The following is a 57,671-nucleotide window of genomic DNA, read 5'->3' on the forward strand; positions in this document are numbered from 1 at the left end:
GGGCGGCGGGTTCGGAGGCCGCGGCGCCGCACCCGGCGGCGAAGAGCATCGCCGCCAGGAACAGGCCCGCCGCGATCCGGCCGGATCTCCGCATATCCCCCACCTCAACAATCACGCAAAGTATAATCGTATTATAACGCATCATAATTATAAATACAAGTACTTTAGGATTTATAGTGAGTTTTCTTTGCCGCGCTTTTCATTATCCTTTTATTATAGGCGCGTCCGTGCACGGGGCGCGCAGGGAGGGAAGCGGAAACATATGTATGTGGATTACAGCCTGCTCGGCAGGCGGATCGCCTATCTGCGCCGCCGCAAGGGCCTGACGCAGGAACAGCTCGCGGAGCGCGCGGACGTCACCAACAACTATATCTCGCACATCGAGAACTGCCGTTCGATCCCCAGCCTCGAAACGGTCGTCAAGCTGTGCGGCGCGCTGGGCGTGACGCCCGACGAGCTTCTGCTTGGCACGAGCACGCACGAGCAGAACTACCTGAACAGCGACATTCTGCGCAAGCTGGAGGGCTGCACCCCCGCCGAACGCCGCCTGGTAAACGGCTTCATCGACCTGCTGGTCGACCAGCGGGAGGCCTGACCCGGGGCCGTTCGCCGCGGCGGCGCGCGCGCGTAACATGAAAAAGGCCCGCGCAGAGCGCGGGCCTTTTCTCATTCGTCAGCGGTCGACGTGCAGCTTTCCGTCCCGGAAGTAGTAGTCCACCCCGTCGAGCGTCGTGGTGTAGGTGTTGTCGAGCGCCTCCTTGCGCAGGATGCGGGTCGGGGCGCAGACCGCGACCGAATTCGCGGGCATGTCCTCATAGACCACCGCGTTGGCGCCGATCCGGCAGTTGTCCCCGACGGTGATCCCCCCGACGATCTTGGCGCCCGCGCCGATATAGACGTTGTCGCCGATCGTGGGCGCGCCGGGGCACTTGCTGCCGGGCAGGGTGTTGGAGCCGATCGTCACCTGCTGGAAGATGACCACGTCCCGCCCGAGCTTCGCGCCGTTGGAAATGAAAATCCCCTGCACGCCGTGCGGGAAGCAGGGCGTCCCACCGAACTCGCTGTCGAGCCCCACGAAGCTGCCCCGCCGCAGGAAATAATTCCCGTAGGTGAGCTTCATCAGCTTGCCGGGGCGCTTTTGCAGGCGCGCCTTGAGCCCCCAGATCGACTTGTAGCGCAGCATCGCATACGCCTCGAGAAAGGGGCGCAGGATGGAAAAAATCAGGTCCTTCAAAGGGATATCCTCCTTTAAAAAACGGCCCTCAGACGAGGGCCGTTTTGCCGGTGTCCGCTAGGAGATCTTCTTGGCCATGACGACGAACCGCTGGTTGTCGCCCGCGCCGAGCACCCGCGTGCAGGTGGAGAGGGTGATGATCTTGTCGTTCGGGCCGACCGTGACGCCGAAGTCGTGGATGCTCTTGGCCTTGGCGGTCGAGATGATCTGGTTGACGACCGCGCCGTCCGCGTAGTTGTAGCCGAAGCTCAGGTCGGTGTAGAAGACGGTGAACACCTGGTAGAGGTGGTCGCCGCCGAGCGTGGCGACGCGGATGTAGGGATTCGCCTTGGCGAATTCGGCGTTGTCGTAGGCGGCGAGCTGGGCGAACATCACGTCGCCCGGATTGCCGATGCGCACCGGCCGCCAGCAGTTGGTCCAGTTGTGCCCGTAGAGCACGCAGTTGCGCGAGGTGATCTCGCCGTTCGCGTCAAATTTGGTGTCGCCGTCCGCCCAGATGACGCCGTTGCGGCTCGCCTCTTTATAGTAGCCGCGGCTGGTGTAGAAATTGGTGTTCGCGTTGTAGACGAGCGGGTAGCTGATGTTGGTGTTCGCGATGGTGATCCAGCCGAACACGTCGGGGTTGACCGCCTTCCACCCGGCGATGTCCCCGGCGGCGGGAGGCGTGAAGGTCGCGCCCTCCTCCTTCTCATAGGTTTCGGCGCGGGATTTGAGCAGGCGGGAGAGCTGCACCGCCGTCACCGGCTCGTAACGGGTCGCGCCGGCGAGCGCGTCCACCTCCGGCTGGCTGCTTTCCGCCGGCTCCGCCTCGGAGACGGGCTGCTGCGGCTGCGAGGCCTGCTCCTCCTGTACGGAGGAGCTCGGGGAGACGGGCTCCCTGCGGGTGAGGTCCATGCCGGAGACCGCCGAGACGAGCCCCCAGCCTCCGGCCGCCACCGCGAGCACGATCACCGCGAGGGACGCGCGGCTGCGCAGCACGCGGGGGATGCTCCGGTTGTTGGTGTACCAGTCAAGGAAGTCGCACACGGCCGACTTAACGCCCACGCAGAAATAGTAGACCCCGCGCAGGAACTTTTTGAGCAGATTCATAGAAAACCCTCTTTATCCTCTTTATCATTCTCCCGGCGGCCCCGCCGCCCCAAACAGTCCAGTTACAATTTCAAATTATAGCACATTCCCGTCGGATTGTGGAGAGGAAATTTTATAAAACTCCCGGATGCCGCCGAAAAAGCGGGCCGCCGCCCGGCGGCCCGCCCCCGCCGGGGGCTCCGGCCTATTTGACCTTGGTGCCGGGGTAGTAGTGCTCCAGGATGTCGAGGTAGTCCCAGCCCTCCTCGGCGGCGTAGAGGTTGGCGCCCGTCTGGCTCATGCCGACCCCGTGGCCGTAGCCGTAGGTCGTGAAGGTGAACTCGTCGCGGCGGGAGGAATAGTCGATCTCGAAGGCGGCGGAGCGCAGGCCGAGCACATTTTCCCGCAGGACCCTGCCGGTCACCGTCTTCCTGCCCACCCGCACCGACTTGACATACATGCCGCCCTCGGTGTAGTCCTCGATGTCGAACCAGTCGTCCGGGTCGTCGCTGTAGTCGTAGAGGTCGATCTTGAGGGCGCTCTTCACCTTTTTGGCGACGGCGTCCGCGCTCAGCTTGACGCTGACCTCATAGTTCCTGGCCATCTCGTCGATCTCACTGTCGACCGACACGAGGTAGGGGTAGCTGCCGCCCCACACGTCCTCCGAGGCGATGGTCACGCCCGCCGAGGTCGCGTAGAAGGGGGTGAAGGCGAGCTTGTTCTTGTAGTAGACCGCCTCGCCCGCGACCTCCTCGACCGCGTCGTACACCTCGTCGCTCGGCGTCTTGGTGCCGAGGTAGGGGGTGATGCCGCTCTTGTTCTGCTGCTTGATGAAGGTGTAGGCGGCGACCGCCTGCGCCTTGATCGCCTCCTCCTCGAAGCCCGCGCCCATCTCGTTCATGACGACCCGCGCGACGATGTCCGTCGCGCGCCCGGTCGTCTTTTTGCCTCCCGTCACGATCGTGAGCTTGTCGTTGGCGGAGCTGCGCACCGTCGCGGCCGCGACCTGCGTCTCCCCTTCGCCGCCCTCGTCGCCGCCGCCCGTCTCCTCGACCGGCTGGCTGCTCTCGGGGGAGGGCTCGGGTTCCGGCTCCGGCTCCGGCTCGCTGGGCGGCGGCGCCTCGGAGGAGGCCGCCGTCTCGCTCGAGGCGGGCGGGGGCGGAGGCGTTTCACTGCTCGCCGGGGGCGGCGCGGCCTCGCTCGACGCGGGCGGCGTCACCGTGCTCGCCGTGCTGCTGCTCGACGAGGCGGACTCCTTCTCCTTGTCGCGCGCGATGCTCTCCGCCTCGTCGGCGTACTGCTCCGCCTTTTCAAACTCCTTCTTGGCCGAATTGGCCGCCGCCAGCGCGTCCTGGTACGCCTGCTTGGTCACGCCGGACGGATGCTTCTCGTAGATCTCCCGCGCGAGGTCGGACGCGTCGAGCGCGTCGTAATAGGCCTGCTTCGCGCGGTCCATCGCCTGCGCCGCCTTGTCCGCCGCGCCGCGCGCCTCGGAGGCGCCCGCCGAGCCGCGCCCGGCCCTGTCGAGGTAGTTCTGCGCCTCATCGCGCGCCTCGCGGGCCTTTTTCAGCGCGTACTGCGCGTCGTCGGCGTAACCGAGCGCCCGATCGTCGTACTCCGTCTGCGCGGCGCTCTGCGAGGAGGACGGGGACGCCGCGGCGGAGGAACCGCCCGCCGCGCCCGACGCGCCGGCGCTGGCCGCCGCGGAAGCGCCCGGCAGCTCGGGCACGAGGCCCGCCGCCGACTCGGTCTTGGCGTTCTTGACCGCCTCCGCGGTCGCCTGCCCGCCCGCAAAGCCCGCAGGCAGCCTGACGTTCTGGTTGACGCTGTAGGTGATGTCGCTGCCGTCCGCCTTCTCCCCGTCGCGCACCCGGCGCCCGACCACGACGGTGCGCACATGCGCGTCGTCCGAGACGGGCCCGAACTCGTAGGAGCAGGTGGAGAGCATGAGGAACTTGTCGCCGAACTGGACGTCAACGTTGGAACTGTAGTAGGAGCGGCTGGTGATCTCGTCGACGAAGGTGTTGAAGGTGGCCTGGTCGCCGAGGTCCAGGTAGGTGTTGTAATAGAAGATCGGGCCGTAGGCCTCCTTGGCGTTGGTGATGAAGACGGCCATGATCTTATAGTCGTTGTCCCGGTAGACGTCGTCGAACGAGATGACCGGGTGCTCCCGCAGATACTCGATGCCCGCCGTGGGGTTGGCGAAATCCTTGGTGCCGCTCGCGCCCTTGTACTTCATCAGCTCGCCGAACATCTGCCCGTCGGTCATGTTGTGGCCGTAGATGATGTAGTTGTCGCTCTGCGGCTCCATCGAGTCGTTCGCCTCGAGCCAGGGGATGCCGTATTTGTTGTCCTTGCGGTAGAAATCGCGGCGCAGGTAGTAGCTGTTGTCGATATAGTGCACCACCGGGTAGTTGACCTGGGTGCCGTCGATCGAAAGCCAGCCCGCCACGTCCTCGTTGATCTGGTAGAGGTTGGCGAACTTCTTCTGGTATCCGGCGGGATAGCCGTCGGGCACCTCGATATTGCCGTCGTCCTCGATGCCGAGCGCGGCGCTGTACGCCTTGGCGATCTCCTCGTTCTGGCTGCGGTTTTTGGCCGAGCCGCCGTAGAAGCTGACGAGGTAGGCCGCCGAGCCGATGAAGACGCAGACCGCCACGATGAGGATGAGCTTGCGCACCACGTCGGCGGGGGCGTCCCCTCTGGCCGGGAAGACCGCCGCGAGAAAGCCGCGTTTCTTCTTCTGCGCGCCGGGGCCCTCCCCCTTCGCGCCGGCCGCGGCCGGCGCGGGCAGCCTGCCCGCCGCCGCGTCCTTCAGCGGCGCCCCGCCCGGGAGCCTTCCCGGCAGGGCGGTTATGTACAGCCGCACAAGGTCGAGCGCGGCCAGGCAGGCGGCGTAGCGGATCGCCTCGGGCGGGGTGTCCTTGGGGAGCGAAAGGCTCCTCGTCCAGACCTCCTTCGCGTCGCAGAGGGCGATGTGGACGGTTCCCGTCCGCTTCGCGTCCTCGCCGCGTCCGCCGGCGTTGCCGGTGACCGCGAGCCCGAGGGCGGATTTTCCCTTCTCCATCGCGCCCTGCGCCATGGCGGCGGCCGTCTGCGGGCTTACGGGGCCGTATTTCTTGAGGAGCTTGGCAGACACGCCGAGGGAATCCTGCTTGATGCGGTCGGAGTAGGCGGAGACGCCGTAGGCGACCGTCCCCGCGCCGCCGGGCGCGGCGGAGAGCAGCTCCCCGAGCGACCCGCCGGTGCACGCCTCGCCAAGGCTGACGGTGAGCTTCGCCCCGGCCAGCAGTCCGGCTGCGACCTGCGGGAGGGGCCCGCAGTCGACGCCGAAGACCGCCTCCCCGAGGCGCTTTTCGGTCTCCTTCACGACGGGCGCGCAGATGGCCGAGGCCTGCGCCTTGTCGGCGGCGCGCGCCGTGACGCGCACCTGGAATTCGCCCCGCCGGGGATAGACGGCGACGGCCGGGTTCTGCGAGCGCAGGATGGGGCCGAGCTTTTCGCGCATCTCCTTTTCATCGGGGCCGTAGACGCCCACCGTGCGGGTCACGACGGCGGCGTCGGAAAACTTCGCCAGATAGGGCATGACGCTGTGCTGGAACATCGGGACGAACTCCCGCGGGTCCTCGGGCACCATCAGCAGAAACTGGTTGCCCGCCGACAGCGCGCAGCCGGGGGTGACCCCGCGCACGCCGGGGAAGACCACCGACTGCTCGGGCATCATCGCGAGCCTGGCGACCTGCTGGGGCATCTGCCGCCCGGCGCGCTCATAGGCCTCCTTCATCCGCTTGAGGCTCGGCTCGTGCATGACGAGGCGGCGGGAGAGCCCCTCGCAGACGGTCTCCTTGGCAATGCCGTCCGGCCCGGGGCCGAGCCCGCCCATCAGGATGACCACGTCGCTGCGCCCGAGCGCGCGCGCGATCGCCGCGCGCAGGCTCTGCACGCTGGTCCCCACGGCGGCGGAAGCCCCCACCTCGATCCCGCAGGTCCCGAGTTCCTTTTCGAGTAACCGGGTATTTGCCGCCAGCGCGCCGTCCTCGGCAAGGGCGGCGCCGACGCCGATAATCTCAGCGATCAAGCAAAACCCTCCTTCTTCTTGGTGTGCGGCGTTTTAGCCGATCGTTTCCATCCGCGTGTTTTCCGTCGCACACGCGAGCATCGCCTCCGCGTCCAGGCGGCTCTCCGCCTCCAGAACGTAGCCGAGGCGGGGTTTTGTCTTGGGATGCCGGGGGGTGAAGACGGTGCAGCAGTCCTCGTAGGGCAGGATCGAGGTCTCGAACGTGTCGATCTTGTTGGCGATCCGCACGATCTCGTCCTTGTCCATGCCGATCACCGGGCGCAGCACCGGCAGGTCGCTCGCCACATCGGTGCAGGCGAGCGCGTCGAGCGTCTGGCTGGCCACCTGCGCAAGGCTCTCCCCCGTGACGAGCGCGCCGCAGCCGTTTTCATGCGCGATCCGCGCGGCGATCTTCATCATCATCCGCCGCATCACGACGGTAAAGATGTCCTCGGGGCAGTTGTCCCGGATGGCCTCCTGGATCTCGGTGAAGGGCACGACCGCCAGCCGCACCCGCCCGCACCAGGCGGACATCTTTTTGCAGAGGGTGCGCACCTTTTCAAGCGCGAATTCGCTCGTGTAGGGCGGGCTCACAAAGTGCACCGCCATGACCTCCAGCCCGCGCTTGGCCATCATCCAGCCCGCCACCGGGCTGTCGATGCCGCCGGAAATGAGCAGCATCGCCCGCCCGCTCGTGCCGACCGGGAGCCCTCCCGCGCCGTGGAGCTGGTCGGTGTGCAGGTAGGCCGCCACCTCGCGGATCTCCACGTAGACGGTCACGTCGGGGTGGTGCACGTCCACCGTGAGGCGGGGGTACGCCTCGAGCAGCGCGGCCCCCATCTCCATGCAGATTTCGGGCGACTTCATCGGGAAGGTTTTGTCCGACCGCTTGGCCTCCACCTTGAAGGTCCGCGCCCCCTCGAGCGCGTCCCGCAGGTAGCCGGGGGCCGCCGCGCGGATTTTCGCGAAGTCCTTTTCCACGATCGCCGCGCGGGTGAGCGCGGCCACGCCGAAGACGCGCGAGAGGCGGTCGACCGCCTCGTCGATATCGATCTCTTCACTTTCCGGCTCGACGTAGATCGTCGACTGGGCGCTGCGGATCTTAAAGCTCCCGAGCGTCTCCAGCCTGCGCCGGCAGTTTTTCATCAGCACTTCCTCAAAGGAGCGGCGGTTGAGCCCCTTGAGCGCCAGCTCGCCGCATTTGAGCAGTATCAGTTCCTTCATTCGTTTCCCTGTCCCATCCTGTTATTTGTGCGCCACCCTGGCGATTCCTTCGCGGAGGGCCGAAACCAGCATGTCCAGCTCCTCCTCGCTTGTCCCGTAGATGAAGCTCGCGCGCAGCGCGCCGTCCACCACCGGGGCGGGCAGCCCCATCGACAAAAGCACGGGGCTTTTTGCCCCCTTTGAGCAGGCCGACCCGCTCGAAACAAAGACCCCCCGGCTCTCGAGGAAGTGGAGCATCGTCTCCGAGCGGTAGCCGGGCACCGAAAAATTCACGATGTAGGGGGAGCCGTCCGCCGGGGAGATCAGCCGCACCCCGCTCATTTCCGAAAGCTGTTCCCGCAGGCGGTCCCGCAGGGCTTCGGCGCGCGCGAAATTCTCCGGCACCTTCCCGTTAAGCGCGGCGCACGCCGCGCCGAACCCGGCGATCGCCGGGAGGTTCTCGGTGCCCGAGCGCAGCCCCCGTTCCTGCCCGCCGCCGCAGATCTGCGGCAGGACGCGCACGCCGCGGCGAATATAGAGGGCCCCGGCCCCCTTGGGTCCGCAGATTTTATGCCCGCTCACGCTCATCAGGTCGATCTCCATGCGGGAGACGCGCAGCGGCAGCTTGCCTAACGCCTGCACCCCGTCGCAGTGGATGAGCGTCTCGGGGTTTTTGCGGCGGATGCGCTTCGCGGCTTCCGCCACCGGGAAGATTGCGCCCGTCTCGTTGTTGACGAGCATCATGCTGACGAGCGCCGTGCGTTCGTCGACCGCGTCGGCGAACGCCCCGGCGTCGAGCTTCCCATCCGGGCCGGGCTTCACGTACGCGACCTCCCAGCCCTCCGACTCGAGCCGCCGCATCGCCTCCGAGACGGAGGAGTGCTCCGCCGCCGTCGTGACGAGCTTTTTCCCGCGCCGCGCGCGCGCCGCCGCGCCGCCGAAGACCGCGAGGTTGTTGGCCTCGCTGCCCCCCGAGGTGAAGGTCACGCACTCGGCCTGACACCCCAGCAGCGCCGCGACCGCCTCCCGCGCCGCAGCCATCTCCCGCGCCGAGGCAAGCCCCATTGCGTGCAGGGAGGAGGGATTCCCAAAGCAGTCCCGCATCATCCGCGCCGCCGCTTCCACCGCCGCCGGACAGGCGCGCGTGGTCGCCGCGTTATCCAGATATGCCGTTTTTTCTTCCATCAATCCCCTGCTCCCATCTCTGCCAAGGCGCATACCGCCCTATTATCCGTTTTAGTATAGCGCAATTCCGCTTTTTTTTCAACGAATGTCCACCAAAATTCTCATATTTTCAATATTTGTTCACAAAATAACAGGGTGTATATCCGAATTTCAACAATTTTTCCGGGAGGTACCTTCATGAACGTCGCCCTCTCCAAACGAGCCCTCATCCGCATCATCAGCTTTTTGGCCGCCGTCCTGCTGGTCGCCGCCGGCATCGCCGTGCAGCAGCACGCCGCCGCGCGCGACTACCGCCTCCAGCTCGAGAACACCTATGCCCGCGCGCTCGGCGAGCTGTCGAGCTATCTCGCGAACATCTCCGCCGACCTGGAAAAGGGCCAGTATGTCGGCACCCCCACGCAGCTTTCCCAGATGTCCGCGCGCATCTGGCGGGAGAGCGGCGGCGCGAAATCCGCCCTCTCCTCCCTGCCGGTGAGCGACCTGCACATGGACAACACCTATAAGTTCCTTTCGCAGGTGGGCGATTACGCGATGGCGCTCTCCAAAAAAGTGGCGGCCGGCGCGCAGCTCTCCGAGGAGGACCGGCAGAACGCGGAGGCGCTGCGCGAATACGCCGCCAAGCTCAACGACTATGTCGGCGGGGTCGAGCGGCAGGTGCGGGACGGCCGCATCGACGTGACTGCCCTGCGCACCACGCGTCATGACGGCGGCGACGACACCGAGGGCACCCGGCCCGCGGGCGTATCCGCCGGGTTTGAGGACGTGGAGCAGACGATGACCGGATATCCCACCCTCATCTATGACGGGCCCTTCTCCGACCACCTGCTCACCCGGCGGCCCCGCCTCACCTATGGGCGCCCGACCGTCACCCCCGACGCGGCGCAGCAGGCCGCGGCTTCGGCCGCCCGCCTCAACCCCGGGGACCTCGCCCGCGCGGACGACGAAAATTCCAACATGCCCTCCTACACCTTCAAGGCGGAAAATCTGAGCATCGGCGTGACCAAGGCGGGCGGGCTCGTCACCTACCTGATCAACGGCCGCGAAATCGGCGAGGAACGCCTGCGCAACGACGCGATCTTCCGTTTCGGGGAGGATTACCTCACCTCGCTCGGCTATGAGGACATGCGCGCCACCTACTATGAGAAGGCGGACGGCGTCTGCACGATCAACTACGCCGCGACGAGCGGCAACGTCATCCTCTACACCGACCTCATCAAGGTCGGCGTCGCGCTCGACGACGGCAGCATCGTCTTTTACGATGCGCGCGGCTATATCAACAACCACCGCGACCGCGCCCTGGGCGAGCCCGCCATCACCGCCGAGGAGGCCCTCCAATCGGTGAGTCCCTCGCTGACCGTGCTCTCCGAGCGGCTCGCGCTCATCCCCACCAGCGGACAGAACGAGGTGCTCACCTATGAGTTCCAGACCCGCGCGGGCGAAGGCGACGACGCGCAGAAAATCCTCGTCTATGTCAACGCCTCCACCGGCGCGGAGGAACAGATTCTGCTGCTTCTGGAGACGCCCGAGGGAACGATGACGAAATAACCCGGGGAAGCTTTCGAGAAAGTTTCCCCGGGATCCCTTCAAAGCTTTGGGTTCAGGCGCGCCCCCAGCGCCCCCACGCCCGCCGCCCGTGAAACTTCGTCCCCAAACCAAACGTTTTGCCAGCTTTTTCAAAAGCTGCGGGGCCGCGGGGCAGCGCCCCGCGCCGCGCCCGCAGGCGCGGAACGCTCCGCTCCTCCGGGCGCATTTTCTTTGCTTCTTTCTTTTGCAAGAGAAAAGAAAGAAGCTCCCCGCGCGGCGGGCGGAAAACCGTGCGGCGGGACCGCACGCGCGCGCTTCGCGCGCGGACGCGCCGGAGGCGCGTCGTTTTCCGCCAAGCCCGCGGGAGCGCCGCGCCCCGCCAAAAAGCCCCGGACGGAATGATTCCGTCCGGGGCTTTTTCTAGTGCATCTGGGCCGGCACCAAGGCCATCAGAAAGCAGAGTGCCAAAAAGACGTCCACCGGCCACGACCGCAAGAGCCTGCGGAAGCCGAACGGCTTCGACTCGGGGCATTTCGGCGGGAACACGGGCCGGCGCTTGAGGTAGCGCACCACCAGATAGCCGACGCACACGAGGCCAAAGATTACAAAAAATCCGTTTGCGGCGGCCACCGCCACCTCGTTCGGCAGCTCGACCGCCGTGTTGATGAGCATGGCAAAGGTGTTATAGAACATGTGGATCATCACGGTGGGCAGGACGGAGCCGGCCCGCTGGGCGATGACCGCGAGGAGGATGCCCATAAAGAAGGTGCCGACTCCCTGCGTCAGGTTGCCGTGCGTAAAGGCAAAGAGCATCGCGGAGGCGAAGATAGCAAACCGCGGGCCGTACCGCGTGAAGGTGCGCAGCAGCAATCCCCGGAAGAGGAGCTCCTCCAGCAGCGGGGCCAGAACGGAAACCGCCAGCAGCATGAGCACGCAGCCGGGCAGGTCGAAGGGCAGGGTGAGCTCGGGCGACCAGAGCTCGATGCCGGCCGCCGAAAGCAGAGCCTCGACGGCCACGGCCAGGTAGCCGCTCGCAAAGCTGGCGCCGACCATCATGAGGAAGCCGGGACCCACCCACTTTTCAAGGTGGTGCTCCCCCGTGAATAGGCTCTTCAGCGGGATGCCGACCATGCGCGAAAGAAGCAGGATGGGCGGCAGGTCCCCCACCACGGTGGAGACCACCAGCGTGACCGGCATGAAGAGCTCCTGCGGAAGGGAGGCGAAAAGCATCAGAAGGGCGATCAACACGCCCGCCACCAGCTGCATGCCGAGCAGGAGAAGCAGGGAAAGCCCGCACCACAGGTAATCGCGGCGGGCGGCCTGGATTTCCACCCGCTTAGTCCTCGGTATAGGTGACCTTTGCCATCCGCTGGACCTTCTTGGGCCGGTCGGAGTAGTCGGTCGGGACAGCGGCGATCTCATCCACGACGTCCATGCCCTCGATCACCTTGCCGAACGCGGCGTACTGCCCGTCGAGGTGGGGCGCGTCGGCGTGCATGATGAAGAACTGGGAGCCCGCCGAATTCGGGTTGCCCGAACGCGCCATCGAAAGGACGCCGCGGGTGTGCTTGAGGTCGTTCTTTACGCCGTTGGCGGCGAATTCGCCCTTGATCGTATGGCCGGGGCCGCCCATGCCGGTGCCCTGCGGGCAGCCGCCCTGGATCATGAAGCCGGGGATGACGCGGTGGAAGATGAGCCCGTCATAAAAGCCGTCCTTGACAAGGTTCACGAAGTTCTCCACCGTGGCGGGCGCCACGTCGGGGTAGAGCTCGATTTTGATCTCCTTGCCGTTTTCCATCTGAATCGTAACCATAATGACCTCCATCAAAGCCGGGGCTGGCCCGGATATTCTTACTATCCTGTTCAGTTTACTACATCCGCGCACCGCACGCAAGCCCCTTCCTCCGCGCGGAAAGAAAGAGGACCGGCGGACGCGTCGCGTCCGCCGGTCCCTTCACGCCGCCGCAACGGGCGGCGGACGCCTCGAGGCGCCGCCCCGCGGGCCCGCCGCCTTTTGAAAAAGGCGGGCGAAACCTTTAAAATCTCAGCGCGTGCGCGCCGTCAGTGGCCGCAGGAGTGGCTCCCGCAGTCGTGCCCCTCACCATGGCCCTCGTGGTGGGCGCAGACGGTGTCCGGATCGTAGGACAGGCTGCCCGCCAGCAGCGCCGCGACCTGTGCGTCCGCCTCCCCCGAGGCGCCCGGATAGAGGGTGATGCCCGCTTCGGCCAGCGCGGTGCGCGCGCCGCCGCCGATGCCGCCGCAGATCAGCGTATCCACGCCGCGCTCCCGCAGAAAGCCCGCCAGCGCGCCGTGGCCGCTGCCGTTCGTGGGCAGGACGGCGGAGGAGACGACTTTGCCGTCCGCGACCTCGTACACCTTGAACTGCCCGGTGTGTCCGAAGTGCTGGAAGACCTGTCCGTTTTCATAAGTGACCGCAATTTTCATCGTAATGACCCCCATCTAATAATTGGCAGCGCCGTTTTTCACAGCACCGTTTTTTACAATTCCTGCCGCAGCAGTGGTCCGCGTGGGCGCAGAGCGCGTACTCCCCGCCCCGGATCGTCAGCATCCTGCCGTTGACGAGCGCGTCGGCCAGCTTCCCGCGCGCCCGGTCGTAAACCGTCTGGACGGTGGTGCGCGCGACGCCGATCTGCGCGGCGCACTCCTCCTGCGTGTAATCGAGCAGGTCGATCAGGCGGATGACCTCGTATTCATCCACCGTCATCTCCACGGCGTCCTCCGGCGGGCCGTCCAGCGGCCCGAACCGTTCCCGCCTGGGCAGTTCGCAGATACGCCTGCATTTTGTTGGCCGCGGCATCCGATCGCCTCCCGACGTTTCCGGTATATGTCAGTTATTATAGCGCAATATCCGGCATATGTCAATAAAAACTTTGCCTCGCGCGCGTACCCCGCCTCCACGCGGGGCAAACCGAAAAACGCCCCCCTGCCGCGGCAGGGGGGCGTTCGGCGCGCTTACGCGCTTATTTTTTCGGAGTGTCCGCGGGGCCTTCCGGTTCGTTCCGGGAGACGTCCATATCCATATGGACGTTGCGGGTGGTCCTGGCCTCGAAGGTGTTGGCGCGCATGACCTCGGTCATGTCGAAGCCGATCGTGTCCTTGAGCGCCTCGTTGACCGCCTTGAGCGCGCCCACCGTATAGCGGGCCACGTCCGCCGCGCCGGCGCCGTCCCCGTTTTCCGAGCCGCCGCCGATGATCGTGATGTTGCCGATCTTCGCCATCGGCTCCGCGACCGCGCGGGCGATCTCCGGCAGCTTTTCAATGACCATCTGCAGCTTGCCCGCGTCGTTCATCTTGGCCAGCGCCTCGGCCTTCTTCTCAAGCGCCTCGGCCTCCGCGAGGCCCAGCTGCTTGACCGCCTCGGCCTGCGCGAGGCCCTGCTTTTCGGTGATCTCCGCCTGCGCGACGCCCTCCTGCTTGATGCGCTCCGCCTGCGCCGCCGCGTCCATCTTCTTCGCCGCGGCCTGCGCCTCGGCGTCGAGCTTCATCGCGTCCGCCCGCGCCGCCGCATCGAGGCGCTTGGCCTCCGCCTCGGCCTCCGCGCGCAGGATCGCCGCGATCTTCTGCGCTTCCGCGGCGAGCTGGGCCTTCTGCTTCTCCGCCTCGGAGGGCTTCACCATCGTTTCGAGCAGCTCGGCTTCCTTGCGCTCCGCCTTGCGCTTGGCAAGGTCGATGTTCTTCTGCTCCGCCGCGATCAGGATCTGGATCTCCGCCTCGCGGACCTCCTTGGCGCGCTGCTCCTTGAGGACGTTGGCGTCCATTTCGGTGTTGGTGATGTCCTTCAGGGTGACGTTCTGCTGGATGCTGTACGCCGCGTCGGAAATCGCCTGGGTGGTCTGGCGCTCCCGCTCGTAGTTGAGCTTTTTGATGTCCGCGTCCTTTTTGGCCTCGGCCACGCGGGCCTCCGCCTCCAGACGGGCCTGCTCGCCCGCGCGCTTGGCCTCGGAGGTCTTGATCATGCTCTCCTTGATCGCCTCGGCCTGCGCGATCTCCGCGTCCCGCTTGACCGCCGCGATCTGCGGCTTGCTCAGCGCCTCGAAGTATCCGTTCTGGTCCCCGATGCCCTTGATCGTGAAGGATTTGAGCTCCAGCCCCAGCTCCTTGAGCTGCTCCTCCGCGACCTCCTTGACCCGCTCGGAAAAGGTCTTGCGGTCCTTGTAGAGCTGTTCCGCGGTCATATCCGCGATGATCTCGCGCAGGCGGCCCTCGCAGACGTCGCGCGCGGTGTCCACGATGTGCTGGCGGGTCTCCGCCTCGCGCCCGCAGTTGAACTGCTCGACGGCCGAACGGATCATCGTCTCGTCGTTCTTGATCTTGACGACCACCGTGCCGTTGGCTTCGATCGGGACGGCGTCGGCGGTCAGGGTGCCCTGCATGTTCACGTCGAAGCTCATGTTCTCCAGCGTCACATAGTCGATCCGCTGCATGACGGGGATCACGATGACGCCGCCGCCGGTGATGACCTTGGCCTTCCCCAGGCCGGTGACGATCGCCGCCTTATCCGCCGGAACCTTCTTCCAGGTCGACAGGATACAGATCAGGATCAAAACCACGGCCGCCGCCACAATTCCGATTGTAATCAGATACTCCATACACGTTACCTCCCCTATGACTCTTGTTTATCTTCCAGTGGAGCCGCGATACACACCATCCTTTCCGGATCGACCTCCACAACGGTTACGGCCTGCCCCACGGGGATCCGCGCGATCCCCTCCGCCGGGCGCGCGTCGTAGGAAACGAGGCTCCCGGACGCGCTGTGCACCCGGATCGTCCCCACGAAGTCGTCCCGCAGCTCGAGCGTCACGACGCCCTCCTGCCCCTTGATCTCCCGGATGCCCGCCGCGTAAGAGCGGTTGCGCTTGAGCGGGAGAATCACGAAGCGGCCGAGCAGCCAGCCCGCCAGCAGCCCCGAGGCGGCGGACACGGCCAGCCCCGCGGCGGGCGGCAGCCTGGTCAGGCAGAGCCTGCCCACCGCGCCGAACACCACCGCGGTCAGGGAAAGGGTCATCAGGTTGATGATGACGGGCGCGTGGGCGCGCCCCGCGGCGGACACATGCGCGCCTTCCGCGCCCGCGGGCGCTTCGGCGGAGAGGTCCGCGTCCATATCGAGATCCGCGTCGAGGTCCATGTCCGCGTCCAAATCCACGTCCGTGTCGAGGTCCACGTCGAAGTCCGCATCCGCGTCGAGCCCGGCATCCAGGTCCATTGAGGCGTCGGCGCCGACGTCCGCGTCCGCGCCCAGGTCGAGCGCGCCGCCGATCGCCCCCACGAGCACGTCCAGGACGGGCACCACGAAGCCGCCCGCGATGAAACAGTTGTAGATCACCCGCATCCGTTCCAGATCCATGCCGACGCCCCCTCTCTGCTTCCTATTTTACCGCATCGAACCGCTGAAGGCAACCTCATTTGCCCGCGGGCCGGTTCCTCCCGCTGCCTATAAAACCCGTCCGGAGCGCCCGGCGGGACACCCCGTGCGGGGCGGGGCGTCGAAACGGCGCTTTTGAAATAAATTTCAATGATGATAGAATGTACAATCCGGAAAAAACGCGCTTGTGTACCTTGTTGGATTTGAAAGTAATTTCCGGAGGGAATCGCCCGAAAAGTATTTACATCGCGGAAAAAGGGTGATACGATGCATGTGAACTCAATTTCAGGATTGGAACAGATGTTCAAGCGAGGTGAGGTTATGGCAATCACTGACAACCTGCGCATGATGGTAAAGGTCTGCCGCCTCTATTACGAGGAGAACCTCAGCCAGAAGGAGATCTCCGCCCTGATGGGGATCTCCCGCCCGCAGATCAGCCGGATGCTGACCTGCGCGCGGTCGAAAAACATCGTCTCGATCAAGATCAACAACCCCTTCGAGGACGAGACCAACCTGGGCCGCGCGCTGGCCGGGCGCTACCGGCTGAAGGACGCCCTCGTGCTCGACACCCGGGACGGCAGCCCCGAGACCTTCGGGCGGATGGCGGCGGAGTACCTCGACGCGTACATCGCCGACGGGGAGTGCGTCGGCGTCATGAGCGGGCAGACGATCAGCCGCGTGGTCTGGTCGATCGGCAGGCTCGAGCGGCGCGGGCTCGAGTGCGTCCCCCTCGTGGGCGGCATCGGGTCGGGAAGCGTCAACTGGCACGCCAACGCCATCGCCCAGCGGCTCGCGGAGTGCTCCGGCGGCAGCTGCTACATCCTCAACGCGCCCGTCATCGTGCAGAGCCGGGAGTCGCGGGATATGCTCGTAAGGGAGCCGGACATCGCCGCCGTTCTCGAAAAGGGCGCGAAATGCGACGCCGCGATCGTCGGGATCGGCCAGATCGACCTGCGCTCCACCACCGCCCAAAGCGGCGCGCTGAGCGCCCGGGACATCGAACGGCTGAAGGCGGAGGGCGCGGTCGCCTCGGTCTGCACCTCCTACCTCGACCGGCGGGGGCGGGTGCTCGACCTTGAGCTGTGCGAACGCTCGATCGGCCAGACCCTGGGGCAGCTCGACCGCTGCCGGACGATCGCGCTGGCCATCGGGCGCAGCAAGGTGGCCTCCATCCGAGCGGCACTTTCGAGCGGTTACATCGACGTGTTCATCACCGATTTGGAAACCGCCCGTGCAACCATAGAAGAACCTGAAGATTGATCAGTACAGGAGGAAATGAAATGAAAAAGCTATTGGCAGTTCTCTTGGCAGGCATCCTGGCGCTCTCCCTGGCGGCATGCGGCGGTTCCGCCGAGCCGTCCTCCACCCCCGCGCCCGCGTCCCAGTCCGCGCCCGCGGAAAGCGGCGACGCCGCCGAGCCCGCCGCGGCCGGCGCCGCCGGCAAGAAAATCTCCATCCTCACCGCCAACCTCAGCTCGGTGACCACCAACCAGATGTGCGAGATGATGAAGGCCGGCATGGAGAAGGAGGGCATGGAGGTCACCCTCGTCGACACCAAGGGCGACTTCGGCCAGCTGGCCAGCCGCATCGAGGACAGCGTCTCCGCCAAGGCGGACGCGATCGTCATCGTGAGCTGCGACCCCGGACAGATCGCCCCCCAGCTCCAGACCGCCTTTGACGCGGGCGTGCCCGTCTTCGGCTGCGACAGCGGCTACATGGAGGGCATGATGATCAACGCCACCAGCGACAACTACGCGATGGGCCAGTTGATCACCAAATACCTCTTTGAGGACCTGATGGGCGGCAAGGGCACCGTCATCGCGCTGACCCACCGTCCGCATCCGGGCGTTGTGAAGCGCTGCGAGGCGTTCGACGACATGATTAAGGATTACCCCGACATCACCCTGATCACCGAGCAGCACGTCGAGGTCCCCGGCCCGATCGAAAACTCCCGCAAGATCATGGAAAACCTCATCCTCTCGAATTCCGCCAAGGACTCCGTCACCGCGGTGTGGTGCGGATGGGATGAGCCGGCCATCGGCGCCACCCAGGCGCTCATGGACGCGGGCCGCGACGAGGTCATCGTCACCGGCGTGGACGGCAACAGCCAGGCGGTCGAGCTGATCAACGAGGGCAGCAACCTCAAGGCCACGGTCGAGCAGAACTTCGAGGGCATGTCCCAGATCGTCGTGGACGAACTGGTGAAGCTCTTCAACGGCGAAGAGATCGAAAAGGGCGACCGCTACGCTCCCGCGACCCTGATCACCAAGGAATAAGGCTTCTAAATCGTTTCGCCGGGAGTGAACGGAATGCTTTTGCAGACGAAGAAACTTTGTAAACAGTTCGGCGGCATGTATGCGCTGAAGGATATCGACTTTGAAATCGCCGAGGGGGAGATCCACGGCCTCGTGGGGGAGAACGGCGCGGGCAAATCCACGCTGATCAAAATCCTCACGGGCGTCTACAGCCTCGACAGCGGCGAGGTGTGGTGGAACGGCAGCCCGGTGCGGATTGAAAACCCGCGCCAGAGCCGGGACATCGGCATCAACGTCATCCACCAGGACCGCAACCTCATCCCCGCCTTCAGCGGGGTGGAGAACGTCTACCTGGGGATGGACTATGAGAAAAAAGCGGGCTTTGCCGTCGACTGGGCGAAGATGAAGGCGCGGGTGGAGGCGGTCATGCGGGAGCTGAAGGTCGAGATCGACCTCAGCCTCCCCGCCTCCGCGCTCTCCCCGCCCCAGCGCACCCTGCTGGAGATCGTCCGCGCCATGATGACCGAGTGCCGGCTGCTCATCCTCGACGAGCCCACCGCCTCCCTCACCGACAAGGAGGCGGAGATGCTCTTCGAGACGATCGGCAAGCTCAAGGCCCGGGGCACCGCCATCCTCTACGTCACCCACCGGATGGACGAGATCTTCCGCCTCACCGACCGGATCACCGTCTTCAAGAACGGCCAGTCGGCCGGCACCGTCAGGACGGCGGACGTGGACAAGGACGCCATCATCTCGATGATGACCGACAACTGGGTGAGCGAAACGCTCACCGTCTCCCGCAAGTACGGGGAGGTCCTGCTCGACGCGGAGCACATCGCCTCCCGCGACGGGATCGTCAAGGACGCGAGCCTCACGGTGCGCGCCGGAGAGATCCTCGGGGTGTTCGGGCTCGGCGGCAGCGGCCGCACCGAGCTGCTCGAATGCATCTACGGCTACCGCCCGGCGGAAAAGGGCAGCGTGACCCTCTGCGGCAGGCAGGTCGCGCGCCCCTCCCCCGGCGGCTCGATCAAAAACGGCATGGTCCTCATCTGCGAGGACCGGCGCGGCAAGGCGCTGGTGGGGTCCTTGAGCGTCAAGCAGAACACCGTGCTCTCCACCATCGACAGCTACGCGCGCTTCGGCGTGGTGAACGAGCGCAAGGAGCTCTCCGACACGCGGGAGAAGATCGAGGCCCTCTCGATCAAGACGGAGGGCCCCAACCAGACGGTCCTACAGCTTTCGGGCGGCAACCAGCAGAAGGTGGTCTTTGCCAAGGCGCTGATGTCCCGGCCCAAGGTGCTGCTCTGCGACGAGCCCACCCAGGCGGTGGACGTCAAAACCCGCGCCGAGATCCACAAGCTCCTGCGCCGGCTCGCGGACGCGGGCAGCGCGGTCGTCTTTGTCTCCTCCGACCTCAAGGAGGTGCTGGAGGCGACGGACAACGTGCAGGTCATGGCGGGCGGCAGGACGAAGGAACGCTTCGTCAACGACGGCCTGACGGCCGAGCAGGTGCTCGCATGCTGCTATGCAAACTAAGCAGGGAGGAATCAATATGAAACAGAAAGCAGGCGTTTCAGAACTGCTCAGGGCGTATGGCACGATCTTTGCGGGCATTCTGATCGTCATTGTATTCAGCGTCATGCGCCCGGACGCCTTCTTCACGATGGGCAACCTCGTCAACATCACCCGGCAGATTTCGCTGCTGGTCATCATCGCGCTGGGCGCCACCCTCGTGATGTCGGTCGAGGAGTTCGACCTCTCGGTCGGCGCCCTGGCGAGCCTCGGCGGCGTCATCGGCGCCAAGATGGCGGTGGCGGGCGCGCCGATCTTCCTCTGCTTCATCGCACCGGTGGTCATCTGCTTTGCCATCGGCTTCGTGAACGGCTGGATCGTCACCAAGTTCCGGGTGCTCTCCTTCATCACCACGCTCGCGATGAGCACCATCCTGGGCGGCTTCACCTTCTGGTTCACCGGGGGCGCGACCGTCTTCCAGGACATCCCCAAGAGCTTCACCTACGTCGGCACCAAAACGGTGCTCGGCGCGCCCATCCTCTCGATCATCATGCTTCTGCTCACGGTGGTCTTCTGGTTTGTGATGCGCCACACCGCCTTCGGCCGCAAGCTCTACGCCATCGGCGGCAACGAGGCGGCCTCCCAGGTGTCCGGCATCAACGTCAAGAAGTATAAGAACCTCGCCTTCGCCCTGTGCGCCTCGCTGGCCGCCCTCACCGGCGTGCTGATGGCCTCCCGGCTGGGCTCGGCGCACCCGACCGGCGGGGACGGGCTGTTTTTGCAGTCCTACGCCGCCGCCTTCCTCGGGCGCACCGTCTTCCGCGAGGGCGTGCCCAACATCTGGGGCACCTTCGTGGGCGCCGCGATCCTCGGCGTGCTCGCCAACGGCCTGACCATTTTGCAGGTCCCCACCTTCATGCAGGACCTGCTGACCGGCTGCATCATCATTCTGGCGGTCGTGGTTCAGAAGATTGGGCGCGGTGATGCCAAGTGAGGGAGATCGTCAATCCGCGCAACCTCGCGGCGGTGGGCCGCCCCGGCCTGCTGGTGGGCTACCTGCTGGCCGGCTACCCCGACCGGGAGCGTTTCCTGGAAACCGCCGCGGAATGTGAAAGGACGGGGCTCGACATCCTCGAGGTGGGCTTCCCCGCCGCCGACCCGAGCTCGGACGGGGAGGTCATCCAGCACGCGCACACCCTCGCGGATCATTCGATCTGCCGCGACCTCGGCTACTGGAGGGCGCTGCGCGGCGCCGTGGAATGCCCGATCTGGGTGATGGGGTACCGCGACGACCTTCTGCCGTCGGGCGTCTGCCGCGCCATGGCGGAGGCCGACCTTGCGGACGCCTTCGTCATCCCCGACATGACGCCGGAGGAGCGGTACAGCCTCGCCGGGGAGCTGGCGCCGCTCGGGACCGACGTGCTCGGCTTCACCAATCCCGAGATGTCCGCGCGGGAGCTGGAGGACTGCTTCGACCGGTTTTCATTGATCTACCAGCAGCTCTACGCGGGCCGCACCGGAATGCCGGTGCTGGCGGAGGATTTCGGCGGGCCCCTTTCCCGGGCCCACACCCATCCCCACGTCCGGGCGTTCGCCGGCTTCGGCATCAGCACCCCCCAGCGGGTCGCGGAGCTTCTGTCGGCGGGCTTCGACGGGGCCATCGTCGGCACCGCCCTGATGAAAAAACTCAACGAGTCGCCCGAGGCGCTTTACGCCTTTGTAAAGGAGCTCAAGGCGGCGGCAAGAGCGGGAGGAATTCGATGCGGTATATCGCAACCTTCGACATTGGCACCACGGCGGTAAAGGGGGTCCTCCTCTCGGAGGACAACGCCTGCGCCTGTGAAAAGAGCGTGGAGATCGAGACCTTTTCCGAGGGGGGCCGGCGGGAGCAGGACCCCCTCTCCTGGTACGCGGCGGTCCGCGAGATCTCCCGCGCCTTCTTCGCGGGGGGGATCTCCCCCGGCGATGTGCGCGGGATCGTCATGAGCGGGCAGATGCAGGACCTCATCCCCGTGGACGGGGACCTGCGCCCCACCTGCAACGCGATCCTCTATTCCGACGGGCGCGCCGGGGCGGAGGCCGAGCGGCTCGCCGCGCTGATCGGCCGGGAGGAGCTCGTCCGGAGCACCGGCAACCAGTTCGACGGCTCCCTCCCCTTCCCAAAGCTGCTCTGGCTCAAGGAGCAGAACCCCGGCGCCTACCGGGCGGCCGAAAAGGTGCTCATCAGCTCCAAGGACTACTGCATCGCGCGGCTGACGGGCGAATTCGTCAGCGACGTGACCGCATCGGCCACCGCGGGGCTCATGGACATCCATGAAAAGCGCTGGAACACCGCCTGGATGGAGGCGGCCGGGCTGGATTCCGGAAAGCTCCCGCGGCTGCGCTACGCCCACGAGCAGGCGGGCGCGGTGACGCCCGGGGCGGCGGCGGAGACGGGGTACCTGCCCGGCACGCCGGTCTACACCGGCACCGGCGACGCGGGCGCCACGACGCTCGCCAGCGGCATCTCCGCCGACGGCGAATTCAACATCAATCTCGGCACCTCCGGCTGGGTGGCCTGCGTCTCGGACGACGTGCTGCCCAAGGGCGACGTCTTCAACCTCGCGGCCATGCCGGAGGGCGTCTATATCAACGTGGTCCCCTTCTTCAACGCGGGCAACGTGCACAAGTGGGTCAGCCGGGCCCTCGCGCCCAGCGAGCAGGGGAAATACGACTATGTGGACCGGCTGCTGGAAGAGAGCGAGGCGGGCAGCCACGGGACGATGTTCCTGCCCTATCTCGTGGGGGAGCGGTTCCCCGTCGTGGACACCCAAATCCGGGGCGGCTATGTGGGCGTCACCCCCGAGACCACCAAGCAGGATCTCGCGCGCAGCGCGCTGGAGGGGGTCGCCTTCTCCATCCGGCAGGGGATCGAGAGCATCGGGCGGGTCCCCGGTAAAATCTCCCTGATCGGCGGCGGCGCCCGCACCCCCGTCTGGTGCCAGATCCTCGCGGACGTGCTGGGGCATCCCGTGCACGTCTACCGGAACTCCGACTACCTGCCCGCGGTCGCCATCGCGGCGTCGGTGCTGGTCGCGCAGGGGGAGATCGGGGACTACACCGAATTCACCGACACCCTGCAGGGCTCGGACAACTGCTTGCGCTACGACCCGGTCCCCGCAAACGTCGAGCGGTATAACCGGGTCTATCCCCGCTACCTGCGGGTATACCCCGCGCTGAAAACCCTCTGCGGCGACTGACGAACAGCCGCTACTGCCGGGCCGGCGGGACAGGTCCCGCCGGCCCGGCCTTTTTGCGCGGATAGGCGGATTGACAAACGGAATCCCCCGGTGCTATACTGACATCAACTTCATAGTGGAGACAGGTTATGGAAGCTGGGTGCGATTCCCACGCAAGGCCGTTGCTGTGTTTCACCGCCGGGCCGGCGGACGCCACTGGAAAAGATTCCGGGAAGGCGCCGGCCCCTGCGTCCGGACCGGACGCGGGTGATCAGTCAGAATACTTGCCTGTCCCCCTGCCGCGCGGAGTGCGCGGCGCGTGCAGCCCCGCGGACTACCGGGGTTCTGGACAGGATTTGAGGCATGCCGGCCGTTTTTGCTCCGGGTATGTCTTGTCTTTGTGTTGGAAGAAACGTCCGCGGGTTGGCCGCGGACGTTTTTTCGACCCGTTTTGCCCGGGGACCCCTCCGGGCTTCAATTGGGAAACCGCAATGAGAAGGAGAAATAAAAATGAACATGCGCGCTAAAAGGACCCTGGCTTTGATCCTGTCCCTGTCGCTCGGCCTGCTCGCGTTCGCGGGCTGCTCCGGCGCCCCGGCGGCCGCACCCGGCGAGAGCGAGGCCCCCGCCGCCCCCGCGAGTTCCGCTGGTGAGGAGCCCGCGCCCGAAGAGGCCGCCCCGGCGGCCGCCGACAAGGTCCTGCTCGTGACCAGCTTCGGCACCAGCTATAACGACAACCGCGACCTTTCGATCGGCAGCATCGAGCAGAAGCTCCAGGCGGCCTATCCCGACTATGAGGTCCGCCGCGCCTTCACGAGCCAGATCATCATCGACAAGCTCAAAAAGCGCGACGGCATCGCAATCGACAACGTGACCGAGGCGATGGACCGGCTCGTTTCCGACGGCGTCAAAGAGGTCGTGGTACAGCCCACCCATGTCATGAGCGGCTTCGAGTACGACGACGTGGTCGCGGAGGTCACCCCCTACGCGGACAAATTTGACAGCTTCAAGGTCGGCAGTCCGCTGCTCGTCTCCGACGCGGATTACGACGAGGTCGTCTCGATCATCACCGGCGAGACAAAGGACTATGACGCCGAGGGCACCGCGGTGGTCTTTATGGGCCACGGCACCGAGCACGAGGCGAACGCCACCTATGCCAAGCTCCAGCAGCACCTGACCGCCGCGGGCTACGGCAACTACTTCATCGGCACCGTCGAGGCCACCCCCTCGCTGGACGACGTCCTCGCGCTTGTCCAGGATTCCGGCGCGAAAAAGGTGGTCCTGCTGCCGCTCATGATCGTCGCGGGCGACCACGCCAACAACGACATGGCGGGGGACGAAGAGGGCTCGTGGAAAACCACTTTTGAGCAGGCGGGCTTTGAGGTCGAGTGCGTCCTCAGGGGCCTCGGCCAGTACGAGGAGATCCAAAACATGTTCGTCGAGCATGTGGGCGCGCTGATCGCGCAGTAATCCCGCAGCCGGGCGGGGCGCGGCCTGCCGCGCCCCGCCAAAAAAACGCCGAAACCGGCCGGGCGCGGGTTTTGGCGTTTTTCATTTTTGGGGACGGCCCGGCGGATTTTGACAAGCGCCCGCCTTCCGGGTAAAATAGCAATCGCAGGGAATTCCCCGGCCTTTACCCGGGGGATCGAAAAAGGAGTATCACCCGATGAAAAAGACTGGAACGATTCTGCTGGCCGCGCTGGCGGCCTGCATCCTCTTTTCCGGCTGCGCGGCCGAGGCGCCGCGCGCCGAAAGCCCGGCGTCCGCGCCGGCCGCGTCCTCGGAGAGCGCGCCTCCCGCTTCCCAGCCGGAAGCCTCCGAAAACGCGCGGGAAGGCCCCGGGGAGGAGGCCCCCGAGCCGGTCTATGCCGACCGGATTCAGGAGGGGACCTACCCGATCGAGGTGTCCTCAAGCTCCTCCATGTTCCGGATCGTCGACGCACAGCTCACCGTGGCGGACGGGGAGATGTCCGCGGTGCTGACGCTTGGCGGCAAGGGCTATGAAAAGCTCTATATGGGCACCGGCGAGCAGGCGCTCGCCGACACGGACGACAACTGCATCTATTTTACCGAGGACGATCAGGGCCGGTACGCCTACCGGGTCCCGGTGGCCGCGCTCGACCTGGAAACCGACTGCACCGCGTGGAGCACCCGCAAGGAGAAGTGGTACGACCGGGTCCTCGTCTTCCACTCCGCGGGGCTCCCCGCCGGGGCGGTCTCGCCGGCCCCGCCGGGAAAGCTTCCCGCCGACGGGCGGTACCTCGTCGACGTGGCCCTGTCGGGCGGCTCGGGCAGGGCCTCTGTGGAGTCCCCGGCGGCGGTCACGGTCGCGGACGGAAGGGCCACGGCCGTCATCGTGTGGAGCAGCCCCTACTACGAGTCCATGCGGGTGGACGGGACGGATTACGAGCCCCTCTCCGCCGGCGGGAATTCCACCTTTGAAATCCCTGTCGTTCTGGACGCGGACATGGCGGTCAGCGCGCGGACGATCGCGATGAGCGAGCCCCACGACGTCGACTATACGCTGCGCTTCGATTCCGCGACGGCCGTGCCGTCGGAGTCCCAGTGAAGCGGCGGCTGGCCTGCCTGGCCGCAGCCCTCCTGCTCGCCCTCTCCCCGCTTTCAGGCTGCGCCGGGGCCCCGGCCGCCGGGAGCCCGGGGGCGCTCGGCAACGGCTGGCTGCCCGAGCGCAGCATGGAACTGCGGTACGCGGAGAATTTCAGCGTGGATTACTATTCCGGCGGCTATACGCTGATCACCATTTCGGACGGCAGCCGCTTCCTCACCGTCCCGCAGGGCCGCGAGGCCCCGGAGGGGATCGACGGGGAGATCACCGTCCTTCGCCGGCCGGTCGAAAACATCTACCTCGTCGCCACCTCGGCGATGTGCCTCTTCGACGCGCTCGACGGGCTCGGCAGCATCCGGCTTTCGGGGACGAAGGCGGGCGACTGGTATATCCCGGGCGCGCGGGCGGCGATGGACGCGGGGGAGATCCTCTACGCGGGGAAATACAACGCGCCCGACTTTGAGCGCATCCTGTCCAGTTCCTGCGGCCTCGCCGTGGAATCCACAATGATCAACCACGTCCCGGAGGTGCGGGAAAAGCTGGAGGAGCTCGGCATCCCGGTGCTGGTCGACCAGTCGAGCTACGAGCCTCACCCCCTCGGGCGCACCGAATGGATCAAGCTCTACGGCGCGCTGCTCGGGAAGGAGGACGAGGCCGAGCGGCTCTTCGCGGAGCAGGCCGCCTATCTGGACGAGGCCGCCGGGGCGGAGAATACCGGGAAGACGGTCGCGTTTTTCTACATCAGCTCGTCGGGCTACGCCGTCGCCAGGAAGTCCGGCGACTATGTGACGAAGATGATCGAGCTCGCGGGGGGGAACTACGTCTTCAAGGACCTCGGGGACCCCGCCAGCGCCACCAGCACGGTGCCCCTTGAGATGGAACAGTTCTACGCGGCGGCCAGGGACGCGGACTACATCATCTACAACAGCACGATCGGCGGGGAGCTCTCCTCGCTCGGCGAGCTTATCGACAAGAACGGGCTGCTCCGGGACTTCCGGGCGGTGCAGAACGGCAACGTCTGGTGCACCGAAAAGAACCTTTTCCAGGAGACGACCCAGTTCGGCCTGATGATCTCCGACATCCGCCGGATGCTCACGGAGGAGGACCCGGACGGGCTGCGCTTCCTGTACCGGCTGCAATGACGGCGCGCCGCGCCGGGAGGAGGATGAAAATGAGAGAGGAAACGACCCGGCGGCGCCTGCGGTACTGCGTCGTGCTCGCGGCTTTCGCCGCCCTCTTCGTCGCGCTCGCGCTGCTGAACATCGGCGTCGGCAGCGTGTCCGTGGGGGTGCGGGAGATCCTCGGCATCCTCTTTCGCGGGGAGGGGGGCGAGACGGCGCGCGGCATCATCTGGAAGGTGCGGCTGCCCCGCGCCGCGGCGGGCGTCCTGCTCGGCGGCGCGCTCTCGCTGTCGGGGTTCCTGTTACAGACCTTCTTCAACAACCCGATCGCCGGCCCCTATGTGCTGGGGATCTCGTCCGGCGCCAAGCTGACGGTCGCCATCCTTATGGTGCTGGCTCTCAGCCGCTACCGCTCGGTCGGCTCCGCCGCCATGATCGCCGCCGCCTTCGCGGGCGCGATGCTCTCGATGGGGTTCGTCCTGCTCATGGCGCGGGCGGTCCGGCGGTCGTCGATGCTCATCGTCAGCGGGGTCATGATCGGCTACATCTGCTCGGCGGTCACCGACTTCATCGTCGCCTTCGCCGACGACGCCAGCATCGTGAACCTCCACAACTGGTCCCGCGGCAGCTTTTCCGGCGCTTCGTGGGAGGACGTGCGGGTGATGGCGGTCGTCGTTCTGGCCGCCTCGGCCGCCGTCTTTCTGCTCTCCAAGCCGATCGGCGCCTACCAGCTGGGCGAAAGCTACGCGCAGAACATGGGGGTGAACATCCGGGCGTTCCGCGTCGTGCTGGTGCTGCTCTCGAGCGTGCTGAGCGCCTGCGTCACCGCCTTCGCCGGGCCGATCTCCTTTGTGGGGATCGCCGTGCCGCATCTGGTGCGGTCGTTTTTGAAGACCTCCCGGCCCCTGCTCGTCATCCCCGTCTGCTTTTTGGGCGGCGCCATCTTCTGCCTGGGGTGCGATCTGGCGGCGCGGACCCTTTTCGCGCCCATGGAGCTGAGCATCAGCTCGGTGACCGCCGTGGTCGGCGCGCCCGTCGTGATCGGGATCATGCTGAGGAAGAAGGTGAAAGGCTGATGGCGGAACCCTTCTTCCGGACCGAACGGCTGACGGTCGGCTATAACGGCGTCCCGCTCATCCGGGACATCGAGATCCGGCTGGACCGGGGCCGGATCCTCACGCTGATCGGGCCGAACGGCTCGGGCAAGTCGACCGTTCTGAAGAGCATTACAAACTACCTGAAGCCCCTCTGCGGGGCCGTCTACCTCGAAAGCCGCGCGGTCGGCGGCATGACCGGCGGCGACCTCTCCCGCCTGGTGTCGGTCGTGCTCACCGAAAAGCCCCGCACCGAGCTGATGACCTGCGGGGAGGTCGCCGCGACGGGGCGGTACCCCTACACGGGCATGCTGGGCATCCTTTCGGAGGAGGACCGCCGCCTGGTGCGCGAGGCCATGGAGCTGGTGGACGTCTGGGCGCTGCGGGAGCAGGATTTCACCGAGATCAGCGACGGGCAGCGGCAGCGGGTCCTGCTCGCGCGGGCGATCTGCCAGCAGCCCCGGGTCATCGTGCTCGACGAGCCGACCGCCTTCCTCGACGTGCGCTACAAGCTCGAGCTGCTCGGCATCCTGCGGAAGCTGGCGAAGGAACGGCGGATCACCGTGATCATGTCGCTCCACGAGCTCGACCTCGCGCAGAAGGTTTCCGACCTGGTCATGTGCGTCAAGGGGGAGACGGTCACGCACATCGGCCCCCCGCAGGAGATCTTCAACCGGGAGCTGATCGCCGGGCTGTACGGGCTCGCGGGCGGAAGCTACAACCCCCTCTTCGGGAGCTTCGAGATGGCCCGCCCGGCGGGCGAGCCGCAGCTCTTCGTCATCGCGGGCGGCGGGACGGGCATCCCCGTCTTCCGCGCGCTGCAAAAGAAGGGGCTCCCCTTCGCCGCCGGCGTCCTGCACGAAAACGACGCCGACTGCCTCCTCGCCCGCGACCTCGCGGGCGAGGTGATCGTGGAGCGGGCCTTCGAGCCGATCGGCGCGGACGCCTATGGCCGCGCGCTGCGGCGGATGGAGGCCTGCGGCAGGGTGGTCAACTGCCTCACGGGCTACGGCGAAATGAACCGGAAGAACCGGGAGCTGTACGAACAGGCCCTTGCGATGGGGCTGGAGACGGTGACGGGCGCGGACCTGATTTGAGGACGGCGCAGGACGGCGGACACGGCCCCCATATGCCCGCCCCGATGATCGCCGGCAAGCTCGCCGGAGGCTTCCGCGCGATCCTCGCGGTCCGCGTCTTTTTCCGCGAACCGGCGGCCGGGGAGCTCTCCGGGGCCGGGGCGGTTTGACCGGACCGGAAAAAATCCGCTTCCCCGCTGTCCCTTTCCGTGCGGCGCACCTGTTATAGAGGGTGTCGGAATCTTGACGGACGGAGGGCAAAACAGGTGAAACGGATTCTTCTGGCGGGTATTCTCATCCTTTCGCTGGCCGTCTGCGGCGCGGGCTGCGCGGCACAGGCGGAACCGGACGCTCCCCCCGCGTCTTCAGGCGCCGGGGAGGAGACGCCACACGGCGGCGCGGAGGAAAACCCCATCGACGGGGCCTTCGCGCACATGCGGGAGGTCCTCGGGGAGGAGGCCGAAAGCGAAACGATGGCCTATCTCTACGCCCGCCAGTGGTACTGGGAGCTGGAGGAGGTCTTTTCACGGATCGACCCGAACCTCTACCTGTACATCGACTTCGACCGGGACTATATCCTCACGCAGGCCCGCATGAAGCTGATGGCGACCGGCGAGGGGGAAAGCGCCGCCAACCAGTTCGCCGCCATTGGGGATTTCCTGCGGGGCGAGGCGCTGCGGTTCCACGCGCTCCTCGGGGAAACGGGCGCCGACTGCCCCTACACGGTCGACGAGGCCTCCCTGACCGGGGCCCTGTCCGGGTACCGCTATTCGCTGAACGCGCCGGGGGAATGGCCCGGCGGCGGGGCCATGCCGGCGTGGTCCGGGGAATATCCGCTGCCGCTCCTCGCGGGCGTACCGGAAAAAGAGGCCTACCTCTATTACGCCCATCCATTCGGAATGCTGCTGAACATCAGGGGGACCAGCAAGCTCTATCCCGACTGGCCGGGCCTCTCCCCGCGCATGGGCCTGCCGGAGATGCGGGTCATGGACGCCGATTCCGACGGTGAGGAGGAGGTCGTCATCACCCACACGTGGGTCACCGGGGTCGGGCTCACCTACATCTCCGCCGGCTCCCTCTACGTGGTGGAGTACAATCCCGATTCGGGCGTGGTCCGCGGGACGACCGTCTTCGACCCGGACGACTTCGACGACCTGCTGAAGGACGAGCTCTCCCTCCGGTGCGATCCCGGCGCGCGCTCCCTCAGCCTCTCCTACCGGGATCAAACGGTCACGCAGCCGCTCCCCGAGCTCCCCGAGCTGAATGAGACGGTGCGCTACGGGCTCATCATGGGGGAGCTGATGCGGTACGAATTCCAGGACGACGGCCGCATCGTCCTGCGGGCGGATCTCGTCGCCTACTGCAAGGACTACCCCTATCCCGCCTCCGCCGTGACCTTTCCGCTCACCGCCGACGTCGTCTATACCGACGGGGAATATTCCGGGCGGATCGGGCTGCAAAACGTTTCCCTCCTGGAGTCCGGCTGGTGAACCACGGCGCACGCCCTCAAAAAAGCCGCCGCCCTTTCGGGCGGCGGCTTTTGAAACGTCAGGAGGCCTGCTTCGGGCCCGCCCGCTCCCTGCCGCTCAGAAGCAGCCGGGGCCGGGGTAGCGGGCCGCGCCGCCCAGCTCCTCCTCGATGCGCAGCAGGCGGTTGTATTTCGCCACGCGTTCGGTACGGCTGGGCGCGCCGGTCTTGATCTGGCCTGCGTTCAGCGCGACCGCGAGGTCGGCGATCGTGGTGTCCTCCGTCTCGCCCGAGCGGTGGGAGACGATCGCGGTGTAGCCCGCCCGCTTGGCCAGCTTGATGGCGTCGATCGTCTCGGTGAGGGAGCCGATCTGGTTGAGCTTGATGAGGATCGAGTTGGCGCAGCGGCGGTCGATCCCCTTTTGGAGGCGCTCGGTGTTGGTGACGAAGAAGTCGTCGCCCACGAGCTGCACCCTGCCGCCCAGCTCGGCGGTGAGCTTCCGCCAGCCCTCCCAGTCCTCCTCGTCGAGCGCGTCCTCGATCGAGCGGATGGGGTATTGGTCAACGAGGGATTTCCAGTGGGCGATCAGCTCGTCGGTGGTGAACCGCTTCCGGCTCTTGGGGAGGAAGTAGCCGTTTTCGCTCTTCCACTCGCTGGACGCGGCGTCCATGGCGAGGACGAAATCGCCGCCCGGACGGTACCCGGCCTCTTCGATCGCGCGGAGCAGGTAGCGGATCGCCTCCTCGTCGCTCTCGAGGTTGGGCGCGTAGCCGCCCTCGTCGCCCACCGCGGTGGAGTGGCCCTCCGCCTTGAGGATGGCGGCCAGCTTGTGGAACACCTCGGTGCACCAGCGTAGCCCCTCCCGGAAATCCGGTGCGCCGACCGGCATGATCATGAACTCCTGCACGTCGATGCTGTTGGCCGCGTGGGCCCCGCCGTTCAGGATGTTCATCATCGGAACCGGCAGCGTGTCGGCGGCGACGCCGCCCAAAAACCGGTAGAGCGGCAGCCCGAGGCTGTTCGCGGCCGCGTGCGCGCAGGCCAGCGAAACGGCCAGTATGGCGTTCGCGCCGAGGCGGGATTTTTCCCTGGTGCCGTCGAGCGCCAGCATCGCCGCGTCGATCTCGGCGGTGCGGGCTGCGTCCATGCCGGTGAGCGCCGCGCGAATCTCGTTGTTGACGCTGCCGACGGCCTTCCGCACGCCCTTGCCGCCGAAGCGGGACGCGTCCCCGTCGCGCAGCTCCAGCGCCTCGAACTGTCCGGTGGAGGCGCCGCTGGGGACCGCGGCGGTGCCCGCGCTGCCGTCCTCCAGCGTTACGACCGCCTCCACGGTGGGGTTCCCGCGCGAGTCGATGATCTCCCGCCCGTGGATATCGCAAATGATCGAACCGATGGTTTTCATAAAGAAGACTCCTCTCACATTTCAGGTGCGTGTCGTAAAAATGAAAAGCGGATCGGCGGGGTACACGGCGCCATTCGCCCCATTTGGTTAGCTATAGCTAACCTTTTCATTAAAATTATACCTCTTTGGTAGAGGATTGTCAAGGGCGCGGGGGCGCGTCCAAAAAAGTTTACAACTCCGCCACTCCCGGATTATTCCCGTTTTCCTGCCGGATTATTCCCGCCCTCCCCCAGGGCGGGCCGGTCCGCGCCGAAAAAAGCGGGGCGGGTTTCCGTTGGAAACCCGCCCCGCGGCCTTGTCAGACTTTCACCTCGCTGTCCTCGTTCGACAGCTTCGTCATCTGCTCGATGACCTTCGCGCCCTGCTTTTTCACTTCCTCGATATCCTTCTCGTTGTTGTCGACGGTACAGAGGTAGAGCGTCTCCAAAACCGTCTGCTCGGCGATGCGCCGGGAGATGATGTCCCCGGCGGTGGTGTCGTCGACCGTGCCGGTCAGCAGCGCGTAGGAGCAGTGCTTCAGCAGGGGGGATTTGGCCGCCGCCGTGACGCCGATCGTGATGGCGCCGCGTTCGCGGGCGATGCGCATGGCCTCCACGACCGACTTCGACCGGCCGGTGTGGGAGACCGCGAGCGCGACGTCCCCGAACCGCATCGAGGAGGCGCAGAACACCTGCATGTCCTGGTCGTTGAGCACCACGCAGGCCTTACCGATCTTCATGAGCTTCAGACTGATCAGCTGGCAGGGGATGATCGCGTCGCCGTTGCCAAACATGATGATGATGTTCGCCTTCCGCAGGGCGTACGCCGCGGGCTCATACTGGTCGGAGATCAGCGCGAGGGTGTTGAGCATCGTCTCGTTGTTCTTGTCGATCACCGAACGCATCAGCTCCCGCGCGGAGACCTGCTCCACCGGGGTGGCGAAGCCGGGGTCGTCCGGCTGCCGCTCGGCCATCCGGACGCTGTTGCGGAAATCCAAAAAGCCCTTGTAGCCCATGTGCTTGCACAGGCGGATGATCGTGGCGCTGCTCGCGTCGATTTCAGCGGAAATCGTGTTCAGGTTCAACGACCCGATGCGGTGCAGGTTTTCGATCAGATAGGTGGCTGCGGCCTTTTCACTTCGGGGAAGCGAGGGAAGGATTAACTGCAGCTTTGTTTTCAGGATGCTGAAACTATCCATCTCTTGCGGCATTCCCAACCGATCCCCCTTTCCCGCGAAACGAAACGCGGCGCACGGTTTTGCCTGCGCAACGTAAACCGACAGGCAATTCTACCCATTATTATACTTCTTTTTGATACGCGGTCAACAAAAAACTCATTTTTCCGTCACGGAAACGGGCCGCGCCGGTTGTCCGGGCGTTCCTTCCCGTCCTAATCCGCCAGTTCCCTCAGCGCGCCGGCGAGCTGCTCCGCCGTGGGAGGCGTGTAGTGCAGCTGGGGCTGGTCGAGCAGGTAGGAGGCGCCCTTCCCCTTGACCGTGTGCGCGAGGATAAGGGTGGGCGCGCCCTTTGTGCGGTCGGCGCGGCAGAACGCCTCGTCGATCTCGTCGAAGTTGTGCCCGTCGATCTCGATCACGTTCCAGCGAAACGCCCGCCATTTGTCCGCCAGCGGCTCCAGCGGGAGGATCTCCTCGGTGGCGCCGTCGTTCTGGTAGCGGTTGCGGTCGATGATCGCGACGAGGTTGTCGAGCGCGAACCGCGGGGCCGCCATGGCGGCCTCCCAGACCTGTCCCTCGTCGAGCTCCCCGTCGCCCAGGATCACATGGACCCTGACGCCGGGCTGCCGGCGCTTCGCGGCGATCGCCATGCCGGTCCCCAGCGAAAGCCCCAGGCCAAGCGAGCCGGTGGTGGCGTCCACGCCGGGAATCGCGATGCAGGGGTGGCCCTGCAGCAGGCTGCCGATTTTGCGCAGGCGGTGGAACTCCTCTTTCGGGAAGAAGCCGCTCTCCCCCAGCGCGGCGTACAGGACGGGCGCGGCGTGCCCCTTGGAGAGGACCAGCCGGTCGCGGGAGGGGGATTTCGGCGAGGCCGTGTCGTAACGGAGCCGGTAAAAATACAGGTACGCCATCAGGTCGGCCAGCGAGCAGGAGCCGCCGGGATGCCCGCTCTGCGCCTCGTAGGTCATTTGCAGCACGTCGCGCCGCAGCTGCCTTGCCCGCCGCTCCAGCGCCTGCCTGTCTTGCTCGTTCATCCGCCTCATCCTTTCCGGGCAATGGCCGCCCTTGCCCTTGAAACGATCCGTTCCGCCGTGAGCCCGTATTTCTCGAGCAGCAGCGCGCCGTTCCCCGATTCCCCGAAGGTGTCTTCAAGCGCCACCTGTTCCATGGGGACGGGGCGGCGTTTGGCCACCGTCTCGGCCACGGCGCCGAAAACGCCGCCGAAACAGTTGTGGTCCTCCGCGGTGACGATCGCCCCCGTCCTGTCCGCGTACTCCCACAGCAGCTCCCGGTCGATCGGCTTGACGCTCCGCAGGTTGATCACCGCCGCCGAGACGCCCTCCGCCTCCAGCAGCTCCGCGGCGCGCAGGGCCCGCTCCACCATGACGCCCACCGCAGCGAGCGTGACGTCCGAGCCGTCCCGCAGGACCTCGCCCTTCCCCACCCGGAAGTCGACTGCTTCCGGCTCCAGGTGGAGGGGGGCCCCCACCCCCCGGCCGAGCCGGACGTATACCGGCCCGGGCGTTTGCAGCGCGGCGAACACCGCGCCCCGCACCTCGCCCGGGTCCGCCGCCACGAGCACCTTCATGTTGGGCAGCGCGCGCATGATGGCGATGTCCTCGATCGCCTGGTGGGTCGCGCCGTCCTCGCCCACGCTGATTCCGCCGTGCGTGGCCACGATCTTGACATTGAGGTTTGGGTAGCAGAGGCAGTTGCGGATCTGTTCAAACGGCTTTTCCGTCGCGAAGACGCCGTAGGCGGTGAAGATCACCGGGCCGCCGAAGGACGCGATGCCCGCCGCGATGCCCACGGCGTCCGCCTCCGCGATGCCCACCGAATAAAACCGGTCGGGCCAGCGCTCCCCAAACATCCTGCTGCGCGTCGATTTGGACACGTCGGCGGTCACCACATACAGTTCCGGGAAGGCCTCCCCCACGGCGGCGAAGGTCTTGCCCAATTCATCCCTGAAATTACCTACCACGCTCGTCACCTCCACCATTCAGTTCCTTCACGACCGTTGCCATCCGCTCCATGTTCGGCTTCAGGCTGCGGTACAGCTCCAGGTATTCCCGGTAGTACCGCTCGTACATCTTCCGGCGCGCGGCGTCCGGCAGGACCGGCTCGTCGAACACGTTCCACCTTTCCACGCCCGCATAGTCCAGCAGGCCCGTCCCGACGCCCGCCAGGACGACGTCCCCCAGGTTGGCCTCCACGTCGTTTTTGGGGCACACCACCTGAAAGCCGGTGACGTCCGCGATGATCTGCCGCCAGAGCGGCGATTTCGCCACGCCGCCCGCCAGCACCAGCCGCTCGTCGAGCACGCCGCCCTGCGGCGCAGCCTCCATCGAATGGCGGAGGGAAAAGGCCACCGCCTCCAAAAAGGCCCGGAACAGGTGAGCCCTGGTGTGGTGCAGGTCGAGCCCGAACACCACGCCGCGGGCGTTGACGTCCCAGATGGGGGCGCGCTCCCCCATGAAGTAGGGCAGCACTAGCAGCCCCTCGCTGCCGGGCGGGATTTCCGCCGCGGCCTCATCGAGGCGCGCGTAGGCGTTTTTCCCGCCCTGAAGCTCCTCCCGGTACTCCAGCTCCGCGAAGGCGCCGCGGAACCAGCGGGTCAGCGCCCCGGCGGTGGCCGCGCCGCCGAAGGTGAAGAGCAGGTCGGCCGCGTCCTTCACGTAGGGCATGGTGATGAGCTCCCGCCCGGTTTCGCCGCCGCCGTGCACGAAGCCCCAGGTCATCGAGGTCCCGATGACCGCCACATGCTGCCCGGGCCTCGTCACACCGAGGCCGAGCGTGGCCACCGTGCAGTCCACGCCGCCCGCGCAGACGGGCGTGCCCGCCGGCAGGCCCAGCTCCGCCGCGCATTCCGGCGTGAGCCCGCCCACCACGGCGGAGGAGTCGACGACGCGGTCCGGCATCATCGCACGCGGGATGCCCAGCGCCTCCATCAACTCGCCGCTCCAGCAGCGGCGCTCCATGTCGAAGATGCCGCCCAGGTTGCCCGCCGAGGAATAGTCGATCGCGGCCTCCCCCGTCATCCGGTAGATGGCGTAGGCGTTCGGCGGCAAAAAGCACCGGATTCTGGTCCAGTTCTCCGGCTCGTGCTCCTTGATCCAGAGGATCTTCGTGTAGCCGTAGTAGGGGTCGAGGCCGTTGCGGGTGATGCGGTAGAGCCGGTCGAAGCCGACGCGCGCTTCCACCATGCGGCTGACGTCGTCCGCGCGGCGGTCCATCCAGATCATGCAGGGCCGCACCGGCCGCATCTCGTCGTCGAGCGGCACGCCCGAGCCCCCGTAGAGCCCGCTGACGCAGATGCCGCCGACCGATTCCGGCGGAATCCCCGCCTTTTTCACCGCGTCGCGGATGGTGGACTTCACCGCCTCCACCCACACCTCCGGCCACTGCTCGGCCCAGAGCGCCCGGGGCGTCGTCACGCCGTATTCGGCGAGCGAGGAGGCCAGCAGGGCGCCGTTCGTATCCATGACGATGGATTTCGTGCCCGACGTGCCGATGTCCGTTCCGATCAAATAGTTCATTTTCGGGCCTCCCTTTTCCTTCCCGCCGCGCTCCGGGCGGGTCAATCGATCCCGTTTTCGTACTCGCAGATGCGCCGCACCTTCGGCGCGGACCGGGACTGCGGGTCGAACTCCTCCTTGAGATAAGCCGCCACGAGGCATTTTGCAAGCTCGGCGCCGGTGACCTGCGCGCCCAAGGTGATGATGTTCGCGTGGTTGCTCAGCTCCGCGCGCTGCGCCTGGTAGACGTTGTTCACCAGCGCCGCATAGGCGCCCTTCACCTTGTTGGCGGCGATGCTCACGCCGATGCCGGTCCCGCAGATCAGCACCCCCCGGTCGCATTCGCCGGCCGCCACCGCCTTCGCAAGGCGGACGGCGGTGTTGGCGTAGATGGGGTCGTCCCCGCCGAAATCCACGCACTCGTGCCCCAGGCCCGAGATAAAGGCCTTCAGCTCCTGTTTCAGTTCAGCCGCGTTTGGGTCGCAGCCAATCGCGATTTTCATCGTATCCTTCCCTCTTCCTTTCAGGCGGCGGACGCCAGGACCGCGCGCATGATGTCCGCGAAACGCTCCGCGTCCCACGCGCTGCGGCCGATGAACAGGCCGTCGATCTCTTCGCAGCGGCTGAGCGCCACGGCGTTTTCCGGGTTGACGCTCCCGCCGTAGAGCAGCGGGACGCGGTTTCCCGCCTCCCCGAAGAGCTCCACCATCGTCCCGCGCAGCATGCGGTGCTTTTCCCCCGCGTACCCCTCGTCCGCCGGGATCCCGTTCACGCCGATGGCCCAGACGGGCTCGTAGGCGACCCACACGCGGTCCGCCTCCTCCGGGCGCACCTGGTGGAGCCCGATCTTCAGCTGGACGCGCAGCACCTCGTCGCCGGTGCCGTACCGCCGGTCCTCCAGCTGTTCCCCCACACACAGAAGAACGCGGAAGCCGTGGTCCAGCGCGCAGCGGACCTTCTTTTCCTCCTCCGCGTCCGTCTCGCGGAAGGTGTGCCGCCGTTCGGAGTGCCCGACCATCACCAGCCGCGCGCCCGCCTCCCGCAGCATGAGCGGGGAGATCTCGCCGGTATACTGCCCGCGCTCCTCCCAGCCCATGTTCTGGGCGCCGAGGAGGATTCCCGAGCCCGCGCGGTCAAGCTCTGCCCGCGCGGGCCCAAGCGAGGTGTAGGAGGGGATCACGAAGCGCTGCGCGCGCTCCGGCGGGATGCCGTGCGTGAGCTCCTCGAGGCGGCGCAGGTAATCCACGGTCTCCGCGGCGGTCTTGAACATTTTGGTGTTGGTGCCGAAGTAGAATCTGTCCTGCATGGGGACGACTCCTTTCAAAACGCGGCCGATACGTCCGCCGCCCCGGTGGGAGATGGGTCCCGCCGGGGCGGATGGCGTCAGCGGTCCATGACCAGCTTGACGCCGTAGAAGCCGCAGATGTATACCAGTTCCTTGGAGAAATCGCCGTAGACGATCGCGTAGTGGTGCCCGGTGGCGTTGCGCAGGAAGGAGTCCGGGTCCTCGAGCCTGATGCCACAGCCCGGCCAGCGGGTGCCGCCCGCGAAGCTGTTGTTGGGGTCCTCCTCGTCGTTGTTCACGCGCAGGCTGGTCTTGGCGACGGCCGCGTGGAAGCGCAGGGTGTCGTCGTTTCCGCCGAGGCGCAGCAGCGTGACGGTGCGGTCGCCCTCGAACTCGAACTCGATGCACGCGCCGCCTGAATCGCCGTTCAGGTAGGGCTTGGCCACCGCCTCGTCGGGGACGAGCGGCGGGATGGGCCACAGCCGGTAGCCCAAGCTGTTCGCCATGGACACGGGGCCGGAGCCGCAGTTGAAGAAGTTCATCACGCCGTTCTGCTCGTTGAGGCGGGAGATGTCCGCGAACATCACCGGGGCGTGGGCCAGCTTCTTGAGGATGTACATCGAAACGCCGGCGGGCACGTCCCCCTCGCAGGCCGCGATGGTGGACTCCTCCTCGTTGAGCAGCGCGGTGGCGAGGCAGGCGCCGTAGCTGTAGCCGTAGCACTTGTTCACCAGCTCGGGCATGCACTTGGTGGCGAACATATCCACGTCGTAGAGTTCCTGGAAACGCTTATAGGCAAGATACAGGCGCATCTGGGAGAGGATGGCGTCCTCGTTGATCTTTTCGCCGTTCTCCAGCTTCCAGTTGACCTTGGCGCAGTTGTCGATGAACTGCCGCGCGAGCCGCTCGGCCTCCGCCTCGTCGATGTTCTCCAGCTCCTTGAAGATTTCGACGTGGTCGTACTGGGGGAAATCGATGCCGAACACCTTTTTCCAATTGAACTCGTTCACCTGCGTCTGGTACATCATCATGCACTTGCCGCCGATGAGCGCGATGTTCCTGCCCGCCATGTCGTTTTTGGTCCATGCGGCGCGCAGCGCCTTCTTGATGTCCGCGGCGCGCTCCGCGTCGTCGATCCTGCCGTACATGTAGACGAAGGGGAGCTTCATCTCCTCCATCACGTAGCGCAGCTGCACCGACACGCCGAGGGAGCCGTTGGCGATCTCGTCGCAGAGCCCGTACATGACGCAGGGCTTGCCGCCCAGCGAGTTGACCGCGGTGGTCACCAGGGAGGTGTACATCCAGGAGCCGATGACGAAGAGGAACATGTCGCAGTTGGCCTTCTCCATCGCGGTGCAGGTCTCCATGATCTCGTCCATGTCGAAGAGCGGCTCGTCGGGAACCATGATCTCAATCTCCGGGTCCGCGCCGAAGGTGCGCCGGGCAACCTCGATGTAGTTCCGGATGTTCCCCTGGTACTGGTTCGTCTTTGCGATGGGCAGGATCCCCATCTTGGGCTTTGCGTTGCGGTTAAATTTACTCATACGGTGCCTCCTGGAATTTTGATATGGTTAAATTCCTTCAATGAATCATAGAGGTGCGTGTACTTCCGGTAGGCGGCTTCGTAGGCGCCGGTCCACGCGGGATCCGGCCGGTAGACGCGGTCCACCTTCACGCAGGCGCGCACGGCCTGCTCGCAGGAGGGGTACACCCCCATGCTGCACATGGCGATCATCGCCGCGCCGAGGCAGGCGGCGTCCTTTTCCCGCAGCGTGGAGACCGGACGGTTCAGGATGTCCGCCTTGAGCTGCATCCACCGCGGCGATTTGGACGCGCCGCCCACCACCCGGATGTCCTTGAAGCGAAAGCCCATATCCTCGTAGTAGAGCATGTTGATCTTGAACTCGTAGGTGAGCGAATCCATGATGGCCTTCACCACGTCGTGCCGGGTGCTGTCGATCGTGAGCCCCACGATCGCGCCCCGCGAGTCGAGGTCGTTCCAGGGCGGCCCGCTGCCGATGAAGTGCGGCAGCACCATCACGCCGCTGGGCCCCTCGGGCGCGCGCTCCGTCATCACGTCGTAGACGTTCCGGCCGGTCCGCTGCGCCTCCTGCTCCTCAGCGAGGGAAAAGTTGTTCTTGAACCACTTGAGCAGCAGCCCGCCCACCTGGGAGGAGGACATGAGGAAATACCGCCCGGGGATGGTGTAGGCGTAGCAGGAGACGCCCGCCGCGAGCGCCCGCTCGTCGGTGATCTTCTTCGAGGACATCACGCCGATGCCCTCGATGGTGCCGTGGGAATCCATGCCGACGCTCTCATCGATGAGCCCGGCGCCCAGCGCGGCGCAGGTTTGGTCCTGTCCGCCCGCCACCAGTGCCACCGCCTCGGTGAGGCCCAGCTCGGCCGCGGCCTCCCGCGACAGGTTCCCGACGACCCGGCCGGGTTCCGCCGTTTCGCAGAAGAGGCTCCGGTCCAGCTCCGCCGCCCGCAGCAGCTCGTCCGACCAGCATTTCCTCTCGATGTCGAACGCCATGGTGCGCCCGGCCTGCGGGTGGTCGACCACCCCTTCCCCCGCGCCGAGGCGTTTCATGACGTACTCGGTGAAGGTGACGTATTTATACGTCCGGGGGATCAGCTCCGGCTCGTGGCGGCGCATCCACAGGATCGTGGGGAGCGAGCCCATCGGATGCGGCGGGAAGCCGGTGATGTCGTAGATCCGCTGCGCCGGAACCGCCCCGGTCAGCAGCTTCGTCTCCTCGTCGGCGCGGTAGTCCATGCCGAGGATGGCGTCCCGGAGGGGGCGGTAGTCCCCGTCCACCGGCATGACCTCCTCCCCCAGCACCGAGGTGCTGAGCGCGCGAACCTCCTCCGCCCGCATGCCCGCCGCCTTCGCCTGCGCGACCGACTCCTTCAGGACGTGCGTGACGGCCTCCCACATGACCGCGGGACTCTGCTCCGCCCAGCCGGGGGCGCGGCAGATGATGTCGAATTCCTCGTAGCACCTGCCGAAGCAGGCGCCCGCCTCGTCGAAAACGGCGGCCTTGCAGCCGGTTGTGCCGATATCCAAGCCGATAAAATACATGGTGTTCCCCCCAAAACGGCGGTCGTTATTTCTTCGCCAGGATTGCCCGCACGCCCTCGATCTCACGCGGGGTCATCTGGTAGGCGCCGCCCAGCGCGTTGGTCACGAGGATCGCCTGCCCGACGGCCTCGAGGCACTCGAGCTTGTAGCAGGCGTCCATCACGTCCACCGAGGAGAGGCAGAGCACGCCGTGGCCCTTGAGGATCAGCGCGCGCACGTCCGGGTTCTTCTGAATGCACTTGTGCACCACCTGGGGGACCTCGATCGTGGTGGGCACGGAAAATTCCGTGACCTCGATCCCGCCGATGTCCAGCATCGCCTCGGGCATGCAGAAGTCCTCAAAGGTGTAGTTGGACATGGCGAAGCCCGTCATGATGGGCGGATGGCTGTGCACAATCGCGCGGATCTCCGGCATCGAGCGGTAGACCTCCAGATGCATCCGGATGTCGGCGGCGGGCTTTAAGCCCTCCAGGAGGTTGCCCTCCATATCCACCAGGCTGATCTGCTCCTCGCTGATCTCGGATTTGCAGAAGCCGGAGGCCGTGAGCAGGATCTGATTCTCCCCGATGCGGACGCTGTAGTTGCCGCCCTTGCCGACAAGGAGACCCTTTTCGGCTAGGCGGGAGCCCACCTTGAGCATATCCTGTTTGGTCTGGCGCACGGCCTGCTGGTACATGAATTCTTCAAACATCGATATCACACCCTATTCCATATCATTGATCGCTTCAAAAATCAGCGCCCCGACGACGGACCCCCCGTCCAGAACGCCCAGGCTCTTTTCCCCGTAATAGGCGGCGCGGCCCCATACGGCCTTCATCGCCCGGGTCCCCTCGCTGCCCTCCCGCGCGGCCTTCGCGGCCTTGGCGAAAGCGGCCCGCGCGCCCTCCCCGGCATGGGCCGACAGCGCCTCGACGCCGGGAGTCAGGGAGTCGAGGATGGTCTTTTCTCCCGGCTTGGAGCCGGCCTTGGCCATCACGTTTTCCAGCCCCGCGCGCATCGCTTCCGCGAGCCGCGCCGCGTCGCACGTCTCCGTGCCCTTCAGGCTCCTCGCCATGCCCTTGAAAAAGAAGGCGAGGATGGTCCCCAGCGAGCTGGGCGCCGCTTCGTTGAAGTGGTCGCCGCACCGGTTGAGGCATTTCCCCAGATCGGTCTCCTGCGAATCGTGCAGAAAATCGGACACGGCGCGGAACCCACCGCTCATGGAGATGCCAAGGTCTCCGTCACCGTTCTGCTGGTCCAGGCTCACCAGGGCGTCCCTGTTTTCATCGATCCGCGCGGAGATCGCGTCGATCGCCCTGCAAAGGTCTTTCGTCGTCATAACGCCCTCCATCATTTGTTGGCATTGGTGTAAAAGGGGGTGGAAGCGGGCGCGCGGAGCAGCTCCTTGAGCTCCCCGTCGAGCTTGAAGAGGGTGACGGAAAGGCCCGCCATCTCCATGGAGGTCGCGAACTCGCCCACATGGGGCATGAAAATCCTCACGCCCCGCTCCCCCAGAATCTGCGCCACCCGGCGGTAGACGATGAACAGCTCCTCCGCGGGCGTCCCGCCCAGCCCGTTCACCAGGACGGAGACCTCGTCCCCCGCCTCCAGCGGCAGGTCCGCGAGCAGCTTTTCCATGAGGATCTCGGAGATCCGGTCGGCGGTCATCATCTTTTCCACCGTGATGCCCTTCTCGCCGTGGATTCCCATGCCGATCTCGATCTCGTCGTCCGCGATCGCAAAGGTGGGGCGGCCCGCCTCCGGCACGATGCAGGGGGTGAGCGCCACGCCCATCGTGCGGGTGTTGGCGACCGCCTTTTCGGCGACCGCCGCGACTTCGTCGAGGCTCCGCATCTGGTCGGCCGCGGCCCCGGCGCATTTGTAGGCGTAGAGGATGCCCGCCACGCCGCGCCGCTTTTCGGCGGTCTCCCTCGGGCTGGAGGCCACGTCGTCGCACGCCAGCACGCTGCGGCAGCGGATGTCGTCGAACTCGCAGTCCTCGATCGCCTGCTGGAAGTTCATCTTGTCGCCGCCGTAGTTGCCGTAGAGGCAGAGGACGCCCGCGCCGGAATCGACGGCGCGGATGGCGCTTGCCATCTTGGTGTAGGCGGGCGAGGCGAAGACGTTGCCGACGGCGCAGGCGTCCACCATGCCGGCGCCCACGTAGCCCAAAAAGAGCGGCAGGTGCCCGGAGCCGCCCGCCGTCACGATCCCGACCTTCCCCTTTTGGGAGGGGTAGCCGGAGACCAGCACCCGGCGGTCGCCATCCAGGAAATGCACCCGGTCGCCGTAGGCGGCGACGATGCCCTCCATCGTCTCATCGACAAAATCAGCGGGTTGGTTGATGACTTTTTTCATATGTATTCCCTCCGAAACGAGTGGTCAATGGGTCTCGTCAAAACGCTTGAGCGCTTGGAAAATCCCCTTCGACGCGGGATAGATCTGCGTGTAGACGGCGAACAGGTCGTCGTAGACCGCTTTTTTCGACGCGTCGGGCTCGAAGGTGCGGTCGCTTCCAAAGGAGGCGAACCGCCCGGGCAGCGACGCGGGGTCCTTGCCGTGATGGGAGGCCAGCACGGCCGCGCCCAGCGCGCCGCAGGCGGAATATTCCGGCACCCGGCGGACCGGGGCCTGGAAGAGGTCCGCGAAGATCTGGCACCAGAGGGTGTTGACCGCGCCGCCGCCGGAAATCCGGATGCACCTCATCGGCGCGCCCACCTCGCGGAGCTGGAGGTAGACCTCCCGCATCCCGAACGCCAGCCCCTCCAGCAGGGCCCGGTAGAGGTGCCCGCGGGTGTGCGACGGGGTCAGCCCCACCGTCACGCCCTTCGCGTAGGGGTCGTCCACCGGGTTGCGCTGGCCGAGGAGCGAGGGGAAGAAGAGCAGCCCGTCGCAGCCGGGGCGCACCCGCGCGGCCTCCTCGTCCATCCGCCGGAAGCCCTCTTCCGCGCCGCGCGCGGACTCGGCCGCATAAAGGCTTTCGCGCATCCAGTTGACCGAGGTGCCCACGCTCATGAGGCCGGTGTAGGCTACCCACTGGTCGCGGATGGCGCTGGAATAGACCTGCAGCCGCGCGCCCTCGTTGTGGGCGCAGACGCCCAGCGAGGTGGAGATGAGCCCGCCCGAGCCGAGGACGACGCTGTAGACGCCCTCCTCCACGGCGCCGGAGCCCACCGTCTGCATGATCGCGTCCCCCGCGCCCGCCACGACCACCGTATCCGGGCCGAGGCCCAGCTCGGCGGCCACCTCCGGCAGCACGGTCCCGACCGCCTGGTCGGCGTGGAACACCGGCGGCAGCACCTCTTCGGGCAGGCCGATCAGGTCGAGCAGTTCCCGGTTCCAGCGGTGGTTTCGCACGTCGTAGACGCCGAAGCCGCTGGCGTCCGACTCGTCGGTCGCCGGGACGCCGGTCAGCACGGTGCGCACATAGTCCTTGGGGTTCACGACGGCCCGCGTCCGGGCAAAGAGCGCGGGCTCGTTCTCCCGCATCCAGAGGATCTTCCCCGCCGTGCAGGAGGGGACCATCTTGTTGTTGGTGTAGGGCAGAAGGCCCTCCTTGCCGCCCACCTTGGCGTAGATTTCGTCGTTCTGCTTCTCATTGCGGAAATCGACGCAGCTGAGGATGGGGCGGAGCGGTTCCAGATGTTCGTCCAGCGCCACAAGCCCGTGCATCTGCCCGGTGAGGCCGATGGCCGCCGTGCGGCGGTCCGGGCCGAGCTCCCGCACGAGCGCGCGGATGCAGTCAAGCCCGGCGTCGCGCAGCACGCGGGCGGGCTGCTCGTAGCAGCCCAGCCCCGTGCAGACCAGGGTGTTGTCATACCGCACCGACCGGACGCCGAGGGTCTTCCCCTCCCCGTCGACCGCGATGGCCTTGCAGCCGGAGGAGCCGATGTCGACGCCGATATACGCCTCTTTCATATGCGCACCTCCGCTCCGGCATCCGGGTCAGAAGCCCAGCGTGTCATGCGCGTAGGCCATGCTCTGCTTCACGCATTCCTCTTCGTAGGCGACGGTCTCGGCATGGGTGTCGCAGCGGTTGATGTAGAGCTCCAGGAAGATGTTCCCGTCGTAGCCGTTCTGCTTGAGGATGTCCAGCATGAGCGGGAAATCCACGTATCCCTGTCCGAGGGGGACGCCGGTGATCACGTCGCCGCGCGGGTCGAGGGAGACGACATAGTCCTTGAAGTGGACGGTCTTCGCATAGGGCGCGAGGGTGCGCACCACCGTCTCGGTCGGGGTCATGAAGCAGGTGGAGTTGCAGGTGTCGAGCGCGCAGCCGAAGAAGGGGTCGTTCACGCCTTCGATGATCTTCTTGACCTCGTAGACGTCGTTGAGCTTGCCGTTCTCGATCGCGACGTGCACGCCGTACTCATGCGCCGTGGGCATGAGCGCGCCGATCGTCTCGATGCCCTTCTGCACCTGCCGCTCCAGGCCGGCCGCGTCGGTGTCGCGGTCCATGTCCCAGCCGATGCGCAGCACCTTGGAGCCGAGGAATTTGGAGACCTCGAGCATCCGCTTGAAGTAGTTGAAATCCGTGCCGCGCGAGCCGGTCTCGACCGTCATGCCCTCCTTCACGATCCGGTCGCGGATCGCGGTGAGCTGCTCCTCGGTGAACTCGTGCAGGGAGATGTTGTTGCAGAGCAGGACGGCCTTCACGCCGTACTTGACGCAGCGGTCAATGAGCTGGTCCACCGTCATGGGGTCCTCGGGGCGGTAGTAGGGGCGGCCGATCGACCACCTGTATGCGAACGAGCCAATTCCGAAATTCATTGCTGATTACTCCTTTACCTTCTTAATGACTTTTTTGTGCGCTTATACTCTAAAACGCTTTCTCTCGATGTAGCCGAGGAGCGTCATTGTAAACACGATTACAATTCCGTAGGCGAGCTGCTGGGTCGGCAGGCCGAAGCCCAGGAAGGTCATTGCGCTCATCAGGCACATGATGAACAGGATGCCGAAGCCGGCCTGCACCATGTTGCCGTAGCCACCGGACTGGCTGATCCCGCCGATCGTGACCGCCGCCACCATCGGCATGAGCAGGTTTGCGCCGACATCGGGGTTCACGCCGCCGATGCACATGGGGATGAACATCGCCGCGATCCCGGCGAAGACGCCGGAGAGCAGGTAGACGATGATATAGATCCGGGAGACCGAAATGCCCGCGTGCTCGGCGCTCTTGGGGTTGCTGCCGGTCAGGATGACCTGCCTGCCGAACGTGGTCTTGCTCAGCACCACCGCCATCAGGATGAAGATGACGATGGGGATGATCGCCGCCATGGGGATGATGGTCTTCCCGATATGGATGCCCGTGAGGGTGGAGAGCCGGGAGAGCTCCCGGGGACCGCCGGAAACGGTGTAACCGTTCGTGAACACATAACACAGTCCCATTGCCAGAAGCTGGCTGGCCAGGGTGATGATAAAGGGCGCGATGTGGAACTTTGCCACCGCGATGCCGTTCAGAAGGCCGAACAGCGCGCCGATCGTGCAGGAGACCAGCAGGCCGAGCACGATGATGAGCCAGGGGTTCATATCCGGGTTCGCGTCGGAGAGCAGGGACATGGTCTTGGTGGAGACCACGGCGGAAAAGCCCGTCACATATCCGATGCTCAGGTCGATTCCCGAGTTGCCGGAAAGGAACACGAATACCAGGCCGATGGCGCCGATGATGTAGTAGGAATACGAGGTGAGCATGGAGATGATGTTCGCCATCGAGAAGAAATTGCGATTCAGGAAGCCCATCACAACGCAGACCACGATCAGCATGTACACAACCGGCAAATCCAAGGAAAACTTCTTGAAGCCGTTCCAGAACCGATTCTTATTTCCCAATGTCGAATTGCTTTTGAACTTTGTATCCATATGATTGACCTCTCATCGAAGCGTTCTTGGGTTGTGCGAGCTTCCCTCGGGGAACGGCGGGTCTGCCGCGGCCGAGCCGGCGGCAAACCCGCCGCACCTTTGGGCGGAAAGTTTACAGGGTGGCGCGTCTTGCGTCTGCGGGGAGATTATCCCAGCATGTCGGCATACTTGACGGTCCAGATCTCGTCGGACTTCGCCTCGAGCTCGTCGGGGCCGACGCCGAAGGTGGGCATATAGAAGGTGTCGCTCTCAAGGGTTTCGCCGTTGACGAGCTTGACGGCCGCGTCGTAGATCGCGCCGCCGGCGGTGTCGGCCGGGATGACGAAGATCTTGTCGGTGTAGCCCTCTTCCATGTAGGCGACTGCGGGAGGCTCGCCGGAGAGCGAGGTGTAGTAGACATGGCCTTCCTCGCCGCGTTTAATCTTGAGGCCGGCCTCCTCCAGCGCCTGGTAGCAGGAGCCGTCCATGTGCGCGGAGACGTTGGCAACCGCCCACGGGGTGTAGACCTGCAGCGCGTTCTGCATGTTGGTGAGCGCCTTGTCGACGTCCCAGTCGGTCATGATCTCGACGACCTTGAGGTTGGTGTGGCCGGAGGCGGCGATCGTCTCCTGGAAGCCTTCGCGGCGGGCAATGCCGTTGGGGTCCGCGAGGGAGCCGACCGTCAGGAAGATCGTGTGCTCTTCGCCGTCGTCCACGGAGAGGAGGTATTCTGCGAGCTGCTTGGCGTCGCTGTAGGAATCGTACATCGCGGTGAAGAAGACGTTCTCGTGCTCCACCTTGCGGTCGTAGTTGATAACCGGGACGCCCGCCGCCTGGGCGTAGTCATAAGCGGTGAGGATGGCGTCCTGGTCGATGGCGCAGCAGACGATGACGTCGACGCCCTGGTCGATCAGGGATTTGAACTGGGTGTACTGGGTGGTGGTGTCGTCATCGGCGCACAGCTCGATGATCTCCACGTTGCCGGCGGCCTCCGCCGCGCTGTAAAGGCCCATCAGCTCCACCTTGCGGAAAACCGTGGTGGCGGTATCGGTGGAAACGCCGATCTTGATGGTCTTGCCCGCGTCCTCGCTGGGGGCGGGAGCGGCGTCGTCCGCCGCGCTGGGGGCGGCGCTTTCGGGAGCCGGGGTGTTCGCGGGCGCCTCGGGTGCGGAGCTGCCGCAGGCGGCGAGCGCGAGTGTCATTGCGAGCGCCAGAACCAGTGCTAATGCCTTTCTCATTTCTTGTCCTCCTAGACTTTTGTTATTTTCTGCACGGCAAGCCGTGCCGGGTACCAATCCTATTGGATCTGCAGGAAGCGCGCGCGCCGTTCCCTGATGACGCTCGCATTGTTGCGCATCGTGGTGGCGGTGTCGATCGCGATGGCGCAGAGCATCATCACCGCGCGCGCGAAGACCTGGTAGTAGCTGGAGATGTCCAGCATCGTCATGGCGTTTTCGATCAGGTAGAGGAAAACGCATCCGAGCGCGGACCCCACAATGGAGGATTTGCCGCCGCTCATCTTGGTGCCGCCCAGAACGACGGCGGTGATGACGGTGAACTCGTAGCCCATGCAGGAGTTGGGGGCGATCGAGCCGATGCGCCCGGCGTAGACGATGCCGCCCAGCGCGGCGCAGACCCCGCAGATGACATAGGCGCCGATCCGGATGCGGGTGACGTTCAGGCCGGAAAAGACGGCCGAGTTCTTGCTTCCGCCGACCGCCAGCACATACCGGCCGAAGCGGCTGTAACGCAGGACGAGGATGCCGATGACGGTCATGATGACCATGAGGACCGTGGGGGTGGGGACCAGCTGGAACAGCTTGGAGTTCCCGATCACCCGCAGCGGGGCGTCCACGAACTTCTGGGAATTGTCGAGCAGCAGGTAGGCCGCGCCCCGCAGGATGGACATCGTCGCCAGCGTGGCGATCATGTCGGGGAAGTTGAGCACGCTGGCCATGAAGCCGTTGAGCAGTCCGACCAGGCACCCGACGACCAGCACGATCAGGAAAATCGCCCACACGGGGAAGATGCCGTAGGAGTTCAGCCGGTACATCAGCGCCATGGTAAACAGAGCGTTCATGCCCACCGAAATGTCGATGCCGCCGGTGGAGATGACGAAGGTCATGCCGATGGCCATGATTCCAAACAGGCTGCACTGGCAGAGGATGTTCATAATGTTGGTCGCCTGTAAGAAGGCCGGCTGCGACACGGCCAGGATCAAAAAGAGCAGAATGTTGCCGATCAGAGCGGCCGCCCACTGCTCGCTCATAAATCTTTTCAGCGGGCTGTTATGCGTTTTCACCATGGTTACCCCCTACCGACGATTCGTCTTCCTGTTGTGAGGACGCGATCGACAGAATCCGGCGCACGTCGAAGTCCTCGCGCATCAGCTCGGAGACCATCCGGCCGCGCCGCATCACGATGATCCTGTGCGCCATGGAGACCAGCTCGTTCAGGTCGGAAGAGACCAGGATCACGGCCGTGCCCGTTTTGGCAAGCTCGACGATGTACTCGCCGATCTCCGCCCTCGAGCCCACGTCCACGCCCCGGGTTGGGTCGTCGAACATGCAGACCTTCGGGGAATGGCTCAGCCACCGGCCGACGATGATCTTCTGCTGGTTGCCGCCGCTGAGCTCGGTGATGTAGGCTTCGATGCCGGGGCAGGCGACGCGGAAGCGGTCGATGACCTTCTGCGCGTTCTCCTTTTCCCTGCGGAAGCCGAAGAACTTCACCCTGCGGTTGACAAAGTGGTCGATCTGGGCCGCGGTGATGTTCTCCTTCAGGTCGCGCCGCGGGAAGATGCCGCAGTTTTTGCGGTCCTCCGGGATCATCACCATTCCCTTTTTGATCAGCTGCTGTGTGTTCCACCTTTTAAAGGTCTCGCCCATGAACTCGATCGTGCCCCCGCATTTGCGCAGGCCGAAGATGGATTCCATCAGCTCGGTGCGTCCCGCGCCGATGAGGCCCGCCACGCCGAGGATCTCGCCCTTATGTACCTCGAAATTGATGTCCGCGAAGCTCTCCGACTCGAGCCCGGTCACGCGCAGCGCGACCTCCGGGTCCGGCTCGCCCAGGCTGAAGGAGGAACCCTCCAGCGAATGGCCGACCATGTGCTCCTCGATCTCGTGCTTGGTGACCTCCGTCACCGGCGCGTCGCAGACCTTTTCGGAGTTGCGCAGCACGACGACCTTGTCGCAGACGGCGAACACCTCGTCCAGGAAATGCGTGATGAAGATCATGCCGATGCGCTGTTTCTTCAGCGTGCGCATCACCTCGAACAGCCGCTCGCGTTCCGGCGCCGTCAGGGATGCGGTGGGCTCGTCTAGGATCAGCACGCGGGGATTGAGCCGGATCGCCTTGGCGATCTCGATCAGCTGCTGCTCGCCGGGGCCCAGGGTCCCGACGATCGCGTCCGGGTCGAGCTGGATGTTCATGATGCCCATGTACTTGAGGGCTTCCTCGCGGCACTTCTTCCAGTTGACCATCGACTTCTTCCCGGGGAAGTCCTCGATGCAGATGTTTTCGGCGACGGTGAGGTTCAAAAACAGGCTCAGTTCCTGATGCACCGCGGCGATCGGCAGCTTGCCCATCTTGATCTCCTTCATCTCCCTGCCGTCGAAGGTGATGGACCCCTCGGTGGGCTCCAGCAGTCCGACCAGCATGTTTTTGAAGGTGGATTTGCCCGCGCCGTTTTCCCCCAGCAGGGCGGTGATTTCGCCTTCGCGGACAACGAAGTCGACCCCGGAGACGACCTTTTTGTTTGCGAACGCCTTTGTGAGATTTTTTGTTTCCAAAATCACAGTGCTCATAAGATACCTCACCTGTTTATTGTTATAAATGCTGCCGTGACCCCGCGGCAGCAACCGTTACCTCCCGGGCGTCCGCGGTGCTGCGGTGTGCGGCCGTCGCCGATCTTTTCGGCAAAATCTCAATTTTAATCTGGCAAATTATAATTCATAATATTTTTATTATTTTTGAAATAAATTACGATGCCGTGTTGTCAAAGCGCCCGAATAACCACATGTTTATCGAGGAAATTTCACACGATTTGCAACATATCATTGAAAAAAGCGCAAAAAATGGGGATCTAAAGCAGATTTTCTTGAGAAAATATTTAACTTTTCTATTTCAAATTCTGTAATCTTTTACTTGATTATTATACTTTTTATCAACAAAGTCAATACCAAAAATGAATATTTCCCCCGATTCGTTCCAGCTCAACAAAACCGTCCGCGTTTCTTTGTAGAAAGTGACACAGTTTTTTCTCCCGGTGGTGCGTATTCGCGTATCCGGCCTTCCCCGCGGCGGGTAAAAAACGGCGCCCGCGGATGACGCGGGCGCCGCCCCGGACAAAAAGGACCCGGCGCCTGTCTACACAGGCGCCGGGTCCTTTTTCTCCTGATTCCGTCTGTGGCCCCGGACGGCTATTCCCCCTCCGTGCCCTTCCGGTAGTACTCCTCCATCACGTCCGCGGGCACCATGCTGCCGCCCGTCGCCCACGCGATGTGCGTGAACTGGCCCTGGAAGCCGGCGAGCTTCTCCCGGACCAGGTAGCCGCGCCCCTCCCCGGTCCCGAGGAGGTTGAGGACGCCCGGGATGCCGGCCAGCGCGCTCGGCTCGAGGCGGATGCCCTCGGTGTCCGCCATCCGCGCGAGCAGACGGTACATATGCCGGTCGCTGACCGTCATCGCGCCGCTGATGAACGGGTGCATCAGCCGCCCGACCAGATGGGAGCACCTGCCGACCGCCAGCCCGTCGGCCGCGGTCCGGTTGTCGATGCCGATGTCCTGCACGCAGACCCCGTCGTAGCGTCCGGTATAGAGCCCCAGCAGCATGCAGGGGGAATGGGTCGGTTCCGCAAAGAAGCAGTGGGCCGCGTCCCCGAAGAGGGTCTTGATGCCGAAGGCGACGCCGCCCGGACCCCCGCCGACCCCGCAGGGCAGGTAGACGAAGAGCGGGTGCTCGCGGTCGACGGCGACCCGCATCTCCTCCAGCTGCTTTTTGAGCCGGAGGGCGGCCACCGCGTAGCCGAGGAAGAGGTCCTTCGAGTTTTCGTCGTCGATGAAGTGGCAGGAGGGGTCGGACTGCGCCTGCCTGCGCCCCTCGGTGACCGCGAGGCTGTAGTCGTTCTCATATTCGACGACGTGCACGCCGAGGCCGCGCAGCATATCCTTCTTCCACTGGCGCGCGTCCGCCGACATGTGGACGGTGACGTGGAAGCCGAGCTTCGCGCTCATGATGCCGATCGAAAGCCCGAGGTTCCCCGTCGAGCCCACCGCGATCTTATACCGCGAAAAGAACTCCCGGAAGCGCGGCTCCGCGAGGCGCGCGTAATCGTCCGTCCAGGAGAGCAGCCCCTCTTCGACCGCGAGCTCCTCCGCGTGCTTGAGGACCTCGTAGATGCCGCCCCGCGCCTTGATGGAGCCGGAAATCGGAAGCTCGCTGTCGCATTTGAGCAGCAGCCTCCCGTCGATCGGGACGCCGCTCTGCTCCTCTAGGGCCTTTTTCATGCGGGGGATCTCCCGCAGCGGGGACTCCAGAATCCCGCCCGAAACGGCCGTCTCGGGGAAGGCCGCGGCGAGATAGGGGGCGAACCGGTCCAGCCGGGCGCTGGCGTCCTCGATGTCCCGGATGGTGAACGGACAGTTCCCCGCCGCTTGCGCGGCGGGGCGTTTTTGATCGTTGATCCAGAAGCATTCCCGTAAATCCCGGAGGGAGCGGAGGAGCGGGTATTTCGCGCTCCATTCGCTTTCCTCCATCGACAATATCGTGTTATTCATATTCGACTCCTAAAACGTACTAGAATAATCCCGGCAGGAAGCCGCTGAAGCAGTTGATGAGCAGGATGATCGCAAAGGCGACCACGCTGGCCAGCGTGGTGCTGACCGTCACGACCATCGTCTCGTTGATGGAGATGCCGTTGAGCTGGGAGGGGTGCCAGAAGGCGCCGTCGGTGGGCAGGGTGAGGCCGACGGTGCCGGCGCAGACCGCGAGGCCCACGAGCACGGGCGACAGCCCCTGCAGCGCGATCGCCGGGCCGACGATGGAGACCGCCGTCATCATGGCGACCGTGGCGGAGCCGACCGCCGCGCGGATGATCATGGCGAGCAGGAAGCCGAGCAGCAGCACGGGCATGTTGAAGTGGGAGAACATGTTCGCCAGCGCGTCGCCGATGCCCGTCTGGGTGATGACCTCGGCAAAGCAGCCGCCGCATCCGATGACCATGAGGATGCTGCCGACCTTGTTGGCGCTCGTGTCGATATACCGCATGATGCCCTTCTTGGCCGGGCCCGCGACCAGGTATTTGCGCAGGGTCACGGCGGCAAGCAGCATCGCCATGAAGAGGGCGACGTTTTTATCGCCGATGAACTGGAAGACGGTGTAGAGGATGCTCCCCTCCGCAACGAACATCGGTACGACGGCGCCCAGCACGATGAGGATGATCGGGAAAAGGATCAGCGCGAAGCCGATGCCCGCCGACGGCTTGGTTTCGTCGGCCTTGATCAGGTCGCTGTTGGCGTCGAGGAACTCCTGGGCCTCCTTGCGGCCTTTGGCGTTGATGCCGTTGGAGAACTGCCAGCCGCAGAGCAGGCTCGCGATGATCGAGACGATCAGGCCGTAGAAGATGAACCAGCCGAGGTTCGCGCCGACCTCCGCCGCGACCGCGACCGGGCCGGGCGTCGGCGCGACGATGCAGTGGGTGAGCAGCAGGCCCACGAAGAGCGCGTTCACATAGCCGGTCATCTTCTTATTGGTGAGCTTCTGCAGCGAATTGAGCAGGGGCGAGAGCATGACGTAGGCCGACCCGAAATAGACGGGGATCGAGACCACGTAGCCCAGCAGGTTGATTGCGAGGTAGTCGTGCTTGGAACCGACCTTGCGCAGGAGGAATTTCGCGATCTCCTCCAGCGCGCCGGACGAGCCGAGCATCTCGCCGAAGATGCATCCGAAGATGATGACGAGTCCGGTGCTGGTCATCGTGCTGCCGAAGCCGCCGCTGATGGCGCCGGTCAGGTCGGCGATCTTCATGCCGGAAAGCAGCCCCATCATGATCGTCGCAGAGACGAGTCCCACCGACGCGCTCCATTTGAAGCGGATCAGTACCACCAGCAGAAAAACCATGGAAATCAGGAAAACAATCAGAGTATTCATGCCGTTCTCTCCCTCCTAGATATCATTTCTGTGCGAATTGATCCGAATTGGCCACGGCGGCGACGTACATCTTGCTCCTGTCGAAGATCGAGTCGACCACCGCGTACTCCTTCATGGTGTGGTTCCACTGCCCGCGCACGCCGCAGGAGCAGATCGTCGGGACGCCCGCCATCGTCGTGGACGCGGCGTCGGACCCGCCGCCGAGCGGGCGGCCGTTGACCTCCGGGAGGCCGTATTCCTTCGCGATCCCCCTGACGTACTCGAAGAACCGCATGCCCTCGCCGGTCGTCTCAAAGACGTCCAGCTTGTTCAGGAAGGCGTATTTGGTGGAGGTGCCGTCGATGTAGGTCTTTTTGCAGATTTCGTCGAGCCGGGCGAGCAGCTTTTCCTTGCCGCTCAGGGTGGTGTAGCGCATGTCGAGCACTACCTCGCAGTGGGCGGGGACCGCGTTGGGCACCGTGCCGCCCGAGATCGTCCCGATGTTGCAGGTGTTGCCGATTGAAAGGTCGGTCATGTTGTGGAAGTCGATGATCTTGTAGGCCATCTCGGCGATCGCGCTCCTGCCGCCCTGGAAGTCGTTGCCCGAGTGGGTCTCCACGCCGTCCACCTCGACCGTGTAGCGCAGGCAGCCCTTGCGGCCGGTGCAGAGGTAGTTGTCAATCATGCCCGTCTCCATATTGAAGGCGCACAGGCAGCCCTTCGCCTCCGCCTCCATCACCTCGGCGCCCTGGGAGCCGGTGTGGTTGATCTCCTCGTCCCCCGAGAAGCAGAACTTGATCGGACGCTCGTCGTACCCGATCCTGTTGAGCGCCTTCACGGTGGTCAGCGCGATCAGGATGCCGCCCTTCATGTCGAGGACGCCGGGGCCGTAGGCCTTGCCGTCGACGATCTTGAAGGGGTTTTCCGGGTGCATGCCCGTCGGGAAGACGGTGTCCATGTGCCCGCAGAAGAGGATCGGCTTGCCCGGGCGGTCCTTGCCCAGGACGCCGACCAGCGTGTCGGCGTTGACGCCCACCGGCACGTACCGGCATTCGAATCCGGCCTTCTCCATCTCCGCCTTCAGGAAGTCGGAAAATATGCGGACCTTGTCCGGCGTCTTGCTCCAGCTTTCACGGTTGACGAATTCCCGGTAGAGCCCGAGGGTCTCCTCCCGGATCTCGTCGATGTACGCATATGCCGCGGAGAGGTCTTTTTTCACTGCAGGTTCCTCCATTCCATTTTTCCCGGTCATTTTCTGCGAAAATAACAAAAGAGCATTAAAAAGTACTTAACAACAACGCTGTTTGTTAAGTACAGTTTAACACCCGTTTTAAAAATGTCAACCTGTTCAATTAAAAATCGTCAAATAGATTTGTTCACAGCCAAAAAATTGTACAATCTGACCATATCGGCCGGTTTCCGCCGCCCGCCGCCGTCAAAAGCTGGGCGGCGTGATCGCGAACAGGACGTCGCACTCCTCGTCCCCGTCGTTCTTCCAGCGGTGGAGGCTCTCGGGCGGGATCAAGACGCTGTCGCCCTCCTCCAGCTCGTAGGGGACGTCGTTGACGTAGACGGTGATCCGCCCCTTGACCACATAGGCGACCTCCTCGCCGTGGTGCATCGTCTCGACGTTGTGGGAATCGTTCTTTCCCGGTACGTGCATCATGCAGAACTCGATGTCCCCGCTGACGTTGGCGGTCAGCAGCTCATAGACGATGTCCTCCGTCTCCGGCCTGCCGAGCGTGATCCGCGCGTCCCGGCGGACCACCAGGTCCCGGTCCTCCTCCTCGCTGAGGAAAAACTTGTACATCGGAACGTCCAGCGCCATGGAAATGAGCTTGAGCGTGTTGATCGACGGGTTCACCAGGTTCCGTTCAATCTGGCTTAACATCGAGGCGGTCATGCCCGTCTTTTCCGCCAGCTGCCGCAGGCTGATATTTCTTGCGCTTCTACAGTTTTGCAGTACACTGCCGATATCCAGATCTTCCACGTTACTCTCCCATAACCCGCCGGCTCCGCCCGTCCCGGCTTCGCGCCCGGCCGGGGGTTCCCCGCAGCTGTTGTCGTAAATTGTCTTTATTATAGGAGATCGGCCGTTAATTGTCAATGCACCGCCGCGCGCGGGTCCGGCCCGGCGGAGATCCGGTTCCCGCGGGAAACTATGGCACCGGATTGTGCGTACTTGCCGGTCCGGTGGAAGGAGGCTACAATAAGATCAACAGCCGCGCTCCGCCACAGCGCCCCGGCGCCGTCCGGGGCGGCCGATTTTTGCGCGGCCCGGGAGGCGCTATGGACCGCATCGAACTGATCCGCCGTCTCAACGGCGTCCTGCTTGACGAAATGCCCGCATACCGCGACCGGGCCGCCGGGTTCCCGGACGACCTGACCGGCCAGCGCCGCCTGCTGCGCAGCCTGATGAATCTCCGCCCGCCCATGCCGCTGGAGCGGGAGTTCCTCGCCATGCAGGACGCGCTGCTCTGCGCCGAGCGCGCGGAGAGGGGCGTGGTGGACGCCGGCCTCCTCCCCGTCACCGCGGGCGACCCAAGGCTCGCGCTCTGGCAGGGGGACATCACCCGCCTGCGGGCCGACGCCATTGTGGACGCGGGCAACGACGCCCTGCTGGGGTGCTTCTGCCCCTGCCACGGCTGCATCGACAACGCCATCCATTCGGCGGCGGGCCTCCAACTGCGGGACGAGTGCAGCCGAATCATGCGGGCGCAGGGCCATCCCGAGCCCGCCGGCCGTGCCAAGCTGACGGGGGCGTACAATCTTCCGGCGAAATACGTCCTGCACACGGTGGGGCCGGTCGTCCGGGGCCGCGTGACGGAACGGGACCGCCGGGAGCTGTCCTCCTGCTACCGCGCCTGCCTCGAGCTGGCGGCGGAGCACGGCCTGCAAACGGTGGCGTTCTGCTGCGTCTCCACCGGCGAATACCATTTCCCGAACGAGGAGGCCGCTGAAATCGCCGTCAAAACGGTCGCCGGTTTCCTGCGGGAGCCGACCTCCGTCAGAAAGGTGATCTTCAATGTTTTCAAGGATCTCGACGCACACATCTACCGGCGGCTGCTCGGAGCGGATCAGCCGTCTGAAGCGGGCGCTTGACCGGGCCGAGGCGGTCGTCGTCGGCGCGGGCGCGGGCCTGTCCGCCTCGGCGGGGCTCACCTATTCCGGGCCGCGCTTTGAAGCGCACTTCGGGGATTTCATCGAAAGGTACCATTTCCGGGACATGTATTCCGCGGGGTTTTATCCCTACGACACCCCGGAGGCGTATTGGGCCTACTGGAGCCGCCACATCTATTGGAACCGCTACGACCAGCCGGTCGGCGAACCCTACCGGCTCCTGCTGGAACTGCTGGGGGACAAGACGTATTTCGTCATCACGACGAATGTGGACCACTGTTTTCAAAACGCGGGGTTCGACAAGGCGCGCCTCTTCTACACGCAGGGCGACTACGGCCTGTGGCAATGCTCCAAGCCCTGCCGTCAGAGGACCTATGACAACGAGGCGGCCGTGCGCCGGATGCTTGCGGAGCAGAAGGACCTGCGGATCCCGACGGAATTGATTCCCCGCTGTCCCATCTGCGGACGTCCCATGACGATGAACCTGCGCTGCGACGCCGCGTTCGTGCAGGACGAGGGCTGGTACGCCGCCCAATCCCGGTACGAGGCCTTTCTGCGCCGTTGCGGGGGCGGGCGGGTGCTCTTTTTGGAGCTGGGCGTGGGCGGGAATACGCCGGCCATCATCAAATACCCGTTCTGGAAGTTTACGAACGAAAACCCGCGGGCCGTCTACGCCTGCGTCAACCTCACGGAGGCGTTCGCCCCGCGGGAGATCGCTGGGCGGTCGATCTGCATCGAGCAGGATATCGGCGGGGTTTTGCGGGAGATGGCGCGCCTCTAAAGGGCGCGCCGCGGATCCCCGAAGTCCCTCGGCGCTACAGCTTCCGGCGGCCGGGATTTTCCGGGGATCAGCCCTTGCGCACCCGCTCCTCCTGCTCTTTGAGTTTCCCGATGCTCCACAGCGCGAAAAAGTCCGCCACCGCAAGCGCCACCGACAAAACGGGCTGCGCGACGAAGACGGAAGCCGCGCACGGCGCAAGGCCGGTGAAATGTTCCGGTGAGAGGCGGTATGCCCTGTTAATTTATTACCATTACTGGAACAATCCGAAAAGATGCGCCCGTCAATATGCGATCTGCGGCGTATCACGAAAAAATACCGGCGGCGCGCGACTTCGCCTGCAAAGAAAACTCCGGACAAAACACCTCCGCCAAAAAAACGGACTGGGCAAATGCCCAGTCCGCTTTTTTGTATTTGCTTCGGC

General features: G+C 65.1%; 51 protein-coding genes and 1 riboswitch. Of the genes, 17 read left to right on the forward strand and 34 right to left on the reverse strand.

Annotated elements, in window-relative coordinates; genetic code table 11:
* The first annotated feature begins 262 nt into the window (after positions 1-262).
* Entirely contained in the window at positions 263-595 is a 333-nt protein-coding gene (locus RCI06_RS05400; protein WP_306574823.1) for a helix-turn-helix domain-containing protein, read from the forward strand.
* Positions 596-673: 78 nt separating this feature from the next.
* On the opposite strand, the gene RCI06_RS05405 is transcribed toward RCI06_RS05400, so the two are convergent.
* The 5 genes from RCI06_RS05405 to RCI06_RS05425 form a co-directional block, all read right to left on the reverse strand.
* Positions 674-1,234 (reverse strand): serine acetyltransferase, encoded by a 561-nt coding sequence (locus RCI06_RS05405; protein WP_207654172.1) that lies wholly within the window; start codon positions 1,232-1,234, stop codon positions 674-676.
* 57 nt (positions 1,235-1,291) lie between these two features.
* Entirely contained in the window at positions 1,292-2,323 is a 1,032-nt protein-coding gene (locus tag RCI06_RS05410) for a class B sortase (protein ID WP_306574826.1), read from the reverse strand.
* Between the two features lie 184 nt (positions 2,324-2,507).
* On the reverse strand, positions 2,508-6,380 hold the full coding sequence (locus RCI06_RS05415; RefSeq protein WP_306574829.1) for a nicotinamide-nucleotide amidohydrolase family protein: 3,873 nt from the start codon (positions 6,378-6,380) through the stop codon (positions 2,508-2,510).
* A gap of 33 nt (positions 6,381-6,413) precedes the next feature.
* The gene (gene thiI, locus RCI06_RS05420; protein ID WP_306574832.1) at positions 6,414-7,583 is read right to left on the reverse strand and encodes a tRNA uracil 4-sulfurtransferase ThiI; all 1,170 of its coding nucleotides are present in this window, start codon (positions 7,581-7,583) and stop codon (positions 6,414-6,416) included.
* Between the two features lie 21 nt (positions 7,584-7,604).
* The gene (locus RCI06_RS05425; protein ID WP_306574835.1) at positions 7,605-8,747 is read right to left on the reverse strand and encodes a cysteine desulfurase family protein; all 1,143 of its coding nucleotides are present in this window, start codon (positions 8,745-8,747) and stop codon (positions 7,605-7,607) included.
* A 177-nt stretch (positions 8,748-8,924) separates the two neighbouring features.
* Between RCI06_RS05425 and ypeB the strand changes: the two genes are divergently transcribed.
* On the forward strand, positions 8,925-10,292 hold the full coding sequence (gene ypeB, locus RCI06_RS05430) for a germination protein YpeB (RefSeq protein ID WP_306574837.1): 1,368 nt from the start codon (positions 8,925-8,927) through the stop codon (positions 10,290-10,292).
* A 399-nt stretch (positions 10,293-10,691) separates the two neighbouring features.
* Here ypeB and RCI06_RS05435 read toward each other — a convergent pair whose 3' ends face one another.
* From RCI06_RS05435 to RCI06_RS05460, 6 genes are all read right to left on the reverse strand, one after another.
* Complete coding sequence (locus tag RCI06_RS05435) at positions 10,692-11,603, reverse strand: CPBP family intramembrane glutamic endopeptidase (RefSeq protein WP_306574840.1); 912 nt, start codon at positions 11,601-11,603, stop codon at positions 10,692-10,694.
* Positions 11,604-11,607: 4 nt separating this feature from the next.
* On the reverse strand, positions 11,608-12,084 hold the full coding sequence (locus RCI06_RS05440) for a peptidylprolyl isomerase (protein ID WP_370867176.1): 477 nt from the start codon (positions 12,082-12,084) through the stop codon (positions 11,608-11,610).
* 248 nt (positions 12,085-12,332) lie between these two features.
* The gene (locus RCI06_RS05445) at positions 12,333-12,716 is read right to left on the reverse strand and encodes a NifB/NifX family molybdenum-iron cluster-binding protein (protein ID WP_101548749.1); all 384 of its coding nucleotides are present in this window, start codon (positions 12,714-12,716) and stop codon (positions 12,333-12,335) included.
* On the reverse strand, positions 12,694-13,089 hold the full coding sequence (locus tag RCI06_RS05450) for a DUF134 domain-containing protein (protein ID WP_101548747.1): 396 nt from the start codon (positions 13,087-13,089) through the stop codon (positions 12,694-12,696). The genes RCI06_RS05445 and RCI06_RS05450 overlap by 23 nt, the downstream gene beginning before the upstream one ends.
* 163 nt (positions 13,090-13,252) lie before the next feature.
* Positions 13,253-14,881 carry a flotillin family protein gene (locus tag RCI06_RS05455; protein ID WP_101548745.1) on the reverse strand — a complete coding sequence of 543 codons (1,629 nt, stop codon included), beginning with the start codon at positions 14,879-14,881 and terminating at the stop codon, positions 13,253-13,255.
* A gap of 14 nt (positions 14,882-14,895) precedes the next feature.
* Entirely contained in the window at positions 14,896-15,636 is a 741-nt protein-coding gene (locus tag RCI06_RS05460) for an NfeD family protein (RefSeq protein WP_276871814.1), read from the reverse strand.
* Positions 15,637-15,975: 339 nt separating this feature from the next.
* On the opposite strand from RCI06_RS05460, the gene RCI06_RS05465 reads away from it, so the two are divergent.
* The 13 genes from RCI06_RS05465 to RCI06_RS05525 all read left to right on the forward strand — a co-directional run bounded on the left by RCI06_RS05465 (position 15,976) and on the right by RCI06_RS05525 (position 29,986).
* Complete coding sequence (locus RCI06_RS05465) at positions 15,976-16,914, forward strand: sugar-binding transcriptional regulator (protein WP_172439131.1); 939 nt, start codon at positions 15,976-15,978, stop codon at positions 16,912-16,914.
* Positions 16,915-16,934: 20 nt separating this feature from the next.
* A complete protein-coding gene (locus tag RCI06_RS05470; protein ID WP_306574847.1) occupies positions 16,935-17,930 on the forward strand; it encodes a sugar ABC transporter substrate-binding protein in 996 nt (331 codons plus the stop codon).
* A 33-nt stretch (positions 17,931-17,963) separates the two neighbouring features.
* Positions 17,964-19,445 (forward strand): sugar ABC transporter ATP-binding protein, encoded by a 1,482-nt coding sequence (locus RCI06_RS05475; protein WP_306574849.1) that lies wholly within the window; start codon positions 17,964-17,966, stop codon positions 19,443-19,445.
* Positions 19,446-19,461: 16 nt separating this feature from the next.
* Positions 19,462-20,415, forward strand: coding sequence for an ABC transporter permease (locus RCI06_RS05480; protein WP_101548735.1), 954 nt, complete (start codon positions 19,462-19,464; stop codon positions 20,413-20,415).
* Positions 20,412-21,224, forward strand: a complete 813-nt coding sequence (locus RCI06_RS05485) for a tryptophan synthase subunit alpha (protein WP_306574852.1) — start codon at positions 20,412-20,414, stop codon at positions 21,222-21,224. The genes RCI06_RS05480 and RCI06_RS05485 overlap by 4 nt, the downstream gene beginning before the upstream one ends.
* Positions 21,182-22,660, forward strand: coding sequence for an FGGY-family carbohydrate kinase (locus RCI06_RS05490; protein ID WP_306574854.1), 1,479 nt, complete (start codon positions 21,182-21,184; stop codon positions 22,658-22,660). The genes RCI06_RS05485 and RCI06_RS05490 overlap by 43 nt, the downstream gene beginning before the upstream one ends.
* Before the next feature lie 106 nt (positions 22,661-22,766).
* Positions 22,767-22,946: riboswitch (cobalamin riboswitch) on the forward strand.
* Positions 22,947-23,149: 203 nt separating this feature from the next.
* Positions 23,150-24,109: a sirohydrochlorin cobaltochelatase gene (locus tag RCI06_RS05495; protein WP_373690846.1), complete on the forward strand. Its 960-nt coding sequence runs from the start codon at positions 23,150-23,152 to the stop codon at positions 24,107-24,109.
* Positions 24,110-24,305: 196 nt separating this feature from the next.
* Complete coding sequence (locus tag RCI06_RS05500) at positions 24,306-25,208, forward strand: hypothetical protein (RefSeq protein WP_306574857.1); 903 nt, start codon at positions 24,306-24,308, stop codon at positions 25,206-25,208.
* Positions 25,205-26,347, forward strand: a complete 1,143-nt coding sequence (locus tag RCI06_RS05505) for an ABC transporter substrate-binding protein (protein WP_306574859.1) — start codon at positions 25,205-25,207, stop codon at positions 26,345-26,347. Before RCI06_RS05500 ends, RCI06_RS05505 begins: the two co-directional genes overlap by 4 nt.
* Before the next feature lie 23 nt (positions 26,348-26,370).
* The gene (locus RCI06_RS05510) at positions 26,371-27,402 is read left to right on the forward strand and encodes a FecCD family ABC transporter permease (protein WP_373690847.1); all 1,032 of its coding nucleotides are present in this window, start codon (positions 26,371-26,373) and stop codon (positions 27,400-27,402) included.
* The gene (locus RCI06_RS05515; RefSeq protein WP_306574864.1) at positions 27,402-28,517 is read left to right on the forward strand and encodes an ABC transporter ATP-binding protein; all 1,116 of its coding nucleotides are present in this window, start codon (positions 27,402-27,404) and stop codon (positions 28,515-28,517) included. The genes RCI06_RS05510 and RCI06_RS05515 overlap by 1 nt, the downstream gene beginning before the upstream one ends.
* Positions 28,514-28,666, forward strand: a complete 153-nt coding sequence (locus RCI06_RS05520) for a hypothetical protein (protein WP_276871835.1) — start codon at positions 28,514-28,516, stop codon at positions 28,664-28,666. The genes RCI06_RS05515 and RCI06_RS05520 overlap by 4 nt, the downstream gene beginning before the upstream one ends.
* Before the next feature lie 96 nt (positions 28,667-28,762).
* Complete coding sequence (locus RCI06_RS05525) at positions 28,763-29,986, forward strand: hypothetical protein (protein ID WP_306574867.1); 1,224 nt, start codon at positions 28,763-28,765, stop codon at positions 29,984-29,986.
* A 96-nt stretch (positions 29,987-30,082) separates the two neighbouring features.
* Here RCI06_RS05525 and eno read toward each other — a convergent pair whose 3' ends face one another.
* The 22 genes from eno to RCI06_RS05635 form a co-directional block, all read right to left on the reverse strand.
* Positions 30,083-31,366 (reverse strand): phosphopyruvate hydratase, encoded by a 1,284-nt coding sequence (eno, locus tag RCI06_RS05530; protein WP_277138572.1) that lies wholly within the window; start codon positions 31,364-31,366, stop codon positions 30,083-30,085.
* A gap of 298 nt (positions 31,367-31,664) precedes the next feature.
* Positions 31,665-32,543 carry a MurR/RpiR family transcriptional regulator gene (locus RCI06_RS05535; protein ID WP_158595645.1) on the reverse strand — a complete coding sequence of 293 codons (879 nt, stop codon included), beginning with the start codon at positions 32,541-32,543 and terminating at the stop codon, positions 31,665-31,667.
* Positions 32,544-32,734: 191 nt separating this feature from the next.
* Positions 32,735-33,553 (reverse strand): transketolase, encoded by an 819-nt coding sequence (locus tag RCI06_RS05540; RefSeq protein ID WP_101548716.1) that lies wholly within the window; start codon positions 33,551-33,553, stop codon positions 32,735-32,737.
* A gap of 5 nt (positions 33,554-33,558) precedes the next feature.
* Positions 33,559-34,518, reverse strand: a complete 960-nt coding sequence (locus RCI06_RS05545; RefSeq protein ID WP_306574869.1) for a transketolase family protein — start codon at positions 34,516-34,518, stop codon at positions 33,559-33,561.
* Positions 34,490-36,055, reverse strand: a complete 1,566-nt coding sequence (locus tag RCI06_RS05550) for an FGGY-family carbohydrate kinase (protein ID WP_306574871.1) — start codon at positions 36,053-36,055, stop codon at positions 34,490-34,492. The genes RCI06_RS05545 and RCI06_RS05550 overlap by 29 nt, the downstream gene beginning before the upstream one ends.
* Positions 36,056-36,096: 41 nt before the next feature.
* Entirely contained in the window at positions 36,097-36,537 is a 441-nt protein-coding gene (locus RCI06_RS05555) for an RpiB/LacA/LacB family sugar-phosphate isomerase (RefSeq protein WP_101548710.1), read from the reverse strand.
* A gap of 20 nt (positions 36,538-36,557) precedes the next feature.
* A complete protein-coding gene (locus RCI06_RS05560; protein ID WP_306574874.1) occupies positions 36,558-37,340 on the reverse strand; it encodes a triose-phosphate isomerase in 783 nt (260 codons plus the stop codon).
* A 77-nt stretch (positions 37,341-37,417) separates the two neighbouring features.
* Positions 37,418-38,863 (reverse strand): hypothetical protein, encoded by a 1,446-nt coding sequence (locus RCI06_RS05565; protein WP_306574875.1) that lies wholly within the window; start codon positions 38,861-38,863, stop codon positions 37,418-37,420.
* Positions 38,860-40,401 (reverse strand): L-fuculokinase, encoded by a 1,542-nt coding sequence (locus tag RCI06_RS05570; RefSeq protein ID WP_306574876.1) that lies wholly within the window; start codon positions 40,399-40,401, stop codon positions 38,860-38,862. The genes RCI06_RS05565 and RCI06_RS05570 overlap by 4 nt, the downstream gene beginning before the upstream one ends.
* Positions 40,402-40,426: 25 nt before the next feature.
* On the reverse strand, positions 40,427-41,092 hold the full coding sequence (locus RCI06_RS05575) for a class II aldolase/adducin family protein (RefSeq protein ID WP_121587031.1): 666 nt from the start codon (positions 41,090-41,092) through the stop codon (positions 40,427-40,429).
* Between the two features lie 12 nt (positions 41,093-41,104).
* Positions 41,105-41,719 (reverse strand): dihydroxyacetone kinase subunit L, encoded by a 615-nt coding sequence (locus RCI06_RS05580; RefSeq protein ID WP_101548700.1) that lies wholly within the window; start codon positions 41,717-41,719, stop codon positions 41,105-41,107.
* Between the two features lie 11 nt (positions 41,720-41,730).
* The gene (locus tag RCI06_RS05585) at positions 41,731-42,738 is read right to left on the reverse strand and encodes a dihydroxyacetone kinase subunit DhaK (RefSeq protein ID WP_306574878.1); all 1,008 of its coding nucleotides are present in this window, start codon (positions 42,736-42,738) and stop codon (positions 41,731-41,733) included.
* A 24-nt stretch (positions 42,739-42,762) separates the two neighbouring features.
* Complete coding sequence (locus tag RCI06_RS05590) at positions 42,763-44,298, reverse strand: xylulokinase (RefSeq protein ID WP_306574881.1); 1,536 nt, start codon at positions 44,296-44,298, stop codon at positions 42,763-42,765.
* 27 nt (positions 44,299-44,325) lie between these two features.
* On the reverse strand, positions 44,326-45,150 hold the full coding sequence (locus tag RCI06_RS05595; protein ID WP_276872544.1) for a sugar phosphate isomerase/epimerase: 825 nt from the start codon (positions 45,148-45,150) through the stop codon (positions 44,326-44,328).
* A gap of 42 nt (positions 45,151-45,192) precedes the next feature.
* Positions 45,193-46,239 (reverse strand): ABC transporter permease, encoded by a 1,047-nt coding sequence (locus RCI06_RS05600; protein ID WP_101548692.1) that lies wholly within the window; start codon positions 46,237-46,239, stop codon positions 45,193-45,195.
* A 146-nt stretch (positions 46,240-46,385) separates the two neighbouring features.
* Positions 46,386-47,456: a sugar ABC transporter substrate-binding protein gene (locus RCI06_RS05605; RefSeq protein WP_276872545.1), complete on the reverse strand. Its 1,071-nt coding sequence runs from the start codon at positions 47,454-47,456 to the stop codon at positions 46,386-46,388.
* A 59-nt stretch (positions 47,457-47,515) separates the two neighbouring features.
* On the reverse strand, positions 47,516-48,520 hold the full coding sequence (locus RCI06_RS05610) for an ABC transporter permease (RefSeq protein WP_277138601.1): 1,005 nt from the start codon (positions 48,518-48,520) through the stop codon (positions 47,516-47,518).
* On the reverse strand, positions 48,507-50,027 hold the full coding sequence (locus tag RCI06_RS05615; RefSeq protein ID WP_146021668.1) for a sugar ABC transporter ATP-binding protein: 1,521 nt from the start codon (positions 50,025-50,027) through the stop codon (positions 48,507-48,509). Before RCI06_RS05615 ends, RCI06_RS05610 begins: the two co-directional genes overlap by 14 nt.
* 615 nt (positions 50,028-50,642) lie before the next feature.
* Positions 50,643-51,998 (reverse strand): D-serine ammonia-lyase, encoded by a 1,356-nt coding sequence (locus RCI06_RS05620; protein WP_306574883.1) that lies wholly within the window; start codon positions 51,996-51,998, stop codon positions 50,643-50,645.
* 19 nt (positions 51,999-52,017) lie between these two features.
* Entirely contained in the window at positions 52,018-53,370 is a 1,353-nt protein-coding gene (locus tag RCI06_RS05625; protein WP_306574885.1) for a GntP family permease, read from the reverse strand.
* A gap of 22 nt (positions 53,371-53,392) precedes the next feature.
* Entirely contained in the window at positions 53,393-54,568 is a 1,176-nt protein-coding gene (locus RCI06_RS05630; RefSeq protein ID WP_306574887.1) for a M20 family metallopeptidase, read from the reverse strand.
* A 216-nt stretch (positions 54,569-54,784) separates the two neighbouring features.
* Positions 54,785-55,339: a cupin domain-containing protein gene (locus tag RCI06_RS05635; RefSeq protein WP_306574888.1), complete on the reverse strand. Its 555-nt coding sequence runs from the start codon at positions 55,337-55,339 to the stop codon at positions 54,785-54,787.
* 299 nt (positions 55,340-55,638) lie between these two features.
* Here RCI06_RS05635 and RCI06_RS05640 point away from each other — a divergent pair, with 299 nt between their 5' ends.
* Together RCI06_RS05640 and RCI06_RS05645 are read left to right on the forward strand one after the other, a co-directional pair.
* The gene (locus RCI06_RS05640; protein WP_306574889.1) at positions 55,639-56,451 is read left to right on the forward strand and encodes a protein-ADP-ribose hydrolase; all 813 of its coding nucleotides are present in this window, start codon (positions 55,639-55,641) and stop codon (positions 56,449-56,451) included.
* Positions 56,375-57,250 (forward strand): Sir2 silent information regulator family NAD-dependent deacetylase, encoded by an 876-nt coding sequence (locus tag RCI06_RS05645; protein ID WP_306574891.1) that lies wholly within the window; start codon positions 56,375-56,377, stop codon positions 57,248-57,250. Before RCI06_RS05640 ends, RCI06_RS05645 begins: the two co-directional genes overlap by 77 nt.
* 67 nt (positions 57,251-57,317) lie before the next feature.
* Here RCI06_RS05645 and RCI06_RS05650 read toward each other — a convergent pair whose 3' ends face one another.
* Positions 57,318-57,491, reverse strand: coding sequence for a DUF4491 family protein (locus RCI06_RS05650; protein WP_306574900.1), 174 nt, complete (start codon positions 57,489-57,491; stop codon positions 57,318-57,320).
* Between the last annotated feature and the right edge of the window lie 180 nt (positions 57,492-57,671).

It is taken from the genome of Anaerotruncus massiliensis (ex Togo et al. 2026), assembly GCF_030825285.1.
GTDB classification, from domain to species: domain Bacteria; phylum Bacillota; class Clostridia; order Oscillospirales; family Ruminococcaceae; genus Anaerotruncus; species Anaerotruncus massiliensis.

Excerpts from the sequence above, each read along its gene's own strand:
- RCI06_RS05595 (WP_276872544.1), bottom strand. The coding sequence starts at position 45,150 with ATGAATTTCGGAATTGGCTCGTTCGCATACAGGTGGTCGATCGGCCGC.
- RCI06_RS05445 (WP_101548749.1), bottom strand. The coding sequence starts at position 12,716 with ATGAAAATTGCGGTCACTTATGAAAACGGACAGGTCTTCCAGCACTTC.
- RCI06_RS05460 (WP_276871814.1), bottom strand. The coding sequence starts at position 15,636 with ATGGATCTGGAACGGATGCGGGTGATCTACAACTGTTTCATCGCGGGC.
- RCI06_RS05640 (WP_306574889.1), top strand. The coding sequence starts at position 55,639 with ATGGACCGCATCGAACTGATCCGCCGTCTCAACGGCGTCCTGCTTGAC.
- RCI06_RS05470 (WP_306574847.1), top strand. The coding sequence starts at position 16,935 with ATGAAAAAGCTATTGGCAGTTCTCTTGGCAGGCATCCTGGCGCTCTCC.
- RCI06_RS05590 (WP_306574881.1), bottom strand. The coding sequence starts at position 44,298 with ATGAAAGAGGCGTATATCGGCGTCGACATCGGCTCCTCCGGCTGCAAG.
- RCI06_RS05515 (WP_306574864.1), top strand. The coding sequence starts at position 27,402 with ATGGCGGAACCCTTCTTCCGGACCGAACGGCTGACGGTCGGCTATAAC.
- RCI06_RS05625 (WP_306574885.1), bottom strand. The coding sequence starts at position 53,370 with ATGAATACTCTGATTGTTTTCCTGATTTCCATGGTTTTTCTGCTGGTG.
- thiI (WP_306574832.1), bottom strand. The coding sequence starts at position 7,583 with ATGAAGGAACTGATACTGCTCAAATGCGGCGAGCTGGCGCTCAAGGGG.
- RCI06_RS05465 (WP_172439131.1), top strand. The coding sequence starts at position 15,976 with ATGGCAATCACTGACAACCTGCGCATGATGGTAAAGGTCTGCCGCCTC.
- RCI06_RS05560 (WP_306574874.1), bottom strand. The coding sequence starts at position 37,340 with ATGCAGGACAGATTCTACTTCGGCACCAACACCAAAATGTTCAAGACC.
- RCI06_RS05605 (WP_276872545.1), bottom strand. The coding sequence starts at position 47,456 with ATGAGAAAGGCATTAGCACTGGTTCTGGCGCTCGCAATGACACTCGCG.
- eno (WP_277138572.1), bottom strand. The coding sequence starts at position 31,366 with ATGAAAACCATCGGTTCGATCATTTGCGATATCCACGGGCGGGAGATC.
- RCI06_RS05540 (WP_101548716.1), bottom strand. The coding sequence starts at position 33,553 with ATGAACGAGCAAGACAGGCAGGCGCTGGAGCGGCGGGCAAGGCAGCTG.
- RCI06_RS05480 (WP_101548735.1), top strand. The coding sequence starts at position 19,462 with ATGAAACAGAAAGCAGGCGTTTCAGAACTGCTCAGGGCGTATGGCACG.
- RCI06_RS05645 (WP_306574891.1), top strand. The coding sequence starts at position 56,375 with ATGTTTTCAAGGATCTCGACGCACACATCTACCGGCGGCTGCTCGGAG.
- RCI06_RS05425 (WP_306574835.1), bottom strand. The coding sequence starts at position 8,747 with ATGGAAGAAAAAACGGCATATCTGGATAACGCGGCGACCACGCGCGCC.
- RCI06_RS05410 (WP_306574826.1), bottom strand. The coding sequence starts at position 2,323 with ATGAATCTGCTCAAAAAGTTCCTGCGCGGGGTCTACTATTTCTGCGTG.
- RCI06_RS05570 (WP_306574876.1), bottom strand. The coding sequence starts at position 40,401 with ATGTATTTTATCGGCTTGGATATCGGCACAACCGGCTGCAAGGCCGCC.
- RCI06_RS05600 (WP_101548692.1), bottom strand. The coding sequence starts at position 46,239 with ATGGATACAAAGTTCAAAAGCAATTCGACATTGGGAAATAAGAATCGG.
- RCI06_RS05510 (WP_373690847.1), top strand. The coding sequence starts at position 26,371 with ATGAAAATGAGAGAGGAAACGACCCGGCGGCGCCTGCGGTACTGCGTC.
- RCI06_RS05545 (WP_306574869.1), bottom strand. The coding sequence starts at position 34,518 with ATGGTGGAGGTGACGAGCGTGGTAGGTAATTTCAGGGATGAATTGGGC.
- RCI06_RS05495 (WP_373690846.1), top strand. The coding sequence starts at position 23,150 with ATGAACATGCGCGCTAAAAGGACCCTGGCTTTGATCCTGTCCCTGTCG.
- RCI06_RS05620 (WP_306574883.1), bottom strand. The coding sequence starts at position 51,998 with ATGAATAACACGATATTGTCGATGGAGGAAAGCGAATGGAGCGCGAAA.
- RCI06_RS05475 (WP_306574849.1), top strand. The coding sequence starts at position 17,964 with ATGCTTTTGCAGACGAAGAAACTTTGTAAACAGTTCGGCGGCATGTAT.
- RCI06_RS05555 (WP_101548710.1), bottom strand. The coding sequence starts at position 36,537 with ATGAAAATCGCGATTGGCTGCGACCCAAACGCGGCTGAACTGAAACAG.
- RCI06_RS05400 (WP_306574823.1), top strand. The coding sequence starts at position 263 with ATGTATGTGGATTACAGCCTGCTCGGCAGGCGGATCGCCTATCTGCGC.
- RCI06_RS05550 (WP_306574871.1), bottom strand. The coding sequence starts at position 36,055 with ATGAACTATTTGATCGGAACGGACATCGGCACGTCGGGCACGAAATCC.
- RCI06_RS05580 (WP_101548700.1), bottom strand. The coding sequence starts at position 41,719 with ATGACGACGAAAGACCTTTGCAGGGCGATCGACGCGATCTCCGCGCGG.
- RCI06_RS05455 (WP_101548745.1), bottom strand. The coding sequence starts at position 14,881 with ATGGAGTATCTGATTACAATCGGAATTGTGGCGGCGGCCGTGGTTTTG.
- RCI06_RS05615 (WP_146021668.1), bottom strand. The coding sequence starts at position 50,027 with ATGAGCACTGTGATTTTGGAAACAAAAAATCTCACAAAGGCGTTCGCA.
- RCI06_RS05575 (WP_121587031.1), bottom strand. The coding sequence starts at position 41,092 with ATGTTTGAAGAATTCATGTACCAGCAGGCCGTGCGCCAGACCAAACAG.
- RCI06_RS05535 (WP_158595645.1), bottom strand. The coding sequence starts at position 32,543 with ATGGATAGTTTCAGCATCCTGAAAACAAAGCTGCAGTTAATCCTTCCC.
- RCI06_RS05490 (WP_306574854.1), top strand. The coding sequence starts at position 21,182 with ATGCGGTATATCGCAACCTTCGACATTGGCACCACGGCGGTAAAGGGG.
- RCI06_RS05440 (WP_370867176.1), bottom strand. The coding sequence starts at position 12,084 with ATGGTTACGATTCAGATGGAAAACGGCAAGGAGATCAAAATCGAGCTC.
- RCI06_RS05500 (WP_306574857.1), top strand. The coding sequence starts at position 24,306 with ATGAAAAAGACTGGAACGATTCTGCTGGCCGCGCTGGCGGCCTGCATC.
- RCI06_RS05565 (WP_306574875.1), bottom strand. The coding sequence starts at position 38,863 with ATGAGTAAATTTAACCGCAACGCAAAGCCCAAGATGGGGATCCTGCCC.
- RCI06_RS05450 (WP_101548747.1), bottom strand. The coding sequence starts at position 13,089 with ATGCCGCGGCCAACAAAATGCAGGCGTATCTGCGAACTGCCCAGGCGG.
- ypeB (WP_306574837.1), top strand. The coding sequence starts at position 8,925 with ATGAACGTCGCCCTCTCCAAACGAGCCCTCATCCGCATCATCAGCTTT.
- RCI06_RS05585 (WP_306574878.1), bottom strand. The coding sequence starts at position 42,738 with ATGAAAAAAGTCATCAACCAACCCGCTGATTTTGTCGATGAGACGATG.